Source organism: Mesorhizobium sp. CO1-1-8, from assembly GCF_020164875.1.
Lineage (GTDB): Bacteria > Pseudomonadota > Alphaproteobacteria > Rhizobiales > Rhizobiaceae > Mesorhizobium.
Genome location: NZ_JAIUGZ010000017.1, coordinates 1 through 55,697, shown reverse-complemented (window position 1 = coordinate 55,697; position 55,697 = coordinate 1). Strand labels below are relative to the sequence as shown.

General features: G+C 63.1%; 55 protein-coding genes and 2 pseudogenes (1 of these 57 running past the window's edge). 34 read left to right on the top strand and 23 right to left on the bottom strand.

The annotated features are described in order from the left end of the window. Positions 1-1,066, top strand: the 3' portion of a protein-coding gene (gene gndA, locus LB558_RS27045) for an NADP-dependent phosphogluconate dehydrogenase (protein ID WP_224700338.1). The gene continues 362 nt to the left of window position 1, outside the view; the window shows 1,066 of its 1,428 coding nt (coding positions 363-1,428); its start codon lies off the left edge, out of view; it ends in the stop codon at positions 1,064-1,066. A 52-nt stretch (positions 1,067-1,118) separates the two neighbouring features. Here the strand turns inward: gndA and LB558_RS27040 are convergent, their stop codons facing one another. Further along, positions 1,119-2,174 (bottom strand): LacI family DNA-binding transcriptional regulator, encoded by a 1,056-nt coding sequence (locus LB558_RS27040; protein ID WP_127261139.1) that lies wholly within the window; start codon positions 2,172-2,174, stop codon positions 1,119-1,121. A gap of 381 nt (positions 2,175-2,555) precedes the next feature. On the opposite strand from LB558_RS27040, the gene LB558_RS27035 reads away from it, so the two are divergent. From LB558_RS27035 to mgrA, 7 genes are all read left to right on the top strand, one after another. Next, complete coding sequence (locus LB558_RS27035; protein WP_224700337.1) at positions 2,556-3,794, top strand: ABC transporter substrate-binding protein; 1,239 nt, start codon at positions 2,556-2,558, stop codon at positions 3,792-3,794. Between the two features lie 81 nt (positions 3,795-3,875). Next, complete coding sequence (locus LB558_RS27030) at positions 3,876-4,763, top strand: carbohydrate ABC transporter permease (protein ID WP_027037757.1); 888 nt, start codon at positions 3,876-3,878, stop codon at positions 4,761-4,763. Between the two features lie 2 nt (positions 4,764-4,765). Beyond that, the gene (locus LB558_RS27025; protein ID WP_224700398.1) at positions 4,766-5,698 is read left to right on the top strand and encodes a carbohydrate ABC transporter permease; all 933 of its coding nucleotides are present in this window, start codon (positions 4,766-4,768) and stop codon (positions 5,696-5,698) included. Positions 5,699-5,703: 5 nt separating this feature from the next. Beyond that, a complete protein-coding gene (locus tag LB558_RS27020) occupies positions 5,704-6,804 on the top strand; it encodes an ABC transporter ATP-binding protein (protein ID WP_224700336.1) in 1,101 nt (366 codons plus the stop codon). Between the two features lie 30 nt (positions 6,805-6,834). Then, positions 6,835-7,581: a sugar phosphate isomerase/epimerase family protein gene (locus LB558_RS27015; protein ID WP_224700335.1), complete on the top strand. Its 747-nt coding sequence runs from the start codon at positions 6,835-6,837 to the stop codon at positions 7,579-7,581. Positions 7,582-7,592: 11 nt separating this feature from the next. Further along, positions 7,593-8,735 carry a Gfo/Idh/MocA family protein gene (locus LB558_RS27010; RefSeq protein ID WP_224700334.1) on the top strand — a complete coding sequence of 381 codons (1,143 nt, stop codon included), beginning with the start codon at positions 7,593-7,595 and terminating at the stop codon, positions 8,733-8,735. Between the two features lie 121 nt (positions 8,736-8,856). Continuing rightward, a complete protein-coding gene (gene mgrA, locus LB558_RS27005; RefSeq protein ID WP_224700333.1) occupies positions 8,857-9,903 on the top strand; it encodes an L-glyceraldehyde 3-phosphate reductase in 1,047 nt (348 codons plus the stop codon). 68 nt (positions 9,904-9,971) lie between these two features. Here mgrA and LB558_RS27000 read toward each other — a convergent pair whose 3' ends face one another. After that, positions 9,972-10,253, bottom strand: coding sequence for a trypsin-like serine protease (locus LB558_RS27000; RefSeq protein ID WP_318011676.1), 282 nt, complete (start codon positions 10,251-10,253; stop codon positions 9,972-9,974). A gap of 116 nt (positions 10,254-10,369) precedes the next feature. Between LB558_RS27000 and LB558_RS26995 the strand changes: the two genes are divergently transcribed. After that, the gene (locus tag LB558_RS26995; protein WP_224700332.1) at positions 10,370-11,212 is read left to right on the top strand and encodes a trypsin-like serine peptidase; all 843 of its coding nucleotides are present in this window, start codon (positions 10,370-10,372) and stop codon (positions 11,210-11,212) included. Positions 11,213-11,347: 135 nt separating this feature from the next. On the opposite strand, the gene LB558_RS26990 is transcribed toward LB558_RS26995, so the two are convergent. The 4 genes from LB558_RS26990 to LB558_RS26975 all read right to left on the bottom strand — a co-directional run bounded on the left by LB558_RS26990 (position 11,348) and on the right by LB558_RS26975 (position 14,687). Further along, a complete protein-coding gene (locus LB558_RS26990) occupies positions 11,348-12,055 on the bottom strand; it encodes a hypothetical protein (protein WP_224700331.1) in 708 nt (235 codons plus the stop codon). Then, positions 12,052-12,420: a hypothetical protein gene (locus LB558_RS26985; RefSeq protein WP_224700330.1), complete on the bottom strand. Its 369-nt coding sequence runs from the start codon at positions 12,418-12,420 to the stop codon at positions 12,052-12,054. Before LB558_RS26985 ends, LB558_RS26990 begins: the two co-directional genes overlap by 4 nt. A gap of 139 nt (positions 12,421-12,559) precedes the next feature. After that, the gene (locus LB558_RS26980) at positions 12,560-13,141 is read right to left on the bottom strand and encodes a hypothetical protein (protein ID WP_224700329.1); all 582 of its coding nucleotides are present in this window, start codon (positions 13,139-13,141) and stop codon (positions 12,560-12,562) included. A 1,075-nt stretch (positions 13,142-14,216) separates the two neighbouring features. Then, positions 14,217-14,687, bottom strand: coding sequence for a caspase family protein (locus tag LB558_RS26975; RefSeq protein ID WP_224700396.1), 471 nt, complete (start codon positions 14,685-14,687; stop codon positions 14,217-14,219). Positions 14,688-15,009: 322 nt separating this feature from the next. Between LB558_RS26975 and LB558_RS26970 the strand changes: the two genes are divergently transcribed. Continuing rightward, entirely contained in the window at positions 15,010-15,414 is a 405-nt protein-coding gene (locus LB558_RS26970) for a Fur family transcriptional regulator (RefSeq protein WP_027037743.1), read from the top strand. 101 nt (positions 15,415-15,515) lie between these two features. Here the strand turns inward: LB558_RS26970 and polA are convergent, their stop codons facing one another. Beyond that, positions 15,516-18,467, bottom strand: coding sequence for a DNA polymerase I (gene polA, locus LB558_RS26965; RefSeq protein ID WP_224700395.1), 2,952 nt, complete (start codon positions 18,465-18,467; stop codon positions 15,516-15,518). Between the two features lie 518 nt (positions 18,468-18,985). On the opposite strand from polA, the gene LB558_RS26960 reads away from it, so the two are divergent. The 8 genes from LB558_RS26960 (at position 18,986) to LB558_RS26925 (ending at position 26,243) form a co-directional block, all read left to right on the top strand. Beyond that, on the top strand, positions 18,986-20,371 hold the full coding sequence (locus LB558_RS26960) for a M20/M25/M40 family metallo-hydrolase (protein WP_224700328.1): 1,386 nt from the start codon (positions 18,986-18,988) through the stop codon (positions 20,369-20,371). A 122-nt stretch (positions 20,372-20,493) separates the two neighbouring features. Continuing rightward, positions 20,494-21,114 carry a ribonuclease D gene (locus LB558_RS26955; protein WP_127261153.1) on the top strand — a complete coding sequence of 207 codons (621 nt, stop codon included), beginning with the start codon at positions 20,494-20,496 and terminating at the stop codon, positions 21,112-21,114. A gap of 97 nt (positions 21,115-21,211) precedes the next feature. Then, a complete protein-coding gene (locus LB558_RS26950; protein ID WP_224700327.1) occupies positions 21,212-21,415 on the top strand; it encodes a hypothetical protein in 204 nt (67 codons plus the stop codon). 106 nt (positions 21,416-21,521) lie between these two features. Beyond that, a complete protein-coding gene (locus LB558_RS26945; protein WP_056594910.1) occupies positions 21,522-21,776 on the top strand; it encodes a GlsB/YeaQ/YmgE family stress response membrane protein in 255 nt (84 codons plus the stop codon). A 24-nt stretch (positions 21,777-21,800) separates the two neighbouring features. After that, positions 21,801-21,947, top strand: a complete 147-nt coding sequence (locus LB558_RS26940) for a hypothetical protein (protein ID WP_224700326.1) — start codon at positions 21,801-21,803, stop codon at positions 21,945-21,947. A 30-nt stretch (positions 21,948-21,977) separates the two neighbouring features. Further along, complete coding sequence (locus LB558_RS26935) at positions 21,978-22,892, top strand: hypothetical protein (protein WP_224700325.1); 915 nt, start codon at positions 21,978-21,980, stop codon at positions 22,890-22,892. A gap of 192 nt (positions 22,893-23,084) precedes the next feature. Continuing rightward, entirely contained in the window at positions 23,085-25,346 is a 2,262-nt protein-coding gene (locus tag LB558_RS26930; RefSeq protein ID WP_224700324.1) for a transglycosylase domain-containing protein, read from the top strand. Positions 25,347-25,490: 144 nt separating this feature from the next. Continuing rightward, a complete protein-coding gene (locus tag LB558_RS26925; protein WP_095199543.1) occupies positions 25,491-26,243 on the top strand; it encodes an SDR family NAD(P)-dependent oxidoreductase in 753 nt (250 codons plus the stop codon). A 13-nt stretch (positions 26,244-26,256) separates the two neighbouring features. On the opposite strand, the gene LB558_RS26920 is transcribed toward LB558_RS26925, so the two are convergent. Further along, positions 26,257-27,177 (bottom strand): zinc-binding dehydrogenase, encoded by a 921-nt coding sequence (locus tag LB558_RS26920; protein ID WP_224700323.1) that lies wholly within the window; start codon positions 27,175-27,177, stop codon positions 26,257-26,259. Positions 27,178-27,294: 117 nt separating this feature from the next. Between LB558_RS26920 and LB558_RS26915 the strand changes: the two genes are divergently transcribed. Next, the gene (locus LB558_RS26915; RefSeq protein WP_224700322.1) at positions 27,295-28,104 is read left to right on the top strand and encodes an AraC family transcriptional regulator; all 810 of its coding nucleotides are present in this window, start codon (positions 27,295-27,297) and stop codon (positions 28,102-28,104) included. Positions 28,105-28,174: 70 nt separating this feature from the next. Here LB558_RS26915 and ybaL read toward each other — a convergent pair whose 3' ends face one another. Beyond that, positions 28,175-29,971 carry a YbaL family putative K(+) efflux transporter gene (ybaL, locus tag LB558_RS26910; protein WP_224700321.1) on the bottom strand — a complete coding sequence of 599 codons (1,797 nt, stop codon included), beginning with the start codon at positions 29,969-29,971 and terminating at the stop codon, positions 28,175-28,177. 223 nt (positions 29,972-30,194) lie between these two features. Beyond that, the gene (locus LB558_RS26905; RefSeq protein ID WP_224700320.1) at positions 30,195-30,644 is read right to left on the bottom strand and encodes a host attachment protein; all 450 of its coding nucleotides are present in this window, start codon (positions 30,642-30,644) and stop codon (positions 30,195-30,197) included. Positions 30,645-31,050: 406 nt separating this feature from the next. Between LB558_RS26905 and cysG the strand changes: the two genes are divergently transcribed. The 6 genes and pseudogenes from cysG to LB558_RS26875 form a co-directional block, all read left to right on the top strand. Beyond that, positions 31,051-32,502 (top strand): siroheme synthase CysG, encoded by a 1,452-nt coding sequence (gene cysG, locus LB558_RS26900; protein ID WP_224700319.1) that lies wholly within the window; start codon positions 31,051-31,053, stop codon positions 32,500-32,502. Continuing rightward, positions 32,499-32,804 (top strand): DUF2849 domain-containing protein, encoded by a 306-nt coding sequence (locus LB558_RS26895; protein WP_224700318.1) that lies wholly within the window; start codon positions 32,499-32,501, stop codon positions 32,802-32,804. The genes cysG and LB558_RS26895 overlap by 4 nt, the downstream gene beginning before the upstream one ends. 43 nt (positions 32,805-32,847) lie before the next feature. Next, the gene (locus LB558_RS26890; RefSeq protein WP_224700317.1) at positions 32,848-34,518 is read left to right on the top strand and encodes a nitrite/sulfite reductase; all 1,671 of its coding nucleotides are present in this window, start codon (positions 32,848-32,850) and stop codon (positions 34,516-34,518) included. Further along, positions 34,493-35,257 carry a phosphoadenylyl-sulfate reductase gene (locus tag LB558_RS26885; RefSeq protein ID WP_023812518.1) on the top strand — a complete coding sequence of 255 codons (765 nt, stop codon included), beginning with the start codon at positions 34,493-34,495 and terminating at the stop codon, positions 35,255-35,257. The genes LB558_RS26890 and LB558_RS26885 overlap by 26 nt, the downstream gene beginning before the upstream one ends. A gap of 110 nt (positions 35,258-35,367) precedes the next feature. Beyond that, on the top strand, positions 35,368-35,901 hold the full coding sequence (locus LB558_RS26880; RefSeq protein WP_127261166.1) for a DUF934 domain-containing protein: 534 nt from the start codon (positions 35,368-35,370) through the stop codon (positions 35,899-35,901). A gap of 98 nt (positions 35,902-35,999) precedes the next feature. After that, positions 36,000-36,206 (top strand): annotated as a pseudogene (locus LB558_RS26875) (glucose-methanol-choline oxidoreductase); the annotation flags it as partial. 86 nt (positions 36,207-36,292) lie between these two features. Here LB558_RS26875 and LB558_RS26870 read toward each other — a convergent pair. From LB558_RS26870 to LB558_RS26860, 3 genes are all read right to left on the bottom strand, one after another. Continuing rightward, positions 36,293-37,315 carry a fatty acid desaturase gene (locus LB558_RS26870; RefSeq protein WP_224700315.1) on the bottom strand — a complete coding sequence of 341 codons (1,023 nt, stop codon included), beginning with the start codon at positions 37,313-37,315 and terminating at the stop codon, positions 36,293-36,295. 128 nt (positions 37,316-37,443) lie between these two features. Next, a complete protein-coding gene (locus LB558_RS26865) occupies positions 37,444-37,821 on the bottom strand; it encodes a hypothetical protein (RefSeq protein WP_224700314.1) in 378 nt (125 codons plus the stop codon). Between the two features lie 97 nt (positions 37,822-37,918). Beyond that, complete coding sequence (locus LB558_RS26860; RefSeq protein WP_224700313.1) at positions 37,919-38,119, bottom strand: hypothetical protein; 201 nt, start codon at positions 38,117-38,119, stop codon at positions 37,919-37,921. A 239-nt stretch (positions 38,120-38,358) separates the two neighbouring features. On the opposite strand from LB558_RS26860, the gene grpE reads away from it, so the two are divergent. Further along, on the top strand, positions 38,359-38,994 hold the full coding sequence (gene grpE, locus LB558_RS26855) for a nucleotide exchange factor GrpE (RefSeq protein ID WP_127415960.1): 636 nt from the start codon (positions 38,359-38,361) through the stop codon (positions 38,992-38,994). 106 nt (positions 38,995-39,100) lie between these two features. Further along, positions 39,101-39,733, top strand: coding sequence for a trimeric intracellular cation channel family protein (locus LB558_RS26850; RefSeq protein WP_127261171.1), 633 nt, complete (start codon positions 39,101-39,103; stop codon positions 39,731-39,733). A 71-nt stretch (positions 39,734-39,804) separates the two neighbouring features. Here LB558_RS26850 and LB558_RS26845 read toward each other — a convergent pair whose 3' ends face one another. From LB558_RS26845 to LB558_RS26820, 6 genes are all read right to left on the bottom strand, one after another. Further along, entirely contained in the window at positions 39,805-40,680 is an 876-nt protein-coding gene (locus LB558_RS26845) for a GNAT family N-acetyltransferase (RefSeq protein ID WP_023812526.1), read from the bottom strand. 182 nt (positions 40,681-40,862) lie between these two features. Continuing rightward, positions 40,863-43,157 carry a PAS domain-containing hybrid sensor histidine kinase/response regulator gene (locus LB558_RS26840; protein ID WP_224700312.1) on the bottom strand — a complete coding sequence of 765 codons (2,295 nt, stop codon included), beginning with the start codon at positions 43,155-43,157 and terminating at the stop codon, positions 40,863-40,865. 141 nt (positions 43,158-43,298) lie between these two features. Further along, positions 43,299-44,288, bottom strand: coding sequence for an MDR family oxidoreductase (locus tag LB558_RS26835; RefSeq protein ID WP_224700311.1), 990 nt, complete (start codon positions 44,286-44,288; stop codon positions 43,299-43,301). Positions 44,289-44,345: 57 nt separating this feature from the next. After that, entirely contained in the window at positions 44,346-44,843 is a 498-nt protein-coding gene (lspA, locus tag LB558_RS26830) for a signal peptidase II (RefSeq protein WP_224700310.1), read from the bottom strand. Between the two features lie 13 nt (positions 44,844-44,856). Further along, positions 44,857-45,714, bottom strand: coding sequence for a TrmH family RNA methyltransferase (locus LB558_RS26825; RefSeq protein ID WP_224700309.1), 858 nt, complete (start codon positions 45,712-45,714; stop codon positions 44,857-44,859). Then, positions 45,711-46,805 (bottom strand): class I SAM-dependent rRNA methyltransferase, encoded by a 1,095-nt coding sequence (locus tag LB558_RS26820; protein ID WP_224700308.1) that lies wholly within the window; start codon positions 46,803-46,805, stop codon positions 45,711-45,713. Before LB558_RS26820 ends, LB558_RS26825 begins: the two co-directional genes overlap by 4 nt. Before the next feature lie 136 nt (positions 46,806-46,941). Between LB558_RS26820 and LB558_RS26815 the strand changes: the two genes are divergently transcribed. The 3 genes and pseudogenes from LB558_RS26815 (at position 46,942) to LB558_RS26805 (ending at position 48,557) form a co-directional block, all read left to right on the top strand. Further along, entirely contained in the window at positions 46,942-47,631 is a 690-nt protein-coding gene (locus LB558_RS26815) for a helix-turn-helix transcriptional regulator (protein WP_224700307.1), read from the top strand. A gap of 80 nt (positions 47,632-47,711) precedes the next feature. Further along, positions 47,712-48,107: a VOC family protein gene (locus LB558_RS26810; protein WP_224700306.1), complete on the top strand. Its 396-nt coding sequence runs from the start codon at positions 47,712-47,714 to the stop codon at positions 48,105-48,107. Next, a pseudogene (locus LB558_RS26805) lies at positions 48,104-48,557 on the top strand (EVE domain-containing protein). Before LB558_RS26810 ends, LB558_RS26805 begins: the two are co-directional and overlap by 4 nt. Here the strand turns inward: LB558_RS26805 and LB558_RS26800 are convergent. From LB558_RS26800 to sppA, 4 genes are all read right to left on the bottom strand, one after another. Continuing rightward, positions 48,536-49,501 (bottom strand): ornithine cyclodeaminase family protein, encoded by a 966-nt coding sequence (locus LB558_RS26800; protein WP_224700305.1) that lies wholly within the window; start codon positions 49,499-49,501, stop codon positions 48,536-48,538. The pseudogene LB558_RS26805 and the gene LB558_RS26800 overlap by 22 nt on opposite strands. 37 nt (positions 49,502-49,538) lie before the next feature. Then, a complete protein-coding gene (locus LB558_RS26795; RefSeq protein WP_224700304.1) occupies positions 49,539-49,895 on the bottom strand; it encodes a DUF1049 domain-containing protein in 357 nt (118 codons plus the stop codon). A 57-nt stretch (positions 49,896-49,952) separates the two neighbouring features. Further along, on the bottom strand, positions 49,953-50,237 hold the full coding sequence (locus tag LB558_RS26790) for an integration host factor subunit beta (protein ID WP_006200394.1): 285 nt from the start codon (positions 50,235-50,237) through the stop codon (positions 49,953-49,955). Between the two features lie 82 nt (positions 50,238-50,319). Then, positions 50,320-51,276 (bottom strand): signal peptide peptidase SppA, encoded by a 957-nt coding sequence (gene sppA / locus LB558_RS26785; RefSeq protein WP_224700303.1) that lies wholly within the window; start codon positions 51,274-51,276, stop codon positions 50,320-50,322. Positions 51,277-51,678: 402 nt separating this feature from the next. Between sppA and lptC the strand changes: the two genes are divergently transcribed. The 4 genes from lptC (at position 51,679) to rpoN (ending at position 55,589) form a co-directional block, all read left to right on the top strand. Further along, a complete protein-coding gene (gene lptC / locus LB558_RS26780) occupies positions 51,679-52,392 on the top strand; it encodes an LPS export ABC transporter periplasmic protein LptC (RefSeq protein WP_224700302.1) in 714 nt (237 codons plus the stop codon). After that, on the top strand, positions 52,379-52,960 hold the full coding sequence (locus tag LB558_RS26775; protein WP_023812537.1) for an LptA/OstA family protein: 582 nt from the start codon (positions 52,379-52,381) through the stop codon (positions 52,958-52,960). The genes lptC and LB558_RS26775 overlap by 14 nt, the downstream gene beginning before the upstream one ends. Continuing rightward, positions 52,960-53,778 carry an LPS export ABC transporter ATP-binding protein gene (gene lptB, locus LB558_RS26770; protein ID WP_013529586.1) on the top strand — a complete coding sequence of 273 codons (819 nt, stop codon included), beginning with the start codon at positions 52,960-52,962 and terminating at the stop codon, positions 53,776-53,778. Before LB558_RS26775 ends, lptB begins: the two co-directional genes overlap by 1 nt. Positions 53,779-54,062: 284 nt before the next feature. After that, a complete protein-coding gene (rpoN, locus tag LB558_RS26765) occupies positions 54,063-55,589 on the top strand; it encodes an RNA polymerase factor sigma-54 (RefSeq protein WP_224700301.1) in 1,527 nt (508 codons plus the stop codon). The last annotated feature ends 108 nt before the right edge of the window (positions 55,590-55,697 follow it).

Here is a 55,697-nt window from a genome sequence, read left to right as displayed (position 1 = left end):
TCTCACCTTCATCGGCATGGGCGTGTCCGGCGGCGAGGAGGGCGCGCGCCACGGGCCGTCGATCATGGTCGGCGGCACGGAGGATTCGTGGAAGCGCGTCGAGAAGGTGCTGACGGCGATCTCCGCCAAGTTCAAGGACGAACCCTGCGCGGCATGGCTCGGCACCGACGGCGCCGGGCATTTCGTCAAGACCATCCATAACGGCATCGAATATGCCGACATGCAGATGATCGCGGAGATCTACGGCATCCTGCGCGACGGCCTGGGCATGGACCCGAAAGAGATCGGCACGGTGTTTGCCAACTGGAACAAGGGCCGGCTCAACTCCTACCTGATCGAGATCACCGCCAAGGTGCTGGCATCAGACGATCCGAAGACCGGCAAACCGGTGGTCGACATCATCCTCGACCGCGCCGGCCAGAAAGGCACCGGCAAATGGTCTGTCATCGAGGCGCAGCAGCTCGGCATTCCGGCGACGGCGATCGAGGCGGCAGTGGCGGCACGCGTTCTGTCTTCGATCAAGGACGAGCGGCTCGCGGCGGAAAAGGCCTATGGCAACGCCGGCGTGACAAAAATTTCCGGCGACAAGGACGCCTTGCTCAAAGATCTGGAGCTGGCGCTGTTCGCCGGCAAGATCGCCGCCTACGCCCAGGGTTTCGCGGTGATGAGCGGCGCCTCCAAGGAATTCAACTGGAACCTGCCGATGCCGACCATCGCCAGGATCTGGCGCGCAGGCTGCATCATCCGCTCGCAGATGCTCGACACCATGGCGGAAGCCTTCAGCAAGGGCGGCGCCTCGACCAACCTTCTAATGGCTCCGGCCTTCATCTCGCTGATGCAGGAAGCGCATCCGTCGCTGCGCCGCATCGTGGCGAGGGCTTCGGAGGCCGGCTCGCCGGTTCCGGCGCTATCTTCCGCACTTGCCTATTTCGACAGCTACCGCCAGGGCCGCGGCACCTCGAACCTGATCCAGGCGCAGCGCGACTTCTTCGGTGCGCACGGCTTCGAGCGTATCGACGACAAAGGCGCGTTCCATGGGCCGTGGGGAAGCGGTGCGGCTGGCTAGCAAGCCAGCGCTTTTCCCGGGAAAACCGTTTCACACTTTTCCTGGAATTGCTCTAAACGGAAACCGGCGGGCTGAACGCCTGAACCTCGCTGGTGGCGACCAGGCGCTGCAACGAGCCGGGTGCGGCACCGCCGATCCAGCCAAGCACGGAACGGGCGAGATCGGAGCCGGCCAGACGGAAGTTCTCGTTGACGACGAGCAATTCCGGCCGGAACAAGTGCAACAGGTCCGACGACTGCTTGGACACGACATCGACGTCGCGGCCAAGCTTGAGGCCGGCATCCTCGATGCCGGCGACGATAGCCAGTGTCGCGGCGGCAGCGCTGCTGACGAAGCCGTCCGGCCTGTTCTCGCGGCGCATCACCTGCGCCGTCCTGGTCCTGATCTGCTCGATCGTGTGATCGATGGAAACGGTGTTGAACGGAATCTCGCTGGCTCCGACCTCGCTCAGCGCATCTGCAAAGCCGTTCAGCGTGTGGCCATAATAGGTCAGCCCGGGCGGCGGCGACAGAAGCGCCAGTTTGTGCCTGCCCATGCTCGCCAGGCGGCGCACGGCTTCCATTGCGAAAACATGGTTGTCGAAGTCATGGTAGGGATGGACGAGCCCCATGTCGGTGCGGCCGTGCGTGGCAAAGGGCATGCCGTGCTCGAGCATGTAGCGGGCCCGCGGATCGTTCGGTTGGGTGCGTGAGATGATGACGCCGTCGGCCGAGCCGGTCTCGACGAGATAGCGGATCGGCTCCATCGGATCCTGCGAGCGGGAATAGGGCGTGACGATCAGGTGATAGGGCGTTTCGGCGAGCACTTCCGAAACGCCGTAGATGATGTCCGAGACGAAGCTCATGATCTCGCGGTCGGTGTTGAGCACGAGGCTGATGACATTGGTCCTGCCGGTGCGCAGACGCACGCCGGCGCGGTTCGGCCGGTAGCCGATCTGCTTGGCGACGAGTTGGACGCGGCGCCTGGTTTCGGCGCCGATTTCCGGGGCATCCTTCAAGGCGCGTGACACGGTGGTGACGCCGAGCCCGGTCATGAAGGCAAGCGTCTTCAACGTCGGCCGTCCCTGTGCCGAGGTCTCCCCGTTCTTGTCCGTACGCTGTCTGTCCATTCGTCCCGCCCGTCAGGCGCATAGCAGCCGCAGGCCATGTCAGCAATCGCCGCCATGGCGATACGATATGCGTTCCAGCCCCGGTAAAGTCTCAATATACTGAAACGTTACAGATTGCCATATCGGGTTACATGTCCTCGTTGCGAAACGCATTGGGATTCCAGGAAAATCGCCCCTGCCGCCGCTTTTTGCCCGGATCGGTCGACATTTCGATGTTTGCACCGCAGCGAGCCATGTTGCAGTGCATAAAAGGTGCGATCACTCAGGTGAATTTGTTCGCGGCCCGAAAAAATATCGAAGGCATTTCGTTGATGGGTTGCGCAGCCCACGCAATTGCCGTATCGAAAATCTGTAACGTTTCAGATTCTGGGAGGAGCCGAAATGCGATACAAACTTTTGACCGCTGCGCTGGCAGCGACGGCCGCGTTGCAGTTTGCCGGCCAGGCGGCCGCGACGGACTTGGAAGTCACTCATTGGTGGACGTCGGGCGGCGAGGCGGCGGCGGTTGCGGAACTTGCCAAGGCATTCGATGCGACCGGCAACCACTGGGTGGACGGCGCCATTGCCGGTTCCGGCGGCACGGCGCGGCCAATCATGATCAGCCGCATCACCGGTGGCGATCCGATGGGCGCCACGCAGTTCAACCATGGCCGGCAGGCGGAGGAACTGGTGCAGGCCGGCCTGATGCGCGACCTCACCGACGTCGCCACCAAGGGCAAGTGGACGGAAGTCGTCCGACCGAAGAGCCTGCTCGACGGCTGCACCATCGACGGCAAGATCTATTGCGTGCCCGTCAACATCCATTCCTGGCAGTGGCTGTGGCTGTCCAACGAAGCCTTCGCGAAGGCCGGCGTGCCGTTGCCGAAGGACTGGAATGAATTCGTGGCGGCAGCGCCGGCACTGGAAAAGGCCGGCATCATCCCGCTCGCAGTCGGCGGACAGGCCTGGCAATCCTCCGGTGCGTTCGACGTGCTGCTTGCGGCTGTGGGCGGCACGGACACGTTCCTCAAGGTCTACAAGGACAAGGATGCCAAGTTCGCCGCCGGGCCCGAAGTCGCCAAGGTCTTCAAGGCCGCGGACGATGCCCGCAAGATGGCGAAGAACACCAATGTGCAGGACTGGAACCAGGCGACCAACCTGGTCATCACCGGCAAGGCCGGCGGCCAGATCATGGGCGACTGGGCACAGGGCGAGTTCCAGGTTGCCGGCAAGACCGCCGGCAAGGATTATACCTGCCTTCCGGGCCTTGGGCTGAACGAGGTCATAGCCACGGGCGGCGACGCCTTCTATTTCCCGCTGCTCAAGGATGCCGACAAGAGCAAGGCGCAGGAGGTGCTGGCCGAGACGCTGCTCGATCCCAAGACGCAGGTTGCCTTCAATCTGAAGAAGGGTTCCCTGCCCGTGCGCGGCGACGTCGATCTCAATGCGGCGAACGACTGCATGAAGAAGGGCCTCGCCATCCTCGCCAAGGGTGCCGTCATACCGTGGACGGATCAGCTGCTTTCGCAGGACACCCAGAAGCAGAAGGAAGACCTTTTCGCCGAATTCTTCGCCAAGCCGGAACTGACCGTCGAAGACGCGCAGAAGCGCTTCGCCGACCTCATCGCTTCGGCGGACTGACCCTGGAGGCAGCCCACCTCGCTCCCGGCCTTGCGAACGCAGGGCCGGGAATGCACCGCCCTTACCCAGCCGGCTGACGAGATGAGCAAGAGCGAACGCCCCAACCTTCTGTTCCGCAACCTCAATGCGAAGGTCGCCTCGATCCCGATGATCCTCACCGCCATGGTGGTTTTCGTCGGCGGCACCGTTTGGACGGTGCTCTATTCCTTCACCAATTCGAAGCTCCTGCCGCGGCTGAATTTTGTCGGGCTCGACCAGTATTACCGCCTGTGGGCGGCGCCACGCTGGCTGATCTCGATCGAGAACCTGTTGATCTACGGCGCGATCTCGCTGGTGTTCTCGCTGGTCATCGGCTTTCTGCTTGCCGCGCTGCTCGATCAGAAGATCCGCTTCGAGGACACGTTCCGCACCATCTTCCTCTATCCTTTCGCGCTCTCCTTCATCGTCACCGGCCTGGTCTGGCAGTGGCTGCTCAATCCGGATTTCGGCATCCAGCATGTGGTACGGGACTTAGGCTGGACGAGTTTCAGCTTCGACCCGCTCTACAATTCCAGCATCGTCATCTACGGCATATCGATCGCGGCGCTGTGGCAAGGCACAGGGCTCATCATGTGCCTGATGCTGGCCGGTCTTCGCGGCATCGACGAGGACATCTGGAAGGCGGCGCGGGTGGATGGGATCCCGATGTGGAAGACCTATCTGTTCATCGTCATCCCGATGATGCGGCCGGTCTTCATCACCACGCTCGTCATCATCGCTTCCGGCATCGTCAAGGTCTATGACCTCGTCGTGGCCCAGACCAGCGGCGGCCCGGGCATCGCCTCCGAAGTGCCGGCCAAATACGTTTACGACTATATGTTCTTCGCCCAGAACCTCGGCCAGGGTTTTGCAGCCTCGACCATGATGCTGCTCTCGGTGGTGATCGTCATCGTGCCTTGGGCCTATCTCGAGTTCGGGCGGCGCAAATGAGCATGGCAGACATCACCGCTCAAACAAGCACTGCCGCCGCCGCGCGCCCGGGCATCATCGGTCCCTACGGCCCGAAGCCGCGCCGCATGATTTCGCGCCGCAACATCTTCCTCTACGGCACATTGTTCGTCATGGCGGTCTACTACCTCTTGCCGCTCTATGTCATGATCGTCACCTCGCTCAAGGGCATGCCGGAGATCAGGCTCGGCAACATTTTCTCACCGCCGCTCGAGATCACCTTCGAGCCGTGGGTCAAGGCGTGGTCGACGGCCTGCACCGGCCTAAACTGCGACGGGCTCTCGCGCGGCTTCTGGAATTCGGTGCGCATCACCGTGCCGTCGGTGCTGCTGTCGATCGCCATCGCCTCGGTGAACGGCTACGCGCTGGCCAATTGGCGCTTCAAGGGCGCCGATACGTTCTTCATCATCCTGATCGTCGGCGCCTTCATTCCCTACCAGGTGATGATCTATCCGATCGTCATCATCCTGCGCGAAATCGGCCTCTATGGCAGCCTCAGCGGGCTGGTGATCGTCCATTCCATTTTCGGCATGCCGATCCTGACGCTGCTGTTCCGCAATTATTTCGCCTCGATGCCGGAAGAGCTGTTCCGGGCGGCACGCGTCGACGGCGCCGGCTTCTGGGGCATCTTCCTGCGTATCATGCTGCCGATGTCGCTGCCGATCTTCGTCGTCGCCATCATCCTGCAGGTGACCGGCATCTGGAACGACTTCCTGTTCGGCGTCGTCTACACCCGCCCCGACACCTATCCGATGACGGTGCAGCTCAACAACATCGTCAATTCGGTGCAAGGCGTGAAGGAGTACAACGTCAATATGGCAGCCACCATCCTGACCGGGCTTGTGCCGCTCATCGTCTACTTCATTTCAGGCAAGCTTTTCGTGCGCGGCATCGCCGCCGGCGCGGTGAAGGGGTGATGGCGATGACGGCAGCCAGCGATACCAGCGTTTCAATCCAGGACCTGTCGCTGAATTTCGGCGCGGTGACGGTCCTGGAGACGCTCAATCTCGATGTTGCCGATGGCGAGTTCATCGTGCTGCTCGGGCCGTCCGGCTGCGGCAAGTCGACCTTGCTCAACTGCATTGCCGGCCTGCTCGACGTCTCCGAGGGCCGCATCTTCATCAAGGGCAAGAACGTCACCTGGGAAGAGCCCAAGGACCGCGGCATCGGCATGGTGTTCCAGTCCTATGCGCTCTATCCGCAAATGACGGTGGAGAAGAACCTGTCCTTCGGGCTGCGTGTCGCCGGCACGCCAAAAGAAGAGATCGCCAAGCGGATCGCGCGGGCGGCTGAAATCCTGCAGATCGAGCCGCTGCTGCAGCGTAAGCCGGCCGCACTTTCCGGCGGCCAGCGCCAGCGCGTGGCGATCGGACGGGCGCTGGTGCGCGATGTCGATGTGTTCCTGTTCGATGAGCCGCTGTCCAATCTCGATGCCAAGCTGCGCGCCGAACTGCGCGTCGAGATCAAGCTGCTGCATCGCAAGCTGCAGAACACCATGATCTACGTCACCCACGACCAGATCGAGGCGATGACGCTGGCCGACCGCATCGCGGTGATGAAGGGCGGCGTCATCCAGCAGCTCGATGCGCCGCAGACCATCTACAACCGTCCGGTCAACCGTTTCGTCGCCGGCTTCCTCGGCTCGCCCGCAATGAACTTCGTCGATGGCGAGCTGCAGGACGGCGCCGGCCCGGTGTTCAAGACCGATGGTGTTGCGGTGCCGCTCGACCGCTATGGTTTCGAGGGCGGCGATCGCCCCACCGGCGCTTGCGTACTGGGCATCCGGCCAGAACATATTGCCTTCGGCGAAGCGGCGAGATCGATGCCCTTTGCCGCTGACGGGGCTGTCGAGATTGTCGAGCCGATGGGCTCGGACACGCTGGTGTGGACGAAACTTGGCGGCCACAATCTTTCCTTCCGCGTCGAGGCGGAAAGGACACTTCGCAACGGCGACCCGATCCGGATCGGCTTCGATCCGGCGCGCGCTTCGCTGTTCGATGCCGCCACCGGCAACCGCTTATAACTCCCAAGCCCAAAGAAACGGACAGAGACGATGAACTGGTCATTCCAACTCTACAGCGCCCGCAATTTCCTGCCCTGGGAAGGCGTGCTCGCCACGCTCGGCAAGCTCGGCTACACGCAAGTCGAAGGTTTTGGCGGCGTCTATGATGATCCCAAGGCTTTCCGTGCCGAGCTCGACAAGAACGGGCTTGCCATGCCGACTGGGCATTTCTCGATCGACGCTCTCGAGAACGATTTTGACGGCGTGCGCAGAACCGCCGACGCACTCGGTATCACGCTGCTCATCTGCCCTTTCCTGATGCCCGATCAGCGACCGTCCGACGTGGCCGGCTGGCGCGGCTTCGGCGAACGCCTGGCCAAGGTGGGCGACGTCGCGAAAAAGGCCGGCTACGGCTTTGCCTGGCACAACCATGATTTCGAGTTCAAGAAACTTGCCGACGGATCGGTGCCGCAGGAGCACATCCTGTCATCCGCGCCCGATGTCAGCTGGGAGATGGACGTTGCCTGGGTGGTGCGCGGCGGCGATGATCCGTTGCCGTGGATCGAGAAACACGGCAAGCGCATCAGCGCCGTCCACGTCAAGGACATGGCCAAGCCCGGCGAGGGGCTGGATGAGGATGGCTGGTCGGATGTCGGCCATGGCACCATCGACTGGGCCGGCTTGATCAAGGTGTTGCGTGCCAAGAGTGCTGCCCAATACTACGTCATGGAACAGGACAACCCCAACGACATCGAGCGTTTCGCCCGCCGCTCCATCGCAGCCGCCAAAACCTATTAGGAGCAATCAGCATGGCAAAGAAACTTGGCATCGGCGTCATCGGCTGCGGCAACATCTCGAAAGCGTATTTTTCTCTGGCGCCGCTGTTTCGCGGCATTGAGATGCGTGCCTGCGCCGACATCAACATGGAGGCGGCCAAGGCGCGGGCGAAGGAGTTCAAGCTGCGCGCCGAGACCGTCGAAGACCTGCTCAAGGCCGACGACATCGACATCATCGTCAACCTGACCATCCCGGCGGTACATTATTTGGTGTCGAAGCAGATCCTCGATGCCGGCAAGCACGTCTATTCGGAAAAGCCGTTCGTGCTGTCGGTCAAGGAAGGGCTCGACCTTAAGAAGCGGGCGGAGAAAAAGGGTCTGCGGATCGGCTCGGCGCCAGACACTTTCCTCGGCGGCGCGCATCAACTGGTGCGCAACCTGATCGACGAGGGAAAACTGGGCAAGATCACCAGCGGCACCTGCCATGTCATGGGCCACGGCATGGAGCATTGGCATCCCAATCCGGATTTCTTCTTCCAGCCGGGCGCCGGTCCCGTGCTCGATATCGGGCCTTACTACATCACCAATCTGATCCAGCTGATCGGACCGGTGAAACAGGTCGCGGCCTTCGCGACGACGCCGGCCAAGGAGCGGACGATCAGTTCAAAGCCGCGCGCGGGTGAAAAGATACCGGTCAACACGCCGACGACCATCCATGGCCTGCTGGAGTTCGAGAACGGTGCCGTGGTGACGCTCAACACCAGCTGGGACGTCTGGGCCCACGGCCACGCGCCGATGGAGCTCTATGGCGAGGCAGGCACGGTGTTTGTGCCGGATCCGAATTTCTTCGGCGGTGATGTGCGCTTCACGCAAGACAGCAAGCCGGTCAAGAACCTGCCGAAATGGAAGCATCCGTTCGGCGTGCCCAACGAGATGCATTCGCAAGGCATGATGGCCAACTACCGCACATCGGGCCTCGCCGACATGGCGGTGGCGATCGCGGAAGGCCGGCCGCACCGCTGTTCGATGGAGCTGGCGCTGCACGCCGTCGACGTGATGACCGGCCTGCTGCGCTCCGGTGAAACCGGCAAGTTCGTCGCCATGCAGACCACCTGCGAACGGCCGGCAGCACTTGGCGTCAAGGAAGCCAAGGAGCTTTTGGCGAAGAAGAAATAGGCAGCACACCTCAACCCTCTCCCCGTTCCGACGGAGAGAGGGTAAAGGTGACGGGCAGAGCCAACTCGCCGCGTTGTCGCGATGCAGCCGACCGGCTCGTTTCCATTTGAGGATTTTTCCGATGCCCTACACGCCTGCCGAAAACCGCTATGAAAAGATGATCTACAACCGCTGTGGCCGCTCCGGCCTGAAGCTGCCGGCAATCTCGCTGGGGTTGTGGCATAATTTCGGCAACGACACGCCGCACAAGACCAAGCAGGCGATCGCGCGCAAGGCCTTCGATCTCGGCATCACGCATTTCGACCTTGCCAACAATTACGGTCCGCCGCCCGGTTCTGCCGAAACCGCCTTCGGCGAAATCCTGCGCACCGACTTCGCCGCCTATCGCGACGAGCTGATCATCTCGACCAAGGCCGGCTACGAGATGTGGGCCGGTCCCTACGGCGAATGGGGTGGGCGCAAATACATTTTGGCCAGCCTCGACCAGAGCCTCAAGCGGACGGGGCTCGACTATGTCGATATCTTCTATTCGCACCGTTTCGATCCCGACACGCCGCTGGAAGAAACGATGGGTGCGCTCGACCATGCCGTGCGCTCGGGCAAGGCGCTCTATGCCGGCATCTCGTCCTACAATTCGCAGCGCACGCGCGAGGCCGCCGATATCTTGAAGCATCTTGGCACGCCTTGCGTCATCCATCAGCCGAGCTATTCGATGCTGAACCGCTGGGTGGAGGAAGACGGCTTGCTCGACACTCTCGAAGGGCTCGGCGTCGGTTCCATCGTGTTCTCGCCGCTGGCGCAAGGCATGCTGACCAACAAGTATCTCGGCGGCATTCCGGACGGCAGCCGCGCCTCCCAGGGCAAGTCGCTGAAGACAGCCTTCATCAACGACAAGACCATCGCCAACATCAAGGCGCTCGACGCCATCGCCAGCAAGCGCGGACAGACGCTGGCGCAGATGGCGCTGGCCTGGGTGCTGCGCAAGGGCAGGGTGACCTCGGCACTTATCGGCGCCAGCCGGCCGGAGCAGGTCGAGGACTGCGTCGGCGCGCTCAAGGTGCTCGACTTCAGCGATGCCGAACTCGCTGAGATCGACACCTATGCGCGGGAGTCCGACATCAATCTGTGGGCGGCTTCCGCCGAGCGCAAAGGTCCGCCGCGAAAATAGACTCGAGCCGGCAAATAAGGGCGGCGGGCACTCCCGCCGTCTTTCATAGGAAGCCAAATGGCCGCGGTTCAGGGCGTTTTCGGTTTCTGCGCCGTGCCCAGTCCCGCCTTTGGTTTGGCAGGCGCCGGAGCAGAGTTCATCTTCGTCTCGATCCAGCCGGTGTAGTTGGCCAGCCGCGTGTAGATGCCGTAGGCGTCCTTGTGGCCGCAGGCCGCACTGCCGTCAGCCGGGCCTTCGCCCCAGCTGACGACGCCGATTTGGACCGGCCCGCCGGTGCCGGTCATGAACAGCGGTCCGCCGCTGTCGCCATTGCAGGCATCGCGCACGCCGCTGGTGGTGCCGGCGCAGATCAGTTGCCGGTCAGCGGGTCGGTCATGTCGGCGGCAATCGCATTGGCGGCCGCGTCGATGCCTTTTTCCGAATAGCGCATACGGTGTGACAGATCGCCGAGCGCGACCTTCAGATCATGCGCATAGATGGCCTTGATGCCGCTGTTGCAGGCGGTGTTTGGCTGCAGATCGAGGTCGGCAACCATCAGCGTGGTCGGGAAGGTGCCATCCTGCATCTTGCCCCAGCCGCCGAGGATCCGGACCTCGGCGAAGGCGAAGCCGGCCGCCAGGTTTTCGGCACCGACGATCGCGAGCAGGTCAAGAACACCAAGACCTATCCGTTTTCGGCAATCGGCTATCTCGAAGCCAAATCACCGAAGACGGGCAGCTTTGGCAGTTGCTCGGCAACGCTGATCGGCCCGCGCACGGTGCTCACCGCCGCGCACTGCCTCTACAGCCATGAGGACAAGGATTGGCTCTCCGACTATTTGTTCGTGCCAGGCCTTAACGGCAGCACAGCCGACGACGCACCGTTCGGCGCTTTCGGCTTTGAAAGCGCCTATGTGCTGCAAGGCTTCATCGACAATTATCAGGGTTATTATGGTTCGGTTCTGCTATGGGATCTCGGCATCGTCACGCTGAAGCAGGACGTCGGCACCAATCTCGGCTGGCTGGGCTATGCGAACTATGAGGATCTCGGCGACTTCACCGCCAATCTCGTTGGCTATCCCGGCGACAAGCCGATGGGCACGATGTGGAAGGCAAACTGCGAAGTGCACGCCGAAAACATCGCCCCGGAATATTTTCAGTATGACTGCGATACGTTCCCGGGGTCGAGCGGCAGCTCGGTCTATGCCTACGACAACAAGGCCAAACAGCGCATCATCACCGGTGTCAACGTGGCGGAAAGCCCCGACGCGAACACCGCCGTGCGCCTGAACGCTGCCAACGTCCAATGGATCAACAGCCTGTATAAGTAATCACTGCGCATTGGCGGTGGAGACAAAGGCGGCGGCGCAATCCCGCCGCCTTTTTTCTGGCGGACGCATTCGTTGCGACCCTTGCACGCGGCCAGCGGCAGGCGCGCATGAGGCGGAGGCTGGACTTTCGCGTCGCTATTTGGCTTCGGCAGCGCGCGGCCCATTGCGCACATAGGCCTCGATTGCCGAAGCGAAAGTGGGAGAACCGGCCTTGCGCTGCTTTTCTATGTAGCCGGCAAAATAGCTCCAGAAAGAGACGGCATACTCGCGGAAATAAGCGTCGGTCACCTTGCGCGAACACAAATCGCCGTCGACACAGAAGGACAGACGGTTGAGGAAATAGACGATGCGGTCGAAATTCTCGCTGAAATCGGCGAGCGGCATGTCACCACCGGAGGCAGTCATCGCCTCGATGCCGATCCGTTGCCGGAACACCTGCTCCTCGGTCGGCGAGGGGGTGGCGCTGAGCAGATTGTCATATTTGGCGTTGAGGCCCGTCAGACGATCCTTCAGGGCGCGCTGCGCCTGCTGGTAGTCCTTGTTTTCCCAGAGCTCGACCAGCGACATGGTCTGCTCGACGCGCTTCTGCTCCTGGTTGGCCAGGAACTGATAGACCGAGAACATCAAGGTGAAGATGATGGCGAGACGCACTGCCATGCCCGACCAGGCATAGACCAGCATGCGCCAGTCGCGGTCGGTGAAGGGATTGCTCTCCTTCTTGATCTCGTGGCTGCTCGGCCACGGAAAGCCTTCGGTGGTTTCCGGCAGCTCCGGTTTGCCGGCCGGCGCCTTTGCGGGTGCGGCGGCTGCTGTCTGCCTGGTGTTGCCCGCCGGTTTCTTCATCCGCAGGTGTCCAGTTCAATGGTGGCGGAGGGATCAAGCACGATGCCTGGCGTCTCCAGCTTCTTTTTCAGGCATGGCAACTGCAGGCGCGAAATCATGAACTGTACGTCGGGCTCCGCCGCCCCCTTGTTCGGTGACGGCAAGGCTTCGACGACGCCGCGCGAGGCGCAGTTGCTGAGATCGACGACAACGGCGCCGCTGCTGCTTTTGGCGATCTTGTCGTATTGATCGAGAAAACACGTCGCCAGTTCCGAGTTGGTGACGATCTGCTTGACGCACAGGCCGCAGGCATCGTCCGCCGAAGCGTTGGCGATCAGCAACAGGCCGCCGGCAAGGCCGGCCACCGTTCCACGCCAGGAAAACATAGAATTCTTCACAATCGATCCTATCCGTTTCATCCGGCCGTCATGCGTCAAGGCCGCGGCCGGGAATGTTCTCATATCGCGCCGATCGCGCAAGGGCCGGCACAACAGAGCCATGACGGCCTTGGGCGCCGGCATCCGCTCAGGCGCGTGGCACCGTTTCCATCGGGAAGATCATCACCGCGCCTTTCGGCCCGTTCTTGTCGGCAAGCCGCATCACCGAGCGGGTTGCCGGCGCCATACCGAGATCGGTCAGCATGTCGGAGAAGCCGGCGGAGCCCGTTCCGCGTGTCGCCGAGGCGACGCCGTCCTGCGCCAGGAAGCCCAGATCCTCCTTCTCGCTCTCCGGCGGCGCCTCGGTCAAAACCGCGATCATCCGTTCCATGCCGAAGCTGGTGTCGGTGAAGGCCAGCAGCCCCTCCTCGAGCGTGGCCTGCGGGGCGAGGCGTTCGGCAACGATATGGGTGATCGAATAGTCGCTGCCGACATAGAGCACATTGATATCGACCAGAAGGTCCGAGCTGTTCTTGGCCAGCACATGGACTTCGTCGCCCGGTGAGACGCGCGGCACGACCGAAGCCTGCAGCGGTTCGAGGCCGTCCTTGTCGCGACGTTTGACCTGGAACTGGACGTCGACGTCCTCGGGCTTGTAGTCGGAGGGCCGCCGCCAGCCGCGAAAGCCCGGTGGCGCGGAAGATGGTGCGCAGGTTCCTGGCCGTTGCATCGATCAGCTTGTGGCGGTCATCCAAGTGTACGATGATCAGCGGTGGCTTGCTGCCGTCCTTCAAGGTCACGTCGCCCGACGCCGGCAGGAACCACAGCGCCGGCTTGTCGGTCGCATCCTTGGCGGCGCCGGGAACAGCATTCTCGCGCATCACCGCAAAGCGGAGTTCGGCACTTTTGCCGGGCTCGACCAGCTCGATGTTGAAGCCGGTCTCCTTGGCTGTGGCCAGTTCGTCGAGAACCGAATTGACCAGAGCGGTTTCCTTCTCAAGTTCCTTGGCCGCAGCCGGGCGCGCCACGATGAGCTTGTAGTCGACGGCGATCTCCGCCACCCGCGCATAGGCATTGGCGGGAATATCGGCGACCTTGAGCGCCGGCTTCTTGTCGAACTCGACCGGCTTGACGCGGCTTTCCAGATTCTTGGCGGATTGCACTTCCAAAAAGCCGACGGCGTCGGAAAGCGGCGACAGCGCCGAAGGCAGGATGGCGAGCTTGCTGCCAGGAGTGAGGCGATGCAGCAGCCCGGCGCCGATCGTCGCCTCGCCATCCTTGATGACGACGGGCCACTGCATGACCGCGTCGCTCTTGTCGGTGCCGAACACACGGGCGTCCAGTTCGCCCTCGAACAGCGGTGTCGGCCGGGTGCGGCTGTCGGCCGAATATTGCTGCAGCACGGCCTGGCCGAGCTGGCGATAGGTGACGTTGGGGTTTTCGGCCAGTTTCGACAGGATGGTGAAGGTGAACAGGCCGAACCGCGGTGCATCCGCCGTACCCTTGGGCAGCGGCATTTCCGGCGTCGTCTCCACCGTCTGCGCGGCATAGAAGGCGACCAGCTTGCCCTTGGTGATCGGATCGCCACCGGTCGGGGTCAGGGTGAAGGCGGGCTTGCGCATGCCATTGTCGTCGACGCCGCGCGAGCCGGCGGCCGAGGCCACCTCGTCATAGGTCTTGATGGCGGCGGCCCGCTCGGCCTCGTTGCCGCCGACGAGGTCGGCGAACTCGACCTTACGCTCCAGCTCGTCATCGACCTCAACGGCGCGCGTCGCGGTGCCGGAATGGCAGCAGTCGAAGACGACCTAGACGAAGGCGCCATTGTCGCGAATGGCGTCGAGTGCCGCGCCGATTTCGTTGTCGATCAGCGCATTGGGCACGCCGGCACCGCGGTTGATCCATTTTTCGATGTCGACGGGCAGGAAGATCTCGTCGAGCCCGTCGGTCTCGTCGCCCTTGACCATCTGCGGCTGCTGGGCGCCATGCCCGGACAGATGCAGATAGACGAAATCATCGCGCTGAACCTTGGCGGCAAGGTCGGCCAATGCGGCCTTGATGGCCGCATGGGTCGGCAGGCCACTGGCGCCGGGGACATCCTTGGCGCGCAGCGTGACGTTCTCCGGCGCGAAGCGCACCGGGTCGGGCACATTCTTCAGGAGATAGTCGCGGACGAGGGCTGCATCGTTCTTCGGCCCGACCAGCCAGTTCCTCTGCGGCAGGTTGGGATATTCGGTGCAGGCGACCAGCAGCGCATGGTAGGTGCGCGATGCGGCCATGGTCCGGAACGATATCATGCCGGCCATGGTCAACGCGGACGCGCCGACCAGCAGCGTCCGCCGCGTCAATTTGATCATGATTGCTTCCCCAAGCCCGACCGAATTTCCAAGCGCGGCAATCCTCGCCGAAGATATTGTCAGTATTTTGAACGTCATATCGCAGAGCAATCTGCCTGTTGCCCCGCTCCGATCGATGTTCTCGACCGCCTTGCGGGCAGAATGCTGGAAACAGTAGCAAAAATGCCTGTTCGTCGCTATCTGGATGGGACATGGATCGTTTGTGCGCGGCACAAGTGACGCAAGACGGGTTGGAAGCAGGATCATGGCGGCAAGGGATGTGCTGACGAAGAACCAGCTGTGCGTGCTCGAGAAACTCGAGACCGCCAGCGGGCCGCTCAGTGCCTACACCTTGCTCGACCAGCTGCGCGAACGCGGTTTTCGCGCGCCTCTGCAGGTATATCGAGCGCTCGACACGCTGGTGAAGTCAGGTTTCGTGCATCGGCTCGAAAGCATCAACTCCTTCGTCGCCTGCGCCGAGCCGCACGACCACAGCCATTCTATGACTGCCTTCGCCATTTGCGACACATGCGGGCAAGTCACCGAAATGTCCGACCACGATGTCGGCCACCGATTGGACGAATGGGTGCGCTCCACCGGCTTCGCCGCCAAGAAGGCGGTGATCGAGTTTCGCGGGACGTGTGCCAAGTGCCTGGCCGAAGCGGCTTGAGGCCCCCTTCCACCCATCATCCACGGGCGGAGCAAAGAGCGCAGCGGCGCGGCGCAGACCTCTGGAGCTGCTTCGCCCTGGGATGACGACGATCGGCTAGTCTAATGCGCCTCGTCCCAGTTGTTGGCGGCGCGCGCATCGACATGCAGCGGCACCGACATCGATACCGCAGGCATCGCCGCGTTTTCCATGACGTGACGCACGACCGGGATCGTAGCCTCGACTTCCGCCTCGACGGTCTCGAAGATCAATTCATCATGCACCTGCAGCAGCATGCGTGCCGAAAGGCCTGCTTTTTCCAGCGCCTCCTCCATGCGGATCATGGCACGGCGGATGATGTCGGCGGCGGTGCCTTGCAGGCGGGCGTTGATCGAGGCGCGTTCGTTGAAGGCGCGGAGCGAGGGGTTGGACGATCTTATGTCGGGATAGTGGATGCGGCGGCCGAAGATCGTTTCGACAAAGCCATGCTCGCGGGCATAGGCCTTGGTCTCCTCGATATAGTCCCGGATGCCGGGGAAGCGCTCGAAATATTTCTTGATGTAGTTGCCGGCCTCCTCGCGCGGGATCGACAGTTGATTGGCGAGACCGAAGGCCGAGATGCCGTAGATGATGCCGAAATTGATCGCCTTGGCGCGGCGGCGGACTTCCGAAGGCATGCCCTCGACCGGCACGTTGAACATCTCCGACGCGGTGATGGCGTGGATATCGGCCCCGTCGGCGAAAGCCTGCCGCAATTGCGGGATTTCGGCGACATGGGCGAGTACCCGCAGCTCGATCTGGCTGTAGTCGGCCGAGACCAGCCGATGGCTCTTGTCGGTGATGAAGGCGGTCCTGATCTTGCGGCCTTCGGCGGTGCGCACCGGGATGTTCTGCAGGTTCGGATCGGAGGATGACAGGCGTCCCGTCGTCGTCGCCGCCAGCGCATAGGACGTGTGGACGCGTTTGGTGTCGGGGTGGATGAAGCCCGGCAGTGCATCGGTATAGGTCGATTTCAGCTTGGTCAGCTGTCGCCAGTCGACGATCTTGCGCGGCAGTTCGTGGCCTTCGGCGGCGAGATCTTCGAGAAGTTGCGCCGAGGTCGACCACTGGCCGGTCTTGGTCTTCGAACCGCCGGGCAGGCCCATGCGCCCGAACAGGATGTCGCCGAGCTGCTTTGGCGAACCGATGTTGATGCGTTCGCCGATGAGTTGGTAGATTTCCTCTTCGAGGCGAGCGGCACCCTGCGCCAGTTCGCCGGAGAGCCGCGACAGGATCTGCCGGTCGACCGAGATGCCGCGCTGTTCCATGCGCGCCAGCACCGGCACCAGCGGTCTTTCCAGCCGCTCATAGACCGACACCAGGCCCTTGGCGGCAAGCCGCGGTTTCAGCACCAGCCAGAGCCGCAGCGCCATATCGGCGTCTTCGGCGGCATGAGCGGTCGCCTTGTCGATGTCGACCTGATCGAAACCGACGGAGCTTTTGCCGGAGCCGGTGACGTCCTTAAGCAGGAGAGGGGTATGACCCAGCCATTTCTCGGCTAGCGAGTCCAGGCCGTGACCATGGGGAGTGCCGGCATCGAGCACGTAGGAGATCAGCATGGTGTCGTCGAACGGTGCGACATCGATACCGTAGCGGCTCATGATGACAAGATCGTATTTCAGATTCTGCGCCACCTTGAGAACCGATCTGTCTTCGAGCAGCGGTTTCAGCACCGCCAGCGCCTCGCGCAGCGGAATCTGGTTTTCGAGCGCGCCACCACCGAGCAGGTCGCCATTGCCGCTCATGTGGGCAAAGGGAATATAGGCGGCGCGCCCGGGCGCGGTGGCTATGGCCAGGCCGATCAGTTCGGCCTGCATCGGGTCGGCGGATGTCGCCCTGACATCGAAGGCGGCGATGCCAGCCTCTCGCGCCTCGGCCACCCAGGCTTTCAGGGCCGCGATATCGCGAATGCAGTGATAGGCCGAAATGTCGATCTTGCCGGTGGCCGCGCGCTCCAGCCTTAGTGCCGCGAGCAGGGAAGGGGTATCGCCCTGTTTTGACGTCTCCGCCGTCCCGCCGGCTTCGTCCGGTTCAGTGCCGGACGCGTTTCGGGCAATCGGCGGCAACCCGGCCCCAACATCTGGGCCATGGGCATGATCGGCGCGTTCGACGGTGACCGCGACGGCCTGGACATCGCCGGCCTCGGTGCTGGTCGCTTCCGCGACGCGACGGGTCAGCGAGGTGAATTCCATCGTCTTGAGGAAACCGATCAGCTTCGGGCCGTCCGGCGCGTGCAACACGAAGTCGTCCAGCCCCTCGGCCACCGGCACATCGTTCATCAGCGTCACCAGCTGGCGCGAAATGCGCGCCTTGTCGGCGTTAGCGATGATGGATTCGCGCCTCTTGTCCTGCTTGATCTCGCCGGCGCGGGCCAGCAGCGTGTCGAGGTCGCCGAACTGTTCGAGCAGTTGCGCCGCCGTCTTCGGCCCTATGCCGGGCACACCAGGTACATTGTCGACCGAATCGCCGGTCAGCGCCTGCAGATCGACCATCTTTTCCGGCGGCACGCCCCATTTCTCGATCACCTCCGGAATACCGATCTGGCGGTCCTTCATGGGGTCGTACATGGCGACGGTATCGCCGACCAACTGCATTAGGTCCTTGTCGGAGGAGATGATGGTGGTATCGCCGCCGGCTTCGCAGGCCAGCCTGGCATAGGTGGCGATCAGATCGTCAGCCTCGTAGCCTTCGATCTCGATGCAGGGCAGGTTGAATGCCCTGGTCGCCTGGCGGATCAGGCCGAATTGCGGGATCAAATCTTCCGGCGGGGCCGAGCGGTTGGCCTTGTATTCGGGGTAGAGGTCGTTGCGGAAGGTTTTCGACGAATAGTCAAAAATGACGGCGAAATGCGTCGGCACAATGCCTACATCGGTGTTGCGGGCGTCGAGCATCAGCTTCCACAGCATGTTGCAGAAGCCGGAAACGGCGCCCACCGGCAGGCCGTCGGATTTGCGGGTCAGCGGCGGCAGCGCGTGATAGGCACGGAAGATGTAGCCGGAGCCGTCGACAAGGAAGAGATGATCGCCTTTTTTCATGTCGGCAGGGATAGCGCGGCGCGGCGGCTTGGTCCATGCCAAAGGCGGCCTCAACTATCGGTTCCGGCAACACCCTGACAGATCGCCGTCACCCTGCTCACGCCCATGTTACAAAACTGTAATTTTCGTGCCCTTGAATCGCCACGTTCACAGACCCAAATACATGTCATCGGCAGTTTTCGCCGAGTCCGGAGCAAGGCCCGTCCCCCGCCTATCCCGGACACCTGCGGCAGCCTATCCCCCCTCTCCGGGCTGCCGCATCGTTTCGAGTAGAAGGCCGCCGTGGTTCCCCTCCACCACGGCGGTCTTTTTTATCTCAGACAGGCGTTTGCAGCCCGTGGTCTACTAGAGCGCCGTGCGTCCTATCGGACGCACAAAGGACGCTCTAAGACTTTGGGTCTGCTGCATCGTGCTTTTCGGAAAATCCAATTGGAATCCGGCCGATGCAGTGATCGCGGGCTTTTCGTTTTCCTGTCCTGCCTTTACGGTTCCGGTTCTGAATCGAAAGGCTTCAAAAAATGTCCGCAGTCTCCACCGTCCTCGACCGCCTCGACAAGAATCTCGACCAGAGCCTCGAACGCCTTTTTGGCCTGCTCAGGATCAAGTCGATTTCCACCGATCCGGCCTATGCCGCCGACTGCCGCAAGGCGGCGGAATGGCTGGTGGCCGAACTCAAGCTGATCGGCTTCGACGCCAGCGTTCGCGACACGCCTGGCCACCCGATGGTGGTTGCGCACCATGACGGCCCGGCGGGTTCGCCGCATGTGCTGTTTTACGGCCATTATGACGTGCAGCCGGTCGACCCGATCGATTTGTGGGAAAGCGATCCGTTTGCCCCCGCGGTCAAGGAGGTCGGGCCGGACCACAAGGTGATCACCGGCCGTGGTTCGGCCGACGACAAGGGCCAGTTGATGACCTTCGTCGAGGCTTGCCGCGCCTGGAAACAGGTGCATGGCAATCTGCCCTGCCGCATCACCATCCTGTTCGAGGGCGAGGAGGAATCCGGCTCACCATCGTTGAAGCCCTTCCTTGAAGCCAATGCCGACGAGCTCAAGGCCGATTTCGCGCTGGTCTGCGATACCGGCATGTGGGACCGCGACACGCCGTCGATCTGCGTCGGGCTGCGCGGGCTGGTCGGTGAGGAGATCACGGTGAAGGCCGCCGACCGCGACCTGCATTCCGGCCTCTATGGCGGTGCCGCCGCCAACCCGATCCGCATCCTGGTCAAGGTCTTGGCCGATATCCACGACAAGGACGGCCATATCACCATTCCCGGCTTCTATGACGGGGTCGAGGAAACGCCGTCGCAGATCCTGAAATCATGGGAGACGCTTGGCGAGACGCCCGAGACGTTCCTGGGACCGGTCGGCCTGTCGATCCCATCGGGCGAAAAGGGCCGCTCGGTGCTGGAATTGACCTGGGCGCGGCCGACGGCCGAGTTCAACGGCATCATCGGCGGCTACACCGGCAAGGGCTTCAAGACGGTGATCGCGGCGGAAGCCTCGGCAAAAGTCTCCTTCCGCCTCGTGCACAAGCAGGATCCAAAGAAAATCCGGGCCGCGTTCCAGAAGTTCGTTCAGGAGCGCATTCCGGCCGACTGTTCGGTCGAATTCCATCCGCATGGCGGCTCGCCGGCAATCCAGCTTTCCTACGACTCGCCCTTCCTGGCCAAGGCCAAGGACGCGCTGTCCGACGAATGGCCGAAGCCGGCGGTGACGACGGGCAGCGGCGGGTCGATTCCGGTGGTCGGCGATTTCCAGACCTATCTCGGCATGGAATCGCTGCTGGTCGGGTTCGGCCTCGACGACGATCGCATTCACTCGCCCAATGAGAAATACGAGCTCAGCTCCTTCCACAAGGGCCAGCGCTCCTGGGCGCGGATTCTCGATGCCTTGACGCGCTGAGCGGCGGGACCCCCGTTTTCCTGTTGATTTTTCAGCGGATCGCGGCGAGGACGGGCCAGAAGACAAGCGCTGCAGCGTCCCTTGCCGGTCAGGGGGCACTGCAGGCTCGACCGGAGAAGACAATGGCCGATATCCGTTTCCATAAAAACGACCTGCCCGACCTCTCGCACTATAATGTCGGGGCAGTGGCCATCGACACCGAAACGCTCGGGCTCAATCCGCATCGCGACCGGCTGTGCGTGGTGCAGATTTCGCCTGGCGACGGCAGCGCCGATGTCATCCAGATCGCGCCCGGCCAGAAGAAGGCGCCGAACCTCGTCAGCCTGCTGAGGAACCGCGGCATAACCAAGCTGTTCCACTACGGCCGCTTCGACCTTGCCGTTCTCTACAATGCGTTCGGTGTGATGCCGGAGCCGGTGTTCTGCACCAAGATCGCCTCGCGGCTGACCCGCACCTATACCGACCGCCACGGGCTGAAGGACATCTGCTTCGAGCTTCTCGGCGTCGGCCTGTCCAAGGCACAGCAATCGTCGGACTGGGCGGCCGAGACGCTGTCGCCCGAACAGCTCGAATATGCCGCTTCCGACGTGCTCTATCTGCACCGGTTGCGCGATGTGCTGGCCGGACGGCTGGCGCGTGATGGGCGGACCAAGGAGGCCGATGCCTGCTTCCGCTTCCTGCCGACGCGTGCCAAGCTTGACCTGATGGGCTGGGACGAAGAGGATATCTTCGCCCATAGCTGACGGTCGTCGCGGCGGTCTTCTGCCGATGGCCGGATTTGGAACCAGATGCAGGCCGCGGCGTTCTGTCGGCTCAGCTTCGTTGGTCGAAGGGGATGACATGACGGACCGAAAGCCGATAGCGACCGCGCCGACCGACGGATCCAAGGTCTCCGTCACCTGGAAGGACAGCGACGGCGTCATCAACGAGTCCCTCGCGCAATATCGCGACGACGGCTGGTGGGTCTACACCGACAGTCACACGCAAAAGAAGGTCGAGCCGACCAGCTGGCGGCCTGCCGCAAGCGACGATGACGACCAGTGAGCCAGCTGGCGAGGCCGGCTGCTTTCGCATAGCCTGAAGCCGTGATATCGAGGCCGATTCGGGGCTTTCCGCTCCGCCGTCGTCCTCTTGCTCGGAGGGAATCGCTATGGGTGTCGAAAGCCTGCTCGTCTTCATCATCATCGGTGCCATCGCCGGCTGGCTCGCCGGTCTCATCGTTTCCGGCTTCGGTTTCGGCCTGATCGGCAACATCATTGTCGGCATCGTCGGCGCGTTTATCGCCGGCTGGCTGTTCCCGCGGATCGGCTTCTCCATCGGCGGCGGCATTCTCGCCTCGATCATCCATGCCACCATCGGCGCCATCATCCTGCTGGTGCTGGTCAAGGTCCTGAAGCGAGCTTGACGCTCGACAACGAAAGAGCGCGCCATGAAACAGAACACACTCTATCTTCTCATTGGCGCGCTCGTCGTCGTGGTCATCGCGCTTGGTGTCTATGTCTATCGCGAGCAGACCAAACCCAAGGGCGTCGAGCTCAAGATCGACGACAAGGGTATTTCGATCCAGCAGAACTGAGCCGTCGATCAGCGAATGCGGGAGCGCGACATGGTGGCTTCTGACGCTCCGGAAGACGTCGATCAGCCTGGGATTACCGTTGCGGAATGGGAGAGGCTGAACAGGCCGCCGAGGCGCGAGGCGCTGCTGCGCTATCATTGGCGGGTGTTTCGCTTCCTGAGGACATCCGCGCCGGTCTGCGAATTGCAAGGGCAAGAGCAGGTATTCCGCGACGCGGTCGTCGCCACCGTGGCCTTCAACCGGCCCGACATGATCGAATGGCAGATCCACCTGGTACGCCGATACCTGGGAGAGCACGAAAGCTACATCGTTTTCGACAACAGCAACAAGGACGAGGCAAGGGAAGCCATCCGCGACCTTTGCCGCCGCCAGCATGTCCCCTATGTCGCATTGCCGAGGAACAGGCTGGTCGTCAGCAGATCGCACGGTCAAGCGCTCAACTGGATCGTGCGGAATTTCTTGCCCAGGTTCGGGCCGAAGCTGTTCGGCTTCATCGATCATGACATCTTTCCGACTGAACCATTTTCGATCCGCGCCCGGATGGAGGGCAAAAGCCTCTACGGCAGCGTGCGGCGCGATACGCCGACGCCGGGCGGCTGGTTCCTGTGGCCCGGCTTCTGTTTTTTCGATGGAAGCCTGTTGCGGCGGCGGCTGGATTTCGCCCCGAGCTACAAGTTTCATATGGATTCCGGCGGCGGCAACTGGCCGCTGCTCTACAGGTCGATCGATCCGGCGCTGGTTCGGTTCGCTGAAAACAAATCGCTTCGCTTCGGCGCTGGACATGATCAATCCGAGGATTTCTTCATGGTGGTCGATGGCTGGCTGCACGTGACGAACGCCTCGAACTGGAGGCGACAGCCGGTTGACAGGGGCGAACACATTCTCGCGCTGTTGCGGCAAGCCGGCGGTCCCGACCAGCCGGATGTGAAGTTCGAGCCCATCTGAACGGGGCATCGAACAGCGCGGTGGGTGACCTGCAAAGAGCAGACGGTGGGTGACCTGCAAAGAGCAGACGGTGGCTTTTTCGCTGCCCCAACCCCCAAAGCCGCATTCGAACACGACTTAACCCGCCCTTAAATCGCCGCATCTACTCTTCAACCCGAACGCCATAGGCATCGGGGATATCAAGCACAGCGCATGGCGAACCGCAGAGACAGTCGCATCGAACCCAGTTTCGAGGGGTCGCCGCAGGCGCGATCCTCGGTGGGTCTTTCGGTGAACGAGGAGGATCGCGTCGTGCCGAGCAATCGCAAAGCCTCCGCAAAACGCAAGCCGGCCAAAGGGAAATCGTCGCGGGTCAAGCGCGGCAGAAGCCGGCGCGGCCTGTTCGGCGTGCTCGGCCGGCTGTTCTACTGGTGCTTCGTGCTCGCCATCTGGGGCGGCATCGCCGTGGCCGGCATCGTCGTCTACTACGGCGCCAAGATGCCGGCGGCGACGACCTGGTCGATTCCCGACCGCGCCCCCAACATCAAGATCGTCTCGGCCGATGGCCAATTGCTCGCCAATCGCGGCATGAGCGGCGGCGAGGCCGTCGGCCTGCATGAAATGTCGCCCTATATTCCGGAAGCCGTCATCGCCATCGAAGATCGGCGCTTCTACTCGCATTTCGGCATCGACCCGATCGGGCTTTCCCGCGCCATGGTCACCAATGTGCTTGGCGGGCATTTCTCGCAGGGCGGGTCGACGCTGACCCAGCAATTGGCGAAGAACCTGTTCCTGACGCCCGACCGCACTCTGGAGCGCAAGGTGCAGGAAGTGCTGCTGGCGCTGTGGCTGGAGCACAAGCACACCAAGGACCAGATCCTCGAAATGTACCTTAATCGGGTCTATTTCGGTTCCGGCGCCTATGGCGTCGAGGCCGCCTCGCGCCGCTATTTCGGCAAGAGCGCGCGTGACGTCACCCTGTCGGAAGCCGCATTGCTTGCCGGCCTGTTGAAGGCGCCGTCGCGGCTGTCCCCGGCACGCGATCCGAAGGCCGCCGAGGAGCGCTCGCAACTGGTGCTCGCCGCCATGCGCGACGAGGGCAAGATCAGCGCCAAGGAACTGACCTCGGCAATGAGCGCGCCGGCAACGCGTGCGCCGTCCTATTGGACCGGGTCGGAGAATTACGTCGCCGATACCATTATGGAGGAACTGCCCGACCTGATCGGCGACGTGCGCGGCGACATCGTCATCGACAGCACCGTCGACCTGAACCTGCAGAAGCTCGCCGAGCAATCGATCCGCAGGCTAATCGACGACAGCGGCAAGAAGCTCAACGTCAGCCAGGGCGCCCTGGTGTCGATCGACGATTCCGGTGCGGTGCGCGCCATGGTCGGCGGCTACGACTATTCGACCAGCCAGTTCGACCGCGCCTCGGAAGCACGTCGCCAGCCGGGCTCGGCGTTCAAGCCGTTCGTCTATATGGCCGCGCTTGAGGCCGGCCGCACGCCCGACAGCATCCGCAACGATGCGCCGATCAAGATCGGCAATTGGACGCCCGACAATTACGGTGGCAAGTATTTCGGCAAAGTGACGCTGGCCACCGCGCTGGCCAAGTCTCTGAACTCGGTGGCCGCGCAGCTGACCATGGAGGTCGGGCCGAACGCGGTTGTCGAGGCGGCCCACCGCATGGGCATCCAGTCCGACCTGATAGCCAACACCTCGATCGCGCTCGGCACTTCGGAAGTGACGCCGCTTGAGCTGACATCGGCCTATGTGCCCTTCGCCAATGGCGGCTACAAGCCGGACATCCATTTCATCCGGCGCGTGACGACCACCGAGGGCAAAGTGCTTTACGACAGCGGCGGCGGTAGCGCGCCGCGCGTCGTCAAGCCTGAGATCGTCGGCATGATGAACTCGATGATGACGGGCACGGTCGAGATCGGCACTGCCCGGAAAGCGGCTTTCGCCTGGCCATCGGCCGGCAAGACCGGCACCAGTCAGAATTCGCGCGACGCCTGGTTCGTCGGCTACACCGCCAACCTCACCACCGGTGTGTGGTTCGGCAACGATGATGGCAGCCCGATGAAGAAGGTCACCGGCGGCGCACTGCCGGCGCAGGCCTGGCACGAGTTCATGGTCGCCGCGCATGAGGGCGTGCCCGTGCGGCCGCTGCCCGGCACCTGGAAATCGACGCCGGCCGACACAATCGTCCCCGACGAGATACCCTCGGCGAACAACACGGCACCGGTTCCGTCCACGTCGGTCGGCCAGCAGGCACCGGCGCGGCCAGCAGCGCCGGTTGCCCAAGCGCCGGTCCGCGCGGCCCGTCCCGCCCAAACCGTCGATGCCGACGGCCTTTCCATGCCGGAGGATGGCGGCGCAACCGCGTCGATCAAGCACCCGGTGCCGCCAGGTAACGTCGGCGGTCCGCGCAAGAAGCGGCAGACCTCGATCCTCGACCTCCTTGGCGGCTAAGAGGGTCGCGCGCTTTAGCCGTTTGTTTTCATGGATGTCGTTGCTTCAAAGCCGGGGCTACTTTTGGGCGACATGGATTAGCGGCAACTCGCCTCTCGCCACCCCGGCGTCGTTCGGCTACATCTCCGGCCCGGAGACCCTGAAATGGCTGAACTCGACACTAGAAAAACCATCGTGCTGACTGGCGCCAGCCGCGGCATCGGCCACGCCACCGTCAAGCGTTTTTCGCGCGAGGGCTGGCGCGTCATCACCTGCTCCAGGCAGGCTTTCGCCGAGGACTGCCCGTGGCCGGCCGGGCCGGAAGACCACATCAAGGTCGATCTCGCCGATCAGGAAGATGTCGGCATCGCCGTCTCCGAAATCCGCCACCGGCTGGAAGCGCATGGAGGTCAACTGCATGCGCTGGTCAACAATGCCGGCATTTCGCCGAAGCTCAAGGACGGCAACAGCCGCATGGATTCGATCGATACGCCGATGCATGTCTGGCGCGACGTGTTCCAGGTCAATTTCTTCGCGCCGATCATGCTGGCGCGCGGCCTGTTCAAGGAACTGGCGGCGGCCAAGGGCTCGATCGTCAACGTAACCTCGATCGCCGGAACCCGCGTGCATCCCTTCGCCGGCACGGCCTATGCGACATCGAAGGCGGCGCTCGGCTCGCTGACGCGCGAGATGGCACATGATTTCGGCCCGCACGGCATCCGCGTCAATGCCATTGCGCCCGGCGAGATCGACACCGCGATCCTGTCGCCGGGCACTGACAAGATCGTCGAGACCATTCCTCTCAGGCGCCTTGGCACCACGGCGGAAGTCGCCGACATCATCTTTTTCCTGTGCTCGCAGCAGGCGTCCTACGTGACCGGCTCCGAAATCCACATCAATGGCGGCCAGCACGTGTGACAAAACAGGGTGCTCATCCGGTTATTGTGAGAACAGCCTTGCCGCTGAAGCTGCGCTGTCGCAGTGCGTCTAGGGCGTGAGCAATGTCTGTCCACGGGATGGTAAGGGCCACGCGCGTTTCGAGTCTGCCAGCAGCGACGAGCGTGACCAGCGATGCGATGTCCGCGCCAATGCCCGGGCCAGACGTGTAGTACGCAAAGGTCTGAAGCCTCGCGCCTTCATGATCGGGAACGAACTGGCGGAATCCCACGGGCGTCAGTTCGCCGCTGCTCGAACCGAACATGACGACGGTCCCGCCAGGTGCGACGCGCTCGATCGCGTGGGCGAGGCTTTGACCGCCCACCGACTCGGTGATTAGCGAAAACGGTCCCTCGGCCATTTCGATCGCTCCGACAACCTGCTCGGCTCCAAGGCCGCGGAGATCGTCGGCATGCCGGGCAGCGGCGATGGCGGTCACCGAGGCGCCTTGCTCGCGGGCGATCTGGATCTGGAAACGACCGACCGCTCCACTTGCACCGGTGATCAGGACCTGCTGGCCGGCCAGGTCGCCGCCATGGCGCAACGTCCTCAGCGCCGTCGTGCCCGCGACTGGCAGCGTGGCGGCGGCGGCAAAGCTGACGTCATCCGGCAGGACCGCGAGACGGTCGGTTGGAACGGCGACACGTTGAGCCCATCCGGCCTGGTCGACCAGAGCGGCAATTCGGGCGCCCACGGCTGGCCCGGAACCATCGGCTGCTGCTTCGTCGACAACTCCAACGATGTCCTGACCCGGTATCCACCCATTCGGGCGGATGGCGAGCAGGCGCAATTCGCCGCGGTTCAACGAGGTCGCGTGGACCGAGACAAGCGCCTCGTTCGAGGCCGGTTGAGGCTCGGCAAGCTCCGAGATCCTCAGTCCGGTCGCGCTGTCGGAGGAGATGACGAGGGCGAGCATGGTTCATACCTCCTGGCTGCGTGGTGACGCACCGCTCAATTCGCAAGTGGACCCTATCGACTTTTGCTCCTGAATAATTTAAATATGAAGGCAATTGATCGCTAAAAACCGTCAACCATGAAGCAGCCTCTCAGCTACCCTTGGCTCGATTTCGATGTGGATGAACTTTCCGCGCCTGCGATTGCCGTGCGCGTCGACGTCCCCGAAACCAGGGCGGAGGTGCCCGCCCATCGGCATCGCAAGAGCCAACTCGTCTTCGCGCTCGGCGGCGGCGTCACATGCCGCGTCCCAGGCGGTCTGTGGATGGTACCGCCGCATTGCGGGGTGTGGATCCCCGGCGGCATGGAGCACAGCAATGTCGCAACCGCCAACGCCCGGATTTTTTTCGTCTACATAGAGCCGGGAGCCGCCGATCTGCCGGAGCGGTGCTGCACGCTTTCGATCTCGCCACTGCTGCGCGAATTGATCATCGAGCTTTCCGACCGGGTGGAGGATGACGAGGCGAGGGGCGGACTCTTGGCCAAGATGCTGCTCACCGAATTGCCACGCATGCCTGTCCAGCAATTGCATCTGCCGATCTCGTCCGAGCCGCGCTTGCGGCGGATCGCCGAAGCATTGGCGCAAGATCCTGCCGACCGCAGCACACAGGCGGAATGGGCCAACCGCGTGGCGCTCAGCGAGAGCAGTCTCGCCCGCCTTGTGGCAAAGGAGACGGGGCTGAGTTTCGGGCGCTGGCGCCAGCAATTGCACTTGATCGTTGCAATTCGGGAACTGGCTTCCGGCAAGAGTGTCCAGCAGGTCTCGGGCGATCTCGGCTATGGTTCCGTTACGGCCTTCATCACCATGTTCAAGAAGGCGCTAGGGAAGCCACCGGCCAAATACCTCAGTGGTATCGCGCAAAATGGCGGCTCTGCATTCGTGGCGTGATGCTCGCTTGAAAGGGTGGTCGAGCCGATCGCGGTGCCAGCGTGCGAGAGTGCAGCTCGGGCTTTGGAACTCAGGCCGCCGATGGCTCGGCGGTTTCGCGCCTGAACTCCGGTTTGGAACCGAGAACTTCTTCCACAATCCCCCGCGCAATCTCGCGTTCACCCATGATCACCGTATCGGCGCCCAAACCCTTGAGATGTTCGACCTCGGCATCGGAATGGGCACGGGCGATGACGTTGATACCGGGATTGGCGGCGCGGGCGCGGAGCACGATCTGGCCGGCTTCGAAGGCATTGGGGATGGCAAGGATCAGCCGGCTGGCGCCTTCGGGATTGGCGGCGGCGAACACTTCGGCATTGGCCGCATTGCCGGCGACGGTCTCGATGCTGTCCGCTTTCAGCTTCGCAAGCGTCTTGTCGGAGTCCTCGATGACCAGGAAGGGCAGAGCGGCCTCTTTCAGCGCCGAGCCGACCAGGCCACCGACACGGCCGTAGCCGATCAGGATGGCATGGCCGGTGAGTGCCGTCTTTGGCGGCGGCCCGTCCTCCTTTTTCGCCGTTGCCGCGACAGAGGCTACCTGGCCCGGCTCCGTCGCCGGACCAACCGGTTTTGCCTCAACCGGTGGTGCCGTCCTGGCGGCGCGCCGTTCCAGCCACGGCTTCATCCAGTCGATGGCCAGGAACATCAGCGGGTTGAGGACGATCGACAGGATCGCACCGGCCAAAATGAGATCGCGGCCCTGTTCCGGCAGCAGCTTCAGCCCGACGCCGAGTTCAGCCAGGATGAAGGAGAACTCGCCGATCTGGGCAAGACTTGCCGAGATTATCAGCGCCGTGGCGATGGGATAACCGAAGGCAACAACGATGGCGAACGCGGCCAACGATTTGCCGATGACGATGATGGCGAGCGTCGCCAGGATCGGCCAGCCATTGCTGATCAGGCTGAACGGGTCGAACAGCATGCCGACCGAGACGAAGAACAGCACGGAGAAGGCATCGCGCAGCGGCAGCGATTCCTCGGCGGCGCGGTGGCTGAGTTCGGATTCGCTCATGATCATGCCGGCGAAGAAGGCGCCCAGCGCCAGCGAGACACCGAACAGTTTTGCCGCACCGAAGGCGACGCCGAGTGCGATGGCGAGCACCGCCAGCCGGAACAGTTCGCGCGAGCCGGTATGGGCGACATAGTGCAGGATCCAGGGAATGACCCGGCGGCCGACCACCAGCATGACGACGACGAAAGCGGCGACCTTGGCCAGCGTGATGCCGACGACGCCCCAGATGCCGTAGCTGGCCGGCAGTGACAGCAGGCCGCTCGCATGGGCGTCGGCCTGCTCCTGACCGCCGAGCACGCCGGCGAGCGCCGGCAGCAGCACCAGCGCCAGCACCATGGCCAAATCCTCGACGATCAGCCAGCCGACGGCGATGCGGCCGCGCTCGGTCTCAATTATCCGCCGTTCCTGCAGGGCACGCAGCAGCACCACGGTCGAGGCGACCGACAACGCCAGGCCGAACACCAGCCCTGCGCCCATCGACCAGCCGAGCATCCAGGCAAGGCCGGCGCCAAGCGCGGTGGCAAAGCCGATCTGGACGATGGCGCCCGGCACCGCGATGGCACGCACCGACAGCAGATCCTTGAGTGAGAAGTGCAACCCGACGCCGAACATCAGGAGGATGACGCCGATTTCGGCCAGTTCGTTGGCAAGGCCGGCATCGGCAACGAAGCCGGGCGTGTTCGGCCCGACCAGCACGCCGGCTACGAGATAACCGACCAGCGGCGGAATACGGAAGCGGTTGGCGAGAGCCCCGAAGACGAAAGCCAGCCCCAGACCGGCGACGATGGTGGCGATAAGGGGCGTGTCATGCGGCATTGTCTATGGAGCGCCTTTCAAAAACAGCGATGTTGGATGAGCGCCGCCCAAAGCCGCCGCCTGTTTGCCATATGGTGGATGGTATGTCGGCGATGCAACCCGCAAAGCCATGAAATCGACGGCGCTGCCGCAAAAATTTGACCGGCAGCTGAGAGAACTGCCGGTCAAATCGGAATTTGTGCGGCGCTATTCGTCTCGATCCGTCAGGGCCGATCGACAATGATCAGGCTGCCCGCAGCAAGGCCTCGATTTCCGGTATGGCATGGTTGGTCAATGTCTTGGGAATTTCGGCGGTCACCTTGTCCCCGACCTCCTTGTGCAGCTTTTTGCGCATTGTCCCAAGCACCATGGGCGGTGCGACGAGCACGATCTCGCGAAATTCGCCGTCATGCGCGAGCTTGTAGAGCCGGGCGGCGATTTCATCGGCGAAACGCTCCTTGCCGATGCGATGCCAGTCCGTCTCCTCGACCGCGCTGCAGTGTACGGAGGGACCATCATTGTACCTGCCCGGGCTGTCACTGCCTTGCTCGCGGGTGGGCGGGTTGTCCTGCTGCATTTCCTGCACCACCTCGAGATTCGGATATTTGTTGTCGCCGGCGTTCCTGAGGAAAAGCGCCTTCTCGCCGTCGGCCACCATGACCCAGATACCGTGCTTGAGGATGATTGTGTTCATGAGGACAGGCTCCTTTTAGCCGCGTGGCGGCCTTTCGTAGGATTCCGCAGCCGGTTCGATCCGACGTAACGCGTGTTTTGAGAACGCACCCCGAGCCGGTAATGTTCCAGTCGACACCCCCGTCGGCGTTGGACATTCTGTTTTGCGACTTTAATCTACTGATTTGGTAGAATTTAGAAAAAACAGTTTTGCTACTTTTCTCGCCGGGCGCTAAAAGAGCTGGAATTCAAGGCCTGCGACAGCAGCTTCAATCCGTCTTATTCGTAAATGAGAAATATTTTTCTCTTGGCTGGGACGCTTTCAGAAAAGCAATTGCATCCCGTTAAGGGATGCGCGAGTGCGTTCCTTCTGGTTTCTCGCGTCCGCGCGTAGAACTGCAGGTCCATTGAGGATTCCGCTCACGTCCATGTCGCACACTGCTCCCAAGCTCAACGCCTTCCCGGTGTTCATGCGGGTCGAGGGCGAAGCCGTGGCCATCGTTGGCGGCGGCGAAGAGGCGCTGGCCAAGGCGCGGCTGATCGGACAGTCGAGCGCGGTCCTGCGGATTATCGCGGAACACGCCGAGCCCGACCTGCTCGCCTTCGTCGCCCAGGCCGGCGCGACCCATTTTGCCGCGGCTTACGACGCGTCTCAGCTCGAAGGCGCGGTCATGGTGTTTGCCGCCAGCGGCGACGAGGAACTTGACCGCCGGGTGGCCGCGGATGCGCGCCGCCTAAGCATTCCGGTCAATGCCGTCGATCGGCCTGAGCTTTGCGATTTCTTCACCCCGGCGTTGGTCAACCGCGCGCCGGTCGCCATCGCCATCGGCACAGAGGGTGCAGGCCCGGTGCTTGCCCAGATGTTGCGCGGCCGCATCGACCGCATGCTGTCGCCGTCGCTCGGGCCGCTGGCAATTCTTGCGGCTTCGTTCCGCGGGGCTGCCGAGAAGCTGCTGCCGAGAGGCAATGCCCGCCGCCGCTTCTGGAATGATTTCTTCTCTGGTGCTCCTGCGCGCGCGGCTGAAGTGGGCCAGCTTTCGCAGGCGCATGACGCCGCCGTCGATCTTCTGCTGTCGAACACGCCCGCGTGCGGTCACATCGCGCTGGTCGGCGCCGGTCCGGGCGCCGAGGATCTTTTGACCCTGCGGGCCCATCGTCTGCTGATGGAAGCCGATGTCATCGTCCATGACGCGCTGGTGCCCGAGGCGGTCGTTGCCATGGGGCGCCGCGATGCCGAGCGCCTGCCGGTCGGAAAGCGTAAGGGCTGCCACACCAAGAGCCAGGCTGAGATCAATGCGCTGCTGGTCGAGCTTGGCCGTGAAGGCAAGCGTGTCGTGCGGCTGAAATCGGGCGATCCGCTGGTGTTCGGTCGGGCCGGCGAAGAGATGGCGGCGCTTCGCGATGCCGGCATCGCCTATGAGGTGGTTCCGGGCGTCACCGCGGCCTTTGCCGCCGCCGCCGATTTCGAACTGCCGCTGACCTTGCGCGGTGTCTCCTCGTCGATGGTGTTCACCACCGGCCACGACCTCAAGGGCAATTCGCTGCCCGACTGGGCCAAGCTCGCAATTTCCGGCGCCACCGTGGCCGTCTATATGGGCCGCTCGGTGGCCGCCGAGGTTGCCGGACGGCTGATCGAGGCCGGTCTGTCGCCAGACACGGCGGTGGCCGTGGTCGAGAATGCCAGCCTCGCCAACCGGCGTCGCTTCCACGGTACGCTCGCCGACCTGCCGTCGCTGGAAGCGCGCGCCGATCTTTCCGGCCCGGTCATGACCATCATCGGCGATGCGGTCGCCGGCGCCAACTTTGAACGGTCCGAGCCGCTGGCGGCACACAGGCATGAAGGCGCGTCCAGTTCGGCCGCCGAAGGAGTTCAGCAATGAAGATACTGACCGCCAACCGCCTCACCGACGGTATTGCCGTCTGGTACGCCGATGGCGGCTGGGCCGAGACGGTGGACCATGCCGACCTCGCCCATGACAAGGCAGCCGAGGATAGGCTCGAGGCGATCGGCGCCAGGGCCTATGCCGCCAACGAAGTGGTCGACGTCAATTTGATCGACGCTGAAGTCGTCAACGGCGCCGTCCAACCGGTGCGGCTGCGCGAGAAGATCCGCGCCGCCGGCCCGACCATCCGCAACGATCTCGGCAAACAGGCTGCCAAGCAGGCAAATTGGGCAGCATAACCAAGACACCAGGCATGGGCGGACGCGCCCTGAAAGACCAAGCATGTACCGTTACGATGAGTTCGACCACGATTTTGTCCAGGCCCGCGTCGCCGAGTTCAGCGACCAGGTGCAGCGCCGCCTGTCTGGCGAGATCACCGAGGACCAGTTCCGGCCGCTGAGGCTGATGAACGGCGTCTATCTTCAACTGCATGCCTACATGCTGCGCATCGCGGTGCCTTACGGCACGCTGAACGGCAAGCAGTTGCGCATGCTTGGTCACATCGCCCGCAAATACGACAAGGGCTACGGCCATTTCACCACGCGCCAGAACATCCAGTTCAACTGGCCGGCGCTGTCGGACATTCCGGCGATCCTGGCGGATCTCGCGAGCGTCGAGATGCATGCCATCCAGACCAGCGGCAATTGCATCCGCAACGTCACCGCCGACCACTTCGCCGGCGCTGCCGCCGACGAGGTCGCCGATCCGCGTCCCTACGCGGAAATCCTGCGCCAGTGGTCGTCGGTGCATCCGGAATTCTCGTTCCTGCCGCGCAAGTTCAAGATCGCGGTGACGGGTGCCGAGCGCGACCGCGCCGCCATCCAGACCCACGACATCGGCCTGCACCTGAAGAAGAACGCCGCCGGCGAGCTCGGTTTCGCCGTCTATATCGGCGGCGGTCAGGGCCGCACGCCAATGGTCGCCCGGAAAATCCGCGACTTTCTGCCGGAAGCCGACCTTCTGTCCTACTGCACGGCGATCCTGCGCGTTTACAATCTCTATGGCCGCCGCGACAACAAGTACAAGGCGCGCATCAAGATCCTCGTCCATGAGACCGGCGTCGAGGAGATCACCCGTCAGGTCGAGGCCGAGTGGCAGGAGTTGAAGGACGCCGAGCTGAAGCTGCCGGAAACCGACATCCGCGCCATCGAGGCCTATTTCGCGCCACCGGCGCTGGCTGGGCGGCCGGAAGGCGACCAGGCGGTGAAGCTGGCGCGGCTCGATTCCAAGGGGTTCTCGGAGTGGCTCGACCAGAATGTCGTGACGCACCGCCATCCCGACTATGCGGCGGTGACGATCTCGCTGAAGGGCATCGGCGAGGTGCCCGGCGACGCCTCGGACAGCCAGATGGAAGCGATCGCCGACATCGCCGAGAAATATGGCTTTGACGAGCTGCGTGTCAGCCATGAGCAGAACCTGATTCTGCCGCATGTGGCCCGCGCCGACCTCAAGGCGGTCTATGATGCGCTGGTCGGCATCGGTCTGGCGACAGCCAACTCCAACCTGATATCGGACATCATCGCCTGCCCGGGCCTTGATTATTGCGCGCTGGCCACGGCGCGCTCGATCCCGATCGCGCAGGAAATCTCGCGCCGCTTCGCCTCGCTGGAACGGCAGCGCGAGATCGGCGAACTGAAGCTGAAGATCTCCGGCTGCATCAACGCCTGCGGTCATCACCATGTCGGCCACATCGGCATCCTCGGGGTCGAGAAGAAGGGCTCCGAACTCTATCAGGTGACGCTCGGCGGCTCGGCCGACGAGAACACCTCGGTTGGCGAGATCATCGGCCGCGGCTTCTCTTCGGAAGAGATCACCGACGCCATCGAACAGATCGTCGAGACCTATCTCGGTCTTCGGCTCGACCCACAAGAGAAATTCATCGACGCCTACCGCCGAGTCGGTCCCGCGCCGTTCAAGGAGGCGCTCTATGCTGGCGAAGCCAAGGCCGCTTGACCGTATTGGAGACGTCGATGACGGCATCGCCGCCAAGGCGGCGGGGCTCGATGCGCTCTATGGTCATCTGAAGCCGCTCGAGATCATCGAACGCTCGGCCCGCGAACTGTTCCTCGACGAGATCGCCGCGGTGTCGTCGTTCGGCGCGGATTCGGCTGTGCTGCTGCACATGATCGCCAAGATCGACCGAACACTGCCGGTCATCTTCCTTGACACCGGCAAGCATTTCGAGGAGACGCTCGGCTATCGCGACGCGCTCGCCGCCGATTTCGGGCTGACCAATATAAGGGTGATCAAACCCGAGGAAGCAGCACTCGAACGGATCGATCCGACGGGCAATCTGCATCAGAGCAACACCGACGCCTGCTGCGACGTGCGCAAGGTGGAGCCGCTGGCGCGCGGTGTCGCGCCATTTCGTGCCTGGCTCACCGGCCGCAAGCGTTTTCAGGCCGCGACGCGGGCAGCGCTGCCGGTGTTCGAGGCGGTCGGTCCGCGCATCCGCATCAATCCGCTGGCGCATTGGACGACATCGGACCAAGCCGACTATATGCGCGCACATGCGCTGCGCGAAAATCCGCTGGTCGCTTATGGCTATTTGTCGATCGGCTGCTTCCCGTGCACGCAGCCGGTGCAGCCGGGCGAGGACGCGCGCAGCGGCCGCTGGGCCGGTCATGCCAAGACCGAGTGCGGCATTCACCTGTCGGGGCTGGAGAAGTCGCTGACCGACGCATCACTATAGGGTAGGCTGAAATTCAGCCGGCCTGCGAACGGCGACCTTCATCCGGAGGCCGCCGGTTTTGCGCGGGGTGGACTTCAGCGGACCTGGATCTTGGGGCTTTAGGAATCTTTATGACTGGACCGACAACACCGGAGACCCGACTCTGGACCCCTGCGGGTTTTCACGAGGATGAGTGGACGCATGCCGAAAGCGCCGATGCGCTGTCCGGCAACGGCCGCTTCATCCTGCCGTTGCAAGTCTTCCTCGATCTCGATCCGGAGGTGCGCCGCTCGGCCAAGGAACGCCTCGGCGTCTTGCTGCAGCCGGGTGATCAGCTTGAGAAGATCGCCGACCTGCTCGACCAGCTGTCGCTGGTGGCGCTGGCTTTTCCGGCCTTCAGCGACGGCCGCTCCTTCTCCAAGGGAGAGCTGCTGCGCGGCCGCTACCATTTCGAAGGTGCCGTTCGCGCCACCGGCCAGGTGCTGGTCGACCAACTGCCGCATATGCTGCGGCTGGGCTTCGACGAGTTCGAGATATCGAACCCCGTGCTGTTGAAGCGCCTGGAGGAGGGCCGCACCGGCGGATTGGGGCTCTACTACCAGCCAGCCGCCGTGCCGGAACCAAAAGGCCCGAAATACTCCTGGCGGCGCGTTCGCAGCAGCTGACGTTGCGGTAATTCTGCGCGTCTTTACAACGCCCCTGTTCAAGCCTTCTCTTGACCGTCCGGATAGAAAATCCGTGGAATGATCGGAGAGGGGTCCTCATGCGTTACGACTATGTCATAGCCGGCGGTGGGTCCGCCGGCTGCGCGCTTGCCGCACGGCTTTCGGAAGATCCCTCGAAAACGGTCTGCCTGATCGACCGGCCCAGGATCAACAACTGGGCCTTCGAGACCGTGCCGCAGCAAGGTCTTGGCGGCCGCAAGGGCTACCAGCCGAGCGGAGGCCGCGGCGCCCATAGCGGGGCGGTCCTTTTATTCTTCTTGATTTGACGCAATTGGCCCAGGGAAAACGCTGCGCGCTTTCTGGAAACCGTTCACACTTCTGCTGGAATTGCTTAAGCCGCCGCCCGTGCCTCGCGGAACGACACCAGCTTGCGGCGGTTCTCGTCCCACAACGCCAGTTTGACGCAGCGCAGGCTTTCGAGCAGCGTGACACGGCCGATGTCGCGCAGCTCGGGATAATCCCGCAGCACCTCCTGCAACCGGTAGCACGGCACCTTGGCGGAGAGGTGGTGGACGTGATGGACACCGATGTTTCCGGTGAACCAGTTCAGCACCGGCGGGAGATCGTAATAGGACGATCCGTGCAAGGCAGCGTGCTGGAATTCCCAGTCGATATCCTTCGCCCATTCCGTTTCCTCGAACTGGTGCTGGACGTAGAACAGCCAGATGCCGGCCGAACCAGCGAGGATGACGATCGGCAGATGGACCACCAGGAACGCGCCTGGCCCGACGAACCAGATGAGGATGGCTGCCGCGACCGCGATGCCAAGATTGGTGGTCATCGACGACACCCAAGGGGTCAGGCCGCCGCGCATCATGCCGATAGGGAGCCTTTGCTCGAAGATGAACAGCCAGATCGGCCCGAGCCCGAACATCACCAGCGGGTGGCGATAAAGACGGTAGGCAAGGCGGCCCCGCCATGACATCTGCCGGTATTCTGCAACGGTCAACGTCCGGATGTCGCCCATGCCGCGTTCGTCAAGATTGCCGGCGCTGGCGTGGTGCGTCGCGTGGGCACGCCGCCAGCAATCGTAGGGCGTCAGCGTCAGGATGCCGAGCGCGCGGCCAATCCAGTCGTCCGCGTAGCGATTGGCGAAGAAGGAGCCGTGGCCGCAATCGTGCTGGATCATGAAGATGCGCACCAGAAACCCGGCCGCGGGAAGGATGAGGACCAGTCCCCACCAATGGCCATAGGCATAGGCCGCCGAGGACAGTCCCCAGAGTATGGCGAATGGGATGAGGGTGATGGCGAGTTCGACGGCGCTGCGCCGCCTGTCGGGCTTCTTGTAGCGGGCGAGAATCTTCAGCCAGGCGCGCTTGCTGTTGGCGACCGCCTCAGGGGAAATCATGTTCATCAGGAAGCATAGGCGCGGTGCCTCGCGGCCGCAAGGCAACATCACGCAAAATTACTGTGCGTAATTGTCGCGTGGCTTGGCGGTCGAGCCAGCCAACCGCCAGCTCGACCTGCTGATGACGTCGACCGCTATTCGCGATCGAGGATAGGACAGCCGCGCTCGGTGCCGAAAGTCACGCGCACGCGATCGCCACCCTGTCTGCCACGGACCGTGATCTCCCGGCGGCCGACGGACTCTATCCTTGCGCGGCGGATGCCCATTCGGTCCGCCTTGTCGAGAGCCCGGTCTTCCGTGCAGCCTCGTTGACGGCGCTCGCGCCGATCGTCGCGACGGGGTCCTTCGCAATCGTCGTAGGCGGGGTCGCAATCTTCCATGAGCTTCAGCCGCGGGCCATGTTTGCCCAATTGCAGCTGCAGATTGTCTGCTTGTGCCGGAAAGGCCGCCAAGGTGATGGCGCCGAGGCCGACAAGCGCCATCAGCGATGAGGTGATCGAAACCTTGCGCATACGTCCTCCATTTGAACCACAACCCATCTATCCTTAGATGGTTCGGCTCTCCCCGGCTATTGCCGATAGAAGTTTGCTGCCAAGATCGATTGTTGCGTTATCCCCGGCGCCAGCCGATGTCGCCGCGCTCCGCCCCATCGAGGCGGTCGAGCAGTTCTCTGAACCGGTCGGGAATGTCGGCCTCGGTGCGGAAGGCCGGCAAGGTGCGCAGAAAGCGGGTCACCGCCTCGGCACCCAGCTGGCGCCTGACCTCGATGGCCAGTCCTTCTGCCTTGTCGCCTATGTTGCGGGTCATCATCTCAAAATCCTGTATTGGCTTCGAAACTCCTCCAGCAAAGGAATGGTTCCCCCATCCTGCCTATATGGCAAGCAAAGGCGGCAGTTAGGGTAAAGTTTGAATTAAAATCGAAACGTCTTGCCTGTCACTGTCCGGCCTTGGCCGGTGGCTTCCATAATCGCTTGCCTCTTGATTTTTGGCCGCCAAACATCGATATCGGGCACAAAATCCACATCATTCGAGATTGACGGGAAACGGCGATGAGCGACCAGGCAAAAGACGAACGCGCGCCCGATGAAGTCGAGGCGACCGAGCCCACAGCCGAGCGCACGGAAGGCAGCACCGACGGTGACTATGAAGCCCTTGTGCGGCTGCTGAAGGAAAATGAAGAGCTGAAGGATCGCGCGCTGCGCGTGGCGGCCGAGATGGAAAACCTGCGTCGCCGCACGGCGCGCGATGTGCACGATGCGCGCACCTACGCGGTCGCGAATTTCGCCCGCGACATGTTGTCGGTGTCGGACAATCTGCGCCGCGCGCTGGATGCGATTCCCGCCGAGGCCAAGGCATCGGGTGACGCCGGCTTCAAGGCGCTGATCGAAGGCGTCGATCTCACCGAGCGCGCCATGCTGTCGGCACTGGAACGGCATGGGGTCAAGAAGCTCGCGCCGGAAGGCGAGAAGTTCGATCCCAATTTCCACCAGGCGATGTTCGAAGTGCCCAATCCGGATGTCCCGGCCAACACCGTGGTCCAGGTCGTGCAGCCGGGCTATTCGATCGGCGACCGCGTGCTGCGCCCGGCTATGGTCGGCGTCGCCAAGGGTGGTCCGAAGTTCGCCGCCGCCGAAGCATCGGTCGAGCCGGGGCCTGTCAATGAGCAGGCTGAGAAAGACGCTTGAGTAGCGAATAGGAGGTAGTGAGTAGCAAGGGCTCTCGCGGCCAGGAACAGGCAAGTGCCTGTTTCGCCAATTGCCATTCACTACTGACTACTTCACTACTCACTTTATGAACCCCATCGCGCTTCTCGACTATGCCGGCGTCGCCGTCTTCGCGGCGACCGGGGCGCTTGCGGCTTCGCGTAAGCAACTCGACATTATCGGCTTCCTGTTCCTGGCCAGCGTCACTGGGATAGGCGGCGGCACGCTTCGCGACGTCATCCTCAACCTGCCGGTTTTCTGGGTCGCCAACTCCGGCTATGTGCTGGTGTGCGCGGCGGTTGCGGTGCTGGTCTTCTTCAGCGCGCATCGTGTTGAATCGCGCTGGAAATGGCTGCTCTGGCTCGACGCCGTCGGGCTCGCCGCTTTCTCGGTGATGGGTGCGGCCAAGGGGCTTGCGATTACCGGTTCGCCGGTCGTCTCCGTCATCACCGGCGTGCTCACCGCCACTTTCGGCGGCATTCTGCGCGATCTCCTTGCCGGCGAGCCATCGGTGCTGCTCAGGCCCGAAATCTACGTCACGGCGGCCCTTGCGGGTGCCGGCCTTTACACGCTTGGCGATCTTGCCGGACTGCCGCCGCTCGCCTCGGACCTTGCCGGTTTTGCGGCGGCGTTCCTCGTGCGCGGTGGTGCGCTCAGATTCGGCTGGTCGTTTCCGTCCTACAAGAGCCGACCCGGCCGGCGGCCGGAAGATATTTTGTGAAGCAGCGAATGGCGAATAGGGAATAGCGAAAGCAGCCCACAGGATTGCGGCGTAGTTCTCGCTATTCGCTATCAGGCCGCGAAGCGCTGGGCTTCGCCGCCATAATAGTTGACGTAGCGTGCGCCGATCTCCTTGACCGGCATCACGACGAACACATCGACCGTCGAGAATTCGCGATCGATGACGCAGCCGTCGCCGATGCGGGCACCGACGCGCAGATAGCCCTTGACCAGAGGCGGCATCGCCGCGATCGCCGCCTTGGCATTGACGGCCTCGATCGGCATCAGGTCCATCGAGCAGTAGCGCCCGGACACCGCGCGCACGTCCCAGGCCGAATTGGTGCGGCAGTGGTGGGCGAGGTAGGTGAGTGCCTCGGCATGCGCCGCCGGCACGGTGCCGTGAAAGGAAGCGCAACCGGTCATCACACCGATTTCGTAATGGTTGATGTAAGCCCAGATGCCTTGCCACAAGGCCTCGATGGTGCGCTTCGAGCGGTATTCCGGCAAAACGCAGGAGCGGCCGAGTTCAAGGAAACGCTGGCCGGGGTGACGGGCGATGAGCTTGGTCAGCTCGAATTCACCTTCGGAATAGAAACCGCCGGCCGTGGCCGCGATTTCTTGCCGCAGCAGCCGATATGTGCCGACGATGCGGCGATGTTCGGGACCGGAAAGCGTGGTGTCCAAAACCAGCAAATGGTCGCAGAGCGGATCGAACCGGTCGGCGTCACGGCGGTCATGGGCCTGGAACAGGTCCTTCCTGGCGCCAAGTTCGTCGTAGAACACCCGGTAGCGCACTTCCTGCGCAGCCGCGATCTCGGCTTCGTTGCGAGCGAGCCGCACTTCAAGATTGCCTATACGGCCCAGCGCCGCGCCCTTTATGACGGAATCGACGTTACGTCCGGCAAGCAAGGCGCTGCTGGCGTTCGGCCGAGTGTCACATTCCGGCATAACTGTATGCACGAGTGATTCTCCTTCGAGCCATCCCTCTTGGCACGGGGATACGGTGTAGGTGCAACAGGATTGTGACAGTACCGTGATACGACGTCGTGGGCAATACTTCGTCGGCTGGCGAATACGATCAACCGGCTACGTTTACGTGATCGCGCGGTGCGGAATGGGCGGTGGAAAGCTCATGCCGCGACCACCTGCCCCTCGACGGCATTGACCAGCGCCTCGGGGTCGAGTGGCTTGGTGACGAAGCCGCTGGCGCCATGGGCCAGCACCGCATGGCGGGTCTTTTCCTGGCTGTCGGCCGACAGCACCATGATCGGCACCGGCCGCACGGAACTTTCTTCCTCATGGCGGCGGATCGCGGCGATCGCGTCCAGCCCGTCCATTACTGGCATGTGCAGATCCATCAAGACCACGTCGAAGCGGTCCTTGTGCGCGGCGCCGGTGACAGCCTCGACGGCGGCCTTGCCGTTGCCGACAACCTTGACGCGATGCCCGGCCTTCAGCAGCGTGGCGCGGGCCAGCATGGCGTTGATGTCATTGTCCTCGGCAATCAGCACCGACAGGCCGCGCTGGCGGATGCCGACGGCGCGCAGCGACGGCGCGCCGCGCTTTTCCGGCTGCGGTGGGCCGTGGCTTGGAGCATGGCTGCTCAACAGCACACGCAGAAGTGTTCCGCCACGCACCGGCCTGGCCAGGAAGGTTGCGTAGCCGCTGGCGCGGAACTCGCCAAGCATGCCGCGATCTGTCGGCGCGATCAACGTGATCGCCTCACAGTCGGAGAAACCGCTCTGGCGCAGGCGCTTGAGCAGCCTTCCGTCGCCTTCTTCCATCGCTGCATCGACCAGGATGGCATCGCAGCCGGCGGCGAAAGGCGCGGCCTGTGCGGCAGTGGTGGCGATGTCGACAGCGCCGCCATTGGCGCGGATGGTGCGGGCGATGGCGTCGGCCTCGACGGCGTTCTTCGACAGGATCACCGCGCGTCTGCCCGAGAGAGCATTCTGGCGGCCCTGCGGCGCTTCGGTGGCTGCTATCGCAGGGATTTCGAAGACGAACTCGGATCCCTGGCCGAGCAGGCTGGATACCGAGATCGTGCCGCCCATGGCGGCCACCAGGCGCCTGGAGATGGCAAGGCCGAGGCCGGCCCCGCCATGTGTGCGTGTCGACGTGCCGTCGGCCTGCTCGAACTCCTCGAAGATGCGCTCCAAGTCGGCATCACGCAGGCCCGGACCGGTATCGGCGATGGTGAAGCATATGCGGTCGCTGGTTTCGGTGCGTGCGCGTGCTATGCTCACCAGCACGCCGCCGCTGTCGGTGAACTTGATGGCGTTGCCGATGAGGTTGAGCAGCACCTGCCTGACCTTGCCCGGATCGGCGGTGATCAATTGCGGCACGTCGGGTTCGACATGGCAGCCCAGCCCGATACCCTTGGCGAAGGCGCGCGCGGCCAGCAATTCGATGATGTTGTCGGCGATCTCGCGCACCGACATCGGCTGCGGCTCGGGGTCGAAGCGCCCGGCTTCGATCTTGGAATAGTCGAGAAGATCCTCGATCAGGGCAAGCAATGCGCTGGCCGAGGTCGAGACGGCGCCAACATAAGTCTGCTGTTCCGGCGACAGGCTGGTGTCGGCCAGCAGCCTGGCCATGCCCATGATGCCGTTCATCGGCGTGCGGATTTCATGGCTGACGGTGGCAAGGAAGCGCGATTTGGCCTGGCTGGCATATTCGGCCCGTTCGCGTGCGGTGATCAGGGAGGATTCGGCGCGTTTGCGAGCGGTGATGTCGCGGGCGATGGCGCGATGCGAAACGGAACCGCTGTCCTTGTCACGTATCGACAGTTCGATCCAGGAGAACCAACGCGGGCCGCTCGGTGTATTGATGGCGACATCGGTGGAACTCAGACACTCATGGTCGGAAAAGGCGGCATCGGGGACGATGCCGACCTCGATGCCGAGATCAGCCAGAGTCTTGCCGGCAAGCTCGCGCTGATCGGTTTCGACGAGATCGGCGAAGACCTTGTTGGCATAAACGATGTGGCCGTCACGGTTGCGATGGATGACGAGATCGCCAAGCGCGTCGATCAGGCCGCGAAAGCGCTCGTCGCTCTCCTGCATCTCCCACATGCGGTCGGCCAGCGTCTCGATCTCGGCGCGGCTGCGGGCAGTGGTTTCGTCAAGAAGGGCAGAGGTGCGATGTTCGCTCCGCCTGGCGCGCAGATGCATGGCAAGGCCGGCAAGGCCGGTTGCCAGCAATGCGACGCTGATGAAGATCGGTGCCCCGGTCAGATGCGCCAGCCCGGCTACCACCGTCACGATGGCGACGAATGTCAGAAAGGGCAGGCTTTCGCGCCTGGAGAATTCCGGCTCGGGCACCAGCGGCGGCGCGGCGACAAAGCGCCGCGTCGACGCCGGCGGGAGCACCGCATCGACATCGTCGCCAGTGTCCGCCTGTTGGTTGCCGGATTCCGCGATCATGCGAAATCCTTGCCAGACAGAGATTATGGAAAATTGCGGCGGATCGTTCGAATTTTAGCGGATGAGCGCTTTTTGCCGAGGCGCGGCGGGTTCGCCACCAGATCTGGCTATTGCATCCGCCCTTCCGGCAGTTGGGCGGAGTCACATATCCACGACGACGCGGCCGCGGATCTTGCCGTCGACGATGTCGCGCGCGGCATCGACGATGCCGTCGAACCCGATGGTGCTGGACAGGCTGGCGAGCTTCTGCAGATCGAGGTCGGTGCCGATGCGGCGCCATGCCTCGAGGCGGACTGCTTTCGGCGCCATCACTGAATCGATGCCGAGCAATGAGACGCCGCGCAGGATGAAGGGCGCGACGCTGGCCGGCAGGTCCATGCCGCCGGCCAGGCCGCAGGCGGCGACCGCGCCGCCATAGGAGGTCATCGAGAGCACATTGGCCAGCGTGTGGCTACCGACAGCGTCAATGCCGCCGGCCCAGCGCTCCTTGGCCAGCGGCTTGGCAGGCTGGGCAAGCTCGTCGCGCGATATCACTTCGGCGGCGCCAAGGTCGATCAGAAAGGGGCTTTCGGCATTGCGGCCGGTGGAAGCAATGACATGGTAGCCGAGGCTGGACAGGATCGAGACCGCGACCGAGCCGACGCCGCCGGCCGCCCCCGTCACCACCACCGGGCCGCGATCGGGCAGGATGCCGTGCCGCTCCAGGGCCATGACGCAGAGCATGGCGGTATAGCCTGCGGTGCCGACGGCCATCGCGTCATGCGGGCTGATGCCTTGCGGCAGCGGCACCAGCCAGTCGCCTTTGACGCGGGCGCGGCCAGCATAGGCGCCGAAATGGGTTTCGCCGACGCCCCAGCCGTTCAGAATGACCTTGTCTCCGGTGCGCCAGTCGGGATGGGAAGACGAGATGACGGTGCCGGCGAAATCGATGCCCGGCACCAGCGGCCAGCGGCGGATCACCGGCGCCTTGCCTGTGATCGCCAAACCATCCTTGTAGTTCACCGTCGTTGCCTCGACCGCCACGGTGACATCGCCTTCCATCAGGTCGGCCTCGGTGAGATCCGTCACGGTTACCGACTGCTTTTTCTCGGCGTCACGCGAAACGAGGATGGCTTTGAAGGTTTCGGACATGTCTTTCTCCGCGATCTTGTTTGGCGACATGAACTGTGCGGCGATGGCGGCACGGGGTCAATCCTTGGAAGGCCTGGGCTTGGAAGGCCCGGGTTCGCGTCGCCAGCCGAACAGCTCGTCGAAGACGACCAGTGCCGCGCCCACCGAAATGAAGGCGTCCGCAAGGTTGAAGACGGCGAAGGACCAGACCGGCGTGTGGAACAGGATGTAGTCGATGACGTGGCCGTAGACGGCGCGGTCGATCAGATTGCCGAGCGCGCCGCCGACGATCAGCGCAAAGCCGGTGCGGGCAAGGATCTGGGACGGCGCGATCCGCGTCGCCAGGAACAGCACGAAGGCAACCACGGCGAGCGAAATGACGATCAGCCCCATGTCGCCGAAGGACGAGAACATCGAGAAGGCGATGCCGGTATTGTAGGTGCGAAACAGCGCCAGGAAGTGCAATAGATCAACCTTCTCCTGAAAAGGCAGATCGGCCTCGACCAGGTATTTTATCCACTGGTCGAGCGCGATGGCCGCGACGACGAGCAGTGCGTAGGGAGACCATGATCTCACGGGCAGGCAACCTTCATTGCTGGTCCAGGATTGGCTCGAGCTTCAGCGCGCCGCGCCGTATCTCGAACAGCATGATGCCGGTGGCAACCGCCAGATTGAGCGAATCGGCACGGCCCGCTTGCGGAATCCTGAGCAGCCTGTCGCAGCTCGCAGCCAGGCTTTCGGGCAGCCCCTGCTGCTCGTTGCCCATCATCAGCAGCACGGGCCCGCGGGAAAAATCGACCGAGCGGTAGTCGACGGCGCCTTTCAGGTGGGTGCCGGCGACGAGGCCTGAGAAGCCGCCCCGCCAGGCAAGGAAAGCCTCGGTTGTCGCCTTCGCCACCGGCACGGCAAAGATCGAACCCATGGTGGCGCGCACCGTTTCCACGGAAAATGGATCAGTGGTATCGCCGACCAGGATGACGCCTTTGGCGCCGACGGCATCGACGGTGCGGATGACGGTGCCGAGATTGCCGGGATCGCGTACCCGATCGAGAGCCACCCAGACGTCGCCATTGTCGGCGCGGACATCCTTCAAGGCGAGGAGTTTTTGCGAAAAGACGCCGACGACCATTTGCGGATTGTCGCGGCGGGTGATGGCGACCAGCACCTTTTCCGACACTTCGAGCACCATGCCGCCTGCGGCAACCGTGCGTGCCGCAACCTTCTCCACCGCCGCGTTGCCGCGCCCGGCCTTGGCGAAAACCAATGTCCTGATCTGCCAGCCGAGATCGAGCGCATCGATGACCAGCTTCAACCCCTCGGCCATGAAGGTGTTCTGCTGGTCGCGGAATTTCTTCTGAGCGAGCGCCTTGATGTCCTTGACCAGCGGATTGGCGAGGCTGGTGACCTCCTTCACCTGGCCAGGTGCGCCTGCATGCCGCTCGTTCATTCAGCCACCCAACGCGAAAACAGTGAGGTCGAGAGCGCCCGGCCGGCGGACTTTTCGCGGATGATCAGCTCACCCGATTCAATCTTGCCGCCCATGCCGGCAAAGGTATCGCGCATCAGGGCGTGGATGGCGAAGAAGGAGGCGCGGATCGAATAGGCGGTCAGCACCACGGCTAGCGGCTTCGGCGTCAGGATCGCCCGGCAAAGGTCGGTCAAATCAGGTAGGTCCTCGAACAATTGCCAGACCTCGCCCTTGGGGCCGCGCCCGTAGGCCGGCGGGTCGAACAGGATGATGTCGTAGCGGCTGCCGCGGCGCTCCTCGCGCTCGGCGAATTTGACCGCGTCGTCGACGATCCAGCGGATCGGCTTGCTGCCGAGCCCGGCCATCTCCTGGTTTTCGCGGGCCCAGCCGATCGCTTTTTTCGAGGCATCGACATGGGTGACCTCGGCGCCGGCGCGAGCCGCCACCAATGAAGCGAGACCGGTATAGCCGAACAGGTTCAGCACCTTGACCGGCCGCTTCGCCGCCGCGATCAGGCCGGCCATGTGGTCCCAGTGGGAGGCCTGCTCGGGAAAGACGCCGACATGACGAAACGAGGTGAAACGGCCGAGATAGTCGATGCCGTCATGCTTCATCGGCCAGGTCTCGCCGAGTGGTAGCTTGGGAAAACGCCAGCGGCCGATGCCCTCCTCGTCGGTGTCGCCGGTGAAGACGGCGTCGGCGCGCTCCCATTCCTTTGCCGGCAAGGCCTTTTGCCAGATCGCCTGGCCCTCGGGCCGCACGATACGGTAGGGGCCATATTGTTCGAGCTTTTGGCCGGTGCCACTGTCGAGCAGCGCATAATCGGCATTGGGCGCCACTTCCAGGATCACGGGAAGATGTTCGGTGGGCAGAGCGCCTTCGCGGCGGGCCAGGATGCGCGGCGCCGAGTTCGGTTCGGAACGACTTTCCGTCTTCGCCTCATGGCGCTCGCGCGGTGGCGCTTCCGATCTGGCAGGCGCCTGGCCGGGACGCGGACGTGACACGTCCGCCCCACCCTTCGCGGATGGATGCGGACGGTTGTCGCGGCGTTTGTCGCGAAAGGACTTCAAGCGGGGGCAACTCCGAACGGCGTGGCCGCTTTTGACATAGGGCAACCGGCTTCGCAACCAAGTCCGACAGGTCGGCCTGTCTGGTTTATGTCAGCCGGCGATGGACCAATGTCAAAGAAACAGGCAAATCTGCCGGATGTCCCGCTCCGAACGCCTGCTCGACCTGATCCAGTGCCTGCGCCGGCATCGCCGGCCGGTGAGCGGGCAGGCGCTGGCCGATGAGCTCGGGATTTCGATCCGCACGCTCTACCGCGATATCGCGACGCTGCAGGGCCAGGGTGCGCCGATCGAGGGCGAGGCGGGGCTGGGTTATGTGCTCAAGCCCGGCTTCATGCTGCCGCCGCTGATGTTCAGCGACGAGGAGATCGAAGCCATCGTGCTTGGCTCGCGCTGGGTCGCCAAGCAGCCGGACCAGCGTCTCTCGGCCGCCGCCGCCAACGCGTTGGCCAAGATCGCCGCCGTGCTGCCGGACGATCTGCGCGAGGATCTCGACGCAAGCACACTGCTGGTCGGCCCTCCTGCCGCGGCCATCGAGGGGATCGATCTTGGTCTGGTGCGGCAGGCCATCCGCAACGAGCGCAAGCTCGGCTTTCTCTACCGCGACGCCGGCGGCGCCGCGTCCGAGCGTGTCGTTTGGCCATTTGCGCTGGGCTTCTTCGACAAGGTGCGGGTGGTGGTGGCGTGGTGCGAGATGCGGCAGGATTTCCGGCATTTTCGCGCCGATCGCATCGCCGAACTCCAAGCAACAGACACACGCTATCCGCGCCGCCGCCAGGCTCTGCTCAAGGAATGGCGGGCGACGCTCGACAAGCCGCGTGGCTCATGATGACGACTGCTGCCAGAATCTGACAGTAGCATATCCTATGTTCGCCAGGTCGAGACGTTGAAACACCTTGGAGAGCAGACATGACCACCCCGAATTTCGTCATCCTCTATGTCGATCAGCCGCAGCAGAGCGCTGCCTTCTACAGTGCGCTGCTCGGCCGCGAGCCGGTCGAAAGTTCGCCGACCTTCGTACTGTTCGTGCTCGATGCCGGCTTCAAGCTCGCCCTGTGGTCGCGTCACACGGTTGAGCCGGCAGCCGCCACGTCAGGCGGTGGCGCCGAAATCGTGTTTGCGCTGGATACGCCCGATGCGGTCGACGCCACCCATGCCGACTGGTCCGGGCGCGGGCTGACAATCCTGCAGACGCCGACCGACATGGATTTCGGCCGTACTTTTGTCGCGCTCGATCCCGACAATCATCGCCTGCGCGTCTATTGGCTGTCCGACGGCGAACAGGCCAATGGTGACCAGAAATGAGCGCGTATTGGATCGCGGTGGCGTCAGCCGAACATGTCCGGTGGTCGCGCAGCCGGCTTCATGCAGGTCAACCACGGCAAGGCGGCACCGCTGCGTCGCGTCAGGGCAGGCGATGGCATCGTCTACTATTCGCCGACCACTGTTTTGGGCGAGAAAGACGGCCTGCAGGCCTTCACGGCGATCGGCACGGTGCGGGAAGGCGAGCCCTATCAGGGCGATATGGGCGCTGGCTTCACGCCGTTTCGTCGCGATGTGGCGTGGGCCAAGGCCGAGGAAGCGCCGATGAAGCCGCTGCTCGACAGGCTGGACTTCGCCGTGGCCAAGTCGAACTGGGGTTATCAGCTTCGCTTTGGCCTTTTTGAAATCGGGGATCACGATTTTCGTGTGATAGCCGAGGCGATGGGCGCCAAATTGGGTACAACGGTAAACTACGCCGTGAGCGCCTTGTAGACGGCAATGCCGGCGGCAAGATCCTCGAGCGCCGCGCCGACCGACTTGAACAGCGTGATCTCACCGGCGCTCTCGCGGCCCTTCTTCTGGCCGCGCGCCAATTCGTGCAGATCGGCGACGATGGCTTCCGGCTTCAGCACGCCAGAGGCCAGCGGCTGGACGATGTCGCCGGCTTCCTTGGTGGCGCCGGCGCGGGTGTCGACATAGACGCGGGCGAGCCGGATCGCGTCGTCGTCGCTCTCGCGCATCGTCGGCGTAAAGCCACCGACCAGGTCGACATGGGTTCCCGGCCGCAACAATGCGCCCTTGATCAGCGGCGTCGTCGTGATCGTCGCCGAGGCGACGATGTCGGTCTGCCCGAGCTCGGCATCGAGATCACTTGCGGCGCTGGCCGCGAAGCCTTCGGCGCGCAGATCGGCCGCGACTTTCTCGGCATTGGCCGGGGTGCGGTTCCAGATGCGGATGGTCTTGATCGGCCGCACGGCTGAGTGCGCCTTGGCGAGGAAGGGCGACAGCGCGCCGGCGCCGACCACCAGCAGCCGCGAGGCATCGTCGCGGGCGAGATAGGAGGCAGCGAGTGCGGAAGCGCAGGCGGTGCGCCACTGTGTCAGCCGCTGGCCGTCGATCAAGGCTTCAGGTTCGCCGGTGGCGCCATTGAGCAGGAGATAGAGCCCCATCACTGCCGGCTTGCCGATGGCATTGTTGTCGGGCGACACGGTGACGATCTTGACGCCGATGTGACCGCCGGCCGACGTGCCGGCCGCGTTGAGATCGGTCCAGGCCGGCATCAAAAGCAGGGTGGAGGCCGCACCGTCGGGCCGCTCGATCGTATGATGGTGCCTGACCGGCTGCACCGCACCGTCGCGAAACGCCGTGCGCAGCGTCTCGACCAGTCCGGGAAAGGTCAGCGCATGGTCGACCTCTGCGGCCGAAATGGTCAGCATGAAAAACTCCGTGCGGACAAAACCGCCGACCGGCGGCTCAAGTGGTCGGCTTCGGCAATGCGGACCCTTGAACTGATCCTTGGGCCGGGCTTTGCGGGGCCGCCGGCGCACGGCTGACCGCCTGGCGCAGGTTCTCGGCTTCGACGCCGCGCTGACGCGCCAGCTTGCGATAGCGGCCCTGCTTGACCCAGGTTGCCAGGCTGCCGACGATCATGCCGATGGCGAGTGCCAGGAACAGGAAAATGAACAGCGGCAAAGTCAGCGTCAGCTTCGGATTGCCGGGGTTGAACGGATCCAGGGTGAAGGCGACGAGTTCGCGGTTGGCAACGGCAAGTGCGATCAGGATGATCGCCAGGGGCACGAAGATCGCGATGAGCATGAAGCGATTGAACATGATGTTTTCCGTCGGAAGCTGGCCTGTCCGAAAGGCCGTCAGGCGCTGACGTCGCGCCTACTTGCCGCCGTTCAGCCTTTCGCGCAGTTCCTTGCCGGTCTTGAAGAACGGCACCCATTTCTCCTCGACTTCGACGGATTCGCCGGTGCGCGGATTGCGGCCGGTGCGGGCGGGACGGTTCTTCACCGAAAAAGCGCCGAAGCCTCGCAACTCGACGCGGTTGCCTTCGGCAAGGGCGTCGGTGATTTCATCGAAGATCGCGCCGACGATGTTTTCGACGTCGCGCAGGAAAAGATGCGGATTGCGCGTGGCAATAATCTGCACAAGTTCGGACTTGATCATGAGACGGGTCCCCGTGAAAGCAGTGCGGTCAAAATTATGAGGATGATTTTATTTGCTTTTTTCACTTGCCCCAAGCGGCATCTCAAGGGTGCCAGACGGAAACGAGACCGTCAAGAAACAAGCGGTCGGCTCCAAGTTCATGGATGACGTCGCCGCTGTAGGCGGGCAGACCGAGCGCACTGCCGATCGTTTGCGCCATCGCTTTCGAGAACAGGAAGCCGCCGCGCCGTTCGGTATCCTTCCACTCGACGACCTTGAGCTTGGCATCGACGCCCTTGGTCGCCAGCCAGTCGACCGCTATGGTCTCGCCGCCGACGGCGTCGATCAGTCCGTTGGCAACCCCCTGGCGACCGGTGAATATGGAGCCGTCGGCAAGCACCAATGCTTGTTCGCGGGTCATCTTGCGGCGTTCGGCGACGATGTCGACAAACCAGTTGTAACTGTCGAGGATGAGTTTGCGAACCATGGCGCGCTCGTCGTCATTGGTCGGCTTGAAGGGAGAGGGCGCGGCTTTCAGCGGCGAGGATTTCACTTCCTCCAGCTTGACGCCGAGTTTGTCCATCAGGCCGCTGACGTCGGGATACTGGATCAGCACGCCGATCGAGCCGACGATCGAGGTCTTGCGGGCAACGATGTGATCGGCGGCACTGGCGATCATATAGCCCGCCGATGCGGCGAGCGTGCCGACTTCCGCCACCACTGGCTTGTCGGCGGCCAGCTTGCGCACTTCTTCATAGATCGATTCACCGCCAACGGTGGTGCCGCCAGGCGAATCGATCGACAGGATCACGCCTTTCACCTTCGATGAAAGACGGATGGTTTCCAGCCGCTTGATCAGTTCCTCGTCCTCGGTGATCGTGCCTTCGATCTTGACCTTGGCAATATGGTCGACCGTCGAGCCGCCGAAATCGTCGCCATAGAACCAGGTTGAAAGCGCAATCACCCCAAGGGCTACGATGCCAATGGCGACGACGCGCCAGAATGTCAGCTTGCGCCGCAAACGGCGGCGGTCGATCAGGTCGTCGGCTCTCAGTGCCATGGTCAGCCTTTCAGTCGGCGGGAGGAGACGCTTTTAGACCATGATCCTCCCATCTGGAAGCAGTTCTCTCTTGCGCATTGCGAGACAAGTCAGCGCCTGGACGTGAGGTGGCTATCCGCGTCGACAGTCGACCGAGCCGGCCAGGCCCTCTCCAAGCATTGGTCTGCTCACATATTCGTGCAATCGGCACCAGGTCGGGCGACGAGACCGACGGCTGATAAATTTTACGCCGCGTGTCTGTTTCTGCTATGGAGAACACGCAGTTGTGCGGACTTCGTTTTCGTCTGTACAAAGGCGGCTGTCACATTTTTGCAGTTTTCGTGGGCTTGTGCTTGCTTGAAAGCGCCGGCGTCCCACCTATAGGCGGTGCTCACGGGCGGGCAGGTTAGAAGAAAGCAGTGAATGTTAGCGCGACCCATTGAACCGACCAACGCCGAGGCGGTGTTGGCTCCCCCGGCGGACGGCCGGACGCGCGGCGATGCTTTCGACCGTGCACAGCGTCATTCGCGCCGCGTGCGCGTTCTCAAATTTGCCGTGCCGGTGGCCGCAGCACTGATAGCGGTCGCTTTCCCGGTCTATTCCTATCTCGCCGCACCCGTCTCCGTGAAGATTCAGGCGGAAGGCACTGCCTATTCCAACGGCAAGCTGGTGATGGCCAATCCCAAGCTCAACGGCTTCACCAAGCAGAAGCAACCTTATTCGATGACGGCGCTGCGTGCCATTCAGGATGTCAGCACGCAAGGTATCATCGAGTTGGAAGGCATCGACGCCAAGGTGCCGATCGCGCCCGACAACGTGGCGGCGGTCAAGGCCTCGCACGGCACCTACGATCGCGACGGCAATACGATGAACCTGACCAGCGACGTGACGATCACCACGACCGACGGCATGCAGGCCAAGTTCAAATCGGTCTTCCTCGACATGGGCAAAGGCACTATGAAGACGGGAGATCCCGTCGATGTCAGCCGTGGCGGGTCGCGGATCACGGCGGATACGATGTCGGTCCAGGACAATGGCAAGATTCTGGTTTTCGAGAACAAAGTGCGCGTCAACATCGATTCCGCCGCCTTGAAGGCGGCACAGGGAAACAGCGGAGAAACCAATGCGGCTCAGTAGTTCGACGCGGCTCGCGGCTGCAACTTCAGCGTTGCTGCTGCTCGGACTCGTGCCGTCATGGGCGCAGACGACCAGTCAGTCAGGCCTCAAACTGTCCGGCGACAAGCCGATCCAGATCGAGAGCGACAAGCTGGAAGTCCGCCAGGCCGACAGTGTCGCCATCTTCACGGGCAATGTCAGCGTCGTCCAGGGGCCGACATTGATGAAGGCCGGCAAGATGACGGTCTACTACGTCAAGGACCCCAACGCCGCTGCCAAGGGCACGGAGGCCGCGGGTGCGGCGATGACGGGCTCGGCCAACATCGATCACCTGGAGATCTCCGACAAGGTTTACATCAAGTCGGATGCGCAGGTCGCGACCGGCGATCAAGGCAGCTTCGATATGAAGAGCCAGGTGCTGGTGCTTTCGGGCAAAAAGGTCGTTCTGTCGCAAAACGACAACGTTCTGGTCGGCTGCAAGCTTACCGTGCAGATGAAAAGCGGGCTGGCTCAGGTAGATCCATGCGCGGGGCAACGCGTCCAGATGTCGATCACGCCGCCGCCGAAATCGGGAGCGACGAACCCCTGATGGCCAGCCTGTCGTCGCTGACGGCGCGTCTTCCGGGACGGGCCGCCGGCAAGCTTTCGGCGCCGGCCACGGTGACCGTCGATGCGGGAAAGTTCAAGGGAACCCTGATCGCCAAGGGGCTGACCAAGAGCTACAAGGGCCGCAAGGTCGTCAGCGGCGTCACCATCGGCGTGCGCGCTGGCGAGGCCGTTGGACTGCTCGGCCCCAACGGCGCCGGCAAGACGACCTGTTTCTACATGGTTACCGGTCTCGTGCCGGTGGATGAAGGCACGATCGAGATCGACGGCTTCGACGTCACGTCGATGCCGATGTACCGTCGCGCACGCCTCGGCATCGGTTATCTGCCGCAGGAAGCGTCGATCTTCCGCGGCCTCAATGTCGAGCAGAATATACGCGCGGTGCTGGAAGTGGTCGAAAAGGACCGCAAGGTGCGCGAGCGCAATCTCGACGAACTGCTCGAGGAATTCCACATCAGCCATCTGCGCAAGGCGCCATCCATGTCGCTTTCGGGCGGCGAGCGGCGACGCCTGGAAATCGCGCGAGCGCTGGCGACGCGTCCGGCCTACATGCTGCTCGACGAGCCTTTCGCCGGCATCGATCCGATCGCCGTCGCCGATATCCAGCAACTGGTGCGCCACCTGACGGCGCGCGGCATCGGCGTCCTCATCACCGATCACAATGTGCGCGAAACGCTTGGCCTCATCGACCGCGCCTACATCATCCATGCCGGCCAGGTGCTGACCCATGGCAGGGCCGACGAAGTGGTGGCTAACCCGGATGTGCGGCGACTCTACCTCGGCGAGGGTTTTACGCTCTGACTCTCTGTTTGACTCAATTCCCAAGGGAAAGCGCTTTGCGCTTTTCCCGGGAAACCGTTTCACGTTTTTCCTGGAATTGCTCTGAGCGTGAAATTTGTTTCCTGACACGATTTTTGCGGTTCGCGGGGCGCTTTTTCCTCGATATTGCTCCGGGATAACGCTCCGGTAAGCGAGTTTTGCTACCAATTGCCTTGACAAGCAAAAGCCGGGCCAGTTTCTATGGCCGGCTGCAAAATTCTTGCCCGGAAGTCCGGATGCATAGACGAGGCGTTTGAAACCGAACCATGGCGTTGGCGGCCAAACTACAGCTACGACAATCGCAGTCGCTGGTGATGACGCCGCAGCTGATGCAGTCGATTCGGTTGCTGCAGTTCACCCATGTCGAGCTCGAGCATTTCATCGACGAGGAAATCGAGCGCAATCCGCTGCTGGAGCGCGCCGAGCCGCAGGACGATGCCGCCAGCGACCAGGCGCAGAAGATCGAGGCGGAGCCGCAAGCCACCCCCGAAGGCGACTGGTTCGAAAACGAGACGCAGTGGAGTGCCGAGGCGATCTCGGACAAGCTCGACACGTCGCTGGAAAACCTGTTTCCCGACGACCCGGGTACCAGCGAGCGGCTCGGTCCCGACCTGACGGCGCAATGGAAATCAGCTTCCGGCAATGGCGCGGGTTCCTCGTCCGAATGGTTTGACGCCGGCGATATGGCGGCCGCGACGATCACGCTGCGCGACCATGTCGGTGAACAGGTGGCGCTAGCCTTCACTGACCCGGCTGCACGGCTGATCGCCGCCGAGCTCGCCGACGGCCTTGACGAGACCGGCTATCTGCGTGCCGACCTGGCCGAGATCGCCGCTCGGCTCGGTGCGGATGCCGCCGCCGTGGCGAAGGTGCTGGCGGTGTGTCAGACTTTCGAGCCGGCCGGCCTGTTTGCCCGCGACTTGGCCGAATGCCTGTCGCTGCAACTTGGGGTGCGCAACCGGCTTGATCCGGCGATGAAGGCGCTGGTCGCCAATCTCGAACTCCTGGCACGGCGTGATTTTCACGCATTGAAACGGATCTGCGGTGTCGACGAGGAGGATCTGCTCGACATGCTGGCGGAGATCCGGGCGCTCGATCCCCGGCCGGGCATGGCGTTTTCGGGCGGCGCCAGCGACGCGATCGTTGCCGATGTCGAGGTGCGCGCGGCCAATGACGGCAGCTGGACGGTCGAACTCAATGCCGAAACGCTGCCGCGCGTGTTGGTCGACCATATCTATTTCGCCCAGGTCTCGCCGCAGGCCAGGAACCAGGCGGAAAAGGATTTTCTGGCCGAATGTCTGCAAAACGCCAACTGGCTGACGCGCAGTCTCGACCAGCGGGCAAAGACCATCCTCAAGGTCGCCTCGGAAATCGTTCGCCAGCAGGATGCCTTCCTCGTCCACGGCGTGCGGCAGCTGAAACCGCTCAATCTGCGCACGGTGGCCGACGCCATCGGCATGCACGAATCGACGGTCAGCCGGGTCACAGCCAACAAATACATGCTGACGCCGCGCGGCGTGTTCGAGCTTCGCTACTTCTTCACCGCCTCGATCGCCGCGTCGGGCGGCGGCGATGCGCATTCCTCCGAAGCCGTGCGTGACCGCATCAAGCAGTTGATCGACGAGGAAAAACCCGTCGACGTGCTTTCCGACGATGCAATCGTCGACATGTTGCGCGAAAGTGGCGTCGACATTGCAAGGCGTACGGTCGCCAAGTACCGGGAAGGCATGAATATCCCCTCCTCGGTGCAGCGCCGACGCGAGAAACGGGCGATGGCCAGCGCCGGGCGCTGAGGCGGGTCGATTTCCCACGGCCAGCACTTCATGTCGGTAGCTAATCAAGTTGTCCGGTTTTGGTAGCACATGATCTGTCCGCTTCTGATTTAACGTCGAAGCGGTTCA

Excerpts from the sequence above, each read along its gene's own strand:
- LB558_RS26895 (WP_224700318.1), top strand. The coding sequence starts at position 32,499 with ATGAAGATACTGACCGCCAACCGCCTCACCGACGGTATTGCCGTCTGG.
- LB558_RS26930 (WP_224700324.1), top strand. The coding sequence starts at position 23,085 with ATGGCGAACCGCAGAGACAGTCGCATCGAACCCAGTTTCGAGGGGTCG.
- LB558_RS26915 (WP_224700322.1), top strand. The coding sequence starts at position 27,295 with ATGAAGCAGCCTCTCAGCTACCCTTGGCTCGATTTCGATGTGGATGAA.
- cysG (WP_224700319.1), top strand. The coding sequence starts at position 31,051 with ATGTCGCACACTGCTCCCAAGCTCAACGCCTTCCCGGTGTTCATGCGG.
- LB558_RS26950 (WP_224700327.1), top strand. The coding sequence starts at position 21,212 with ATGACGGACCGAAAGCCGATAGCGACCGCGCCGACCGACGGATCCAAG.
- LB558_RS26890 (WP_224700317.1), top strand. The coding sequence starts at position 32,848 with ATGTACCGTTACGATGAGTTCGACCACGATTTTGTCCAGGCCCGCGTC.
- LB558_RS26935 (WP_224700325.1), top strand. The coding sequence starts at position 21,978 with ATGGTGGCTTCTGACGCTCCGGAAGACGTCGATCAGCCTGGGATTACC.
- mgrA (WP_224700333.1), top strand. The coding sequence starts at position 8,857 with ATGCCCTACACGCCTGCCGAAAACCGCTATGAAAAGATGATCTACAAC.
- LB558_RS26840 (WP_224700312.1), bottom strand. The coding sequence starts at position 43,157 with ATGATCGCGGAATCCGGCAACCAACAGGCGGACACTGGCGACGATGTC.
- LB558_RS26850 (WP_127261171.1), top strand. The coding sequence starts at position 39,101 with ATGAACCCCATCGCGCTTCTCGACTATGCCGGCGTCGCCGTCTTCGCG.
- LB558_RS26975 (WP_224700396.1), bottom strand. The coding sequence starts at position 14,687 with ATGGCCGCATCGCGCACCTACCATGCGCTGCTGGTCGCCTGCACCGAA.
- LB558_RS27010 (WP_224700334.1), top strand. The coding sequence starts at position 7,593 with ATGGCAAAGAAACTTGGCATCGGCGTCATCGGCTGCGGCAACATCTCG.
- LB558_RS26845 (WP_023812526.1), bottom strand. The coding sequence starts at position 40,680 with ATGCCGGAATGTGACACTCGGCCGAACGCCAGCAGCGCCTTGCTTGCC.
- LB558_RS26795 (WP_224700304.1), bottom strand. The coding sequence starts at position 49,895 with ATGTTCAATCGCTTCATGCTCATCGCGATCTTCGTGCCCCTGGCGATC.
- LB558_RS27020 (WP_224700336.1), top strand. The coding sequence starts at position 5,704 with ATGACGGCAGCCAGCGATACCAGCGTTTCAATCCAGGACCTGTCGCTG.
- LB558_RS26870 (WP_224700315.1), bottom strand. The coding sequence starts at position 37,315 with ATGAACATGATTTCCCCTGAGGCGGTCGCCAACAGCAAGCGCGCCTGG.
- LB558_RS26835 (WP_224700311.1), bottom strand. The coding sequence starts at position 44,288 with ATGTCCGAAACCTTCAAAGCCATCCTCGTTTCGCGTGACGCCGAGAAA.
- LB558_RS26865 (WP_224700314.1), bottom strand. The coding sequence starts at position 37,821 with ATGCGCAAGGTTTCGATCACCTCATCGCTGATGGCGCTTGTCGGCCTC.
- LB558_RS26990 (WP_224700331.1), bottom strand. The coding sequence starts at position 12,055 with ATGAAGAAACCGGCGGGCAACACCAGGCAGACAGCAGCCGCCGCACCC.
- LB558_RS27025 (WP_224700398.1), top strand. The coding sequence starts at position 4,766 with ATGGCAGACATCACCGCTCAAACAAGCACTGCCGCCGCCGCGCGCCCG.
- LB558_RS26970 (WP_027037743.1), top strand. The coding sequence starts at position 15,010 with ATGGCGGCAAGGGATGTGCTGACGAAGAACCAGCTGTGCGTGCTCGAG.
- sppA (WP_224700303.1), bottom strand. The coding sequence starts at position 51,276 with ATGGCACTGAGAGCCGACGACCTGATCGACCGCCGCCGTTTGCGGCGC.
- lptB (WP_013529586.1), top strand. The coding sequence starts at position 52,960 with ATGGCCAGCCTGTCGTCGCTGACGGCGCGTCTTCCGGGACGGGCCGCC.
- LB558_RS26955 (WP_127261153.1), top strand. The coding sequence starts at position 20,494 with ATGGCCGATATCCGTTTCCATAAAAACGACCTGCCCGACCTCTCGCAC.
- LB558_RS26825 (WP_224700309.1), bottom strand. The coding sequence starts at position 45,714 with ATGAACGAGCGGCATGCAGGCGCACCTGGCCAGGTGAAGGAGGTCACC.
- LB558_RS26810 (WP_224700306.1), top strand. The coding sequence starts at position 47,712 with ATGACCACCCCGAATTTCGTCATCCTCTATGTCGATCAGCCGCAGCAG.
- LB558_RS26880 (WP_127261166.1), top strand. The coding sequence starts at position 35,368 with ATGACTGGACCGACAACACCGGAGACCCGACTCTGGACCCCTGCGGGT.
- lptC (WP_224700302.1), top strand. The coding sequence starts at position 51,679 with ATGTTAGCGCGACCCATTGAACCGACCAACGCCGAGGCGGTGTTGGCT.
- LB558_RS27030 (WP_027037757.1), top strand. The coding sequence starts at position 3,876 with ATGAGCAAGAGCGAACGCCCCAACCTTCTGTTCCGCAACCTCAATGCG.
- grpE (WP_127415960.1), top strand. The coding sequence starts at position 38,359 with ATGAGCGACCAGGCAAAAGACGAACGCGCGCCCGATGAAGTCGAGGCG.
- LB558_RS26980 (WP_224700329.1), bottom strand. The coding sequence starts at position 13,141 with ATGCAACGGCCAGGAACCTGCGCACCATCTTCCGCGCCACCGGGCTTT.
- LB558_RS26860 (WP_224700313.1), bottom strand. The coding sequence starts at position 38,119 with ATGATGACCCGCAACATAGGCGACAAGGCAGAAGGACTGGCCATCGAG.
- LB558_RS26775 (WP_023812537.1), top strand. The coding sequence starts at position 52,379 with ATGCGGCTCAGTAGTTCGACGCGGCTCGCGGCTGCAACTTCAGCGTTG.
- LB558_RS26960 (WP_224700328.1), top strand. The coding sequence starts at position 18,986 with ATGTCCGCAGTCTCCACCGTCCTCGACCGCCTCGACAAGAATCTCGAC.
- LB558_RS26985 (WP_224700330.1), bottom strand. The coding sequence starts at position 12,420 with ATGTTTTCCTGGCGTGGAACGGTGGCCGGCCTTGCCGGCGGCCTGTTG.
- LB558_RS26905 (WP_224700320.1), bottom strand. The coding sequence starts at position 30,644 with ATGAACACAATCATCCTCAAGCACGGTATCTGGGTCATGGTGGCCGAC.
- LB558_RS26995 (WP_224700332.1), top strand. The coding sequence starts at position 10,370 with ATGCGCATAGATGGCCTTGATGCCGCTGTTGCAGGCGGTGTTTGGCTG.
- LB558_RS26945 (WP_056594910.1), top strand. The coding sequence starts at position 21,522 with ATGGGTGTCGAAAGCCTGCTCGTCTTCATCATCATCGGTGCCATCGCC.
- LB558_RS26885 (WP_023812518.1), top strand. The coding sequence starts at position 34,493 with ATGCTGGCGAAGCCAAGGCCGCTTGACCGTATTGGAGACGTCGATGAC.
- ybaL (WP_224700321.1), bottom strand. The coding sequence starts at position 29,971 with ATGCCGCATGACACGCCCCTTATCGCCACCATCGTCGCCGGTCTGGGG.
- LB558_RS26920 (WP_224700323.1), bottom strand. The coding sequence starts at position 27,177 with ATGCTCGCCCTCGTCATCTCCTCCGACAGCGCGACCGGACTGAGGATC.
- LB558_RS26790 (WP_006200394.1), bottom strand. The coding sequence starts at position 50,237 with ATGATCAAGTCCGAACTTGTGCAGATTATTGCCACGCGCAATCCGCAT.
- LB558_RS27015 (WP_224700335.1), top strand. The coding sequence starts at position 6,835 with ATGAACTGGTCATTCCAACTCTACAGCGCCCGCAATTTCCTGCCCTGG.
- LB558_RS26800 (WP_224700305.1), bottom strand. The coding sequence starts at position 49,501 with ATGCTGACCATTTCGGCCGCAGAGGTCGACCATGCGCTGACCTTTCCC.
- LB558_RS26925 (WP_095199543.1), top strand. The coding sequence starts at position 25,491 with ATGGCTGAACTCGACACTAGAAAAACCATCGTGCTGACTGGCGCCAGC.
- LB558_RS26815 (WP_224700307.1), top strand. The coding sequence starts at position 46,942 with ATGTCCCGCTCCGAACGCCTGCTCGACCTGATCCAGTGCCTGCGCCGG.
- LB558_RS26940 (WP_224700326.1), top strand. The coding sequence starts at position 21,801 with ATGAAACAGAACACACTCTATCTTCTCATTGGCGCGCTCGTCGTCGTG.
- LB558_RS27040 (WP_127261139.1), bottom strand. The coding sequence starts at position 2,174 with ATGGACAGACAGCGTACGGACAAGAACGGGGAGACCTCGGCACAGGGA.
- polA (WP_224700395.1), bottom strand. The coding sequence starts at position 18,467 with ATGAAAAAAGGCGATCATCTCTTCCTTGTCGACGGCTCCGGCTACATC.
- rpoN (WP_224700301.1), top strand. The coding sequence starts at position 54,063 with ATGGCGTTGGCGGCCAAACTACAGCTACGACAATCGCAGTCGCTGGTG.
- LB558_RS27035 (WP_224700337.1), top strand. The coding sequence starts at position 2,556 with ATGCGATACAAACTTTTGACCGCTGCGCTGGCAGCGACGGCCGCGTTG.